Source organism: Streptomyces sp. NPDC017979 (genome assembly GCF_044328175.1).
GTDB lineage: Bacteria > Actinomycetota > Actinomycetes > Streptomycetales > Streptomycetaceae > Streptomyces.
The window spans coordinates 56,602-111,368 of sequence record NZ_JBIRGU010000019.1; the positions used below are offsets into that span (position 1 = coordinate 56,602).

Here is a 54,767-nt window from a genome sequence, read left to right on the forward strand (position 1 = left end):
CCATCCCGCGGGCGGCCTCCCGGGCCTCCGCCGGCACCGCTCGGAGCCCCGCGAGGACGTTCCGCACCAGGATGGTGAGCGAGTAGAGCACCAGGCCGGTGACGACGAGGGCGGAGGAGAGCCCGAAGACCGGCAGCAGCAGCGAGAACATCGCCAGCGACGGGATCGTGTACAGCAGGGTGGTCAGGCCGAGGACGGGGCCGGCGAAGGCCGGCTTCGCCCGGGCGAGCAGGGCCAGCGGCACGGCGACGGCCAGCCCGATCAGCACGGACACCGCGGTGATCCAGACGTGTTCCACCGTCGCGTCCGTCAATTCCTGGCTCCTGCTGCGGAGATATTCCCCACAGATCCAGTCGTTCGCCACCAGACAGTTCTGCGCGGCGGCGCTCACACTCGCACTCATGCTCCCCCACCTCCCCACCAGCACCGAACGTATGACCGCATTCCTGAGGTTCTTCGACCCTAACCCTGCCCACTGACAATCGCCGAGGACCACCACACGGAGGCAACATGGCCTTCACACGACACCCGCCACAATGGGGACCCATGATCCGTTTCGAGCACGTCACCAAGCGCTATCCGGACGGCACGACAGCGGTCGACGACCTGTCGTTCGAGGTCAACGCGGGCGAACTGGTCACGCTCGTCGGCCCGTCCGGTTGCGGCAAGACCACGACCATGAAGATGGTCAACCGGCTGATCGAGCCCAGCAGCGGCCGGATCTTCCTCGACGGGGAGGACATATCCACCGTCGATCCGGTGCAGTTGCGCCGGCGCATCGGCTACGTGATCCAGCAGGTCGGCCTCTTCCCCCACAAGACGGTCCTCGACAACACCGCGACCGTGCCCCACCTCCTCGGCTGGTCCCGCGCCAAGGCCCGCGCCCGCGCCGCCGAACTCCTCGGCCTGGTCGGCCTGGACCCCGCGGTGCACGGCGACCGCTACCCCGAGCAGCTCTCCGGCGGGCAGCGCCAACGCGTGGGCGTGGCCCGGGCGCTCGCCGCCGACCCGCCCGTCCTGCTGATGGACGAACCCTTCGGCGCGGTCGACCCGGTGGTGCGCGAGCACCTCCAGAACGAGTTCCTGCGCCTGCAGTCCCAGGTCCGCAAGACGGTCCTCTTCGTCACCCACGACATCGAGGAGGCCGTGCGCCTCGGCGACCGCATCGCGGTGTACGGGCAGGGCCGCATCGAGCAGTTCGACGCGCCCGCCGCCGTCCTGGGCGCGCCCGCCACCCCGTACGTCGCCGACTTCGTCGGCGCGGACCGCGGCCTGAAGCGGCTCTCCGTCACCCCGATCGAGGAGAGCGACCTGGAGCAGCCGCCGGTGGTCCACCTCGACGACCCGCTGCCGCGGGAGCTGGGCTCGCGCTGGGCCGTCGTCCTGGACGGCGAGGACAACCTGCACGGCTGGATCTCGTCCGAGCGCGCCGGCTCCGGCCCGACCGGGACCGTACGGGACCGGGCCCGCCGGATGGACGCCTGGCTGCCGCTGGGCGCCTCCCTGAAGCAGGCGTTCGCCACCATGCTCCAGCACGACGCCGGTTGGATCGCGGTGATCGACGAGGAGGAGACGGGACGCTTCCTCGGGGTGCTGACCCCGGGCCGGCTGCACGAGGCGCTGCGCCGCTCGATCGACGCGGACGGGCGTGACGTGGCCCGTACGGAAGTGGACCTGGAGTCCATCGAGACCTTGCCGGTGCGGTAGGGCGCGCGCGGCGCGCACGCCTCAGGTCGCGCTGAGTCGGCCGCTGAGCCACTCCAGGGTGGGCGGGATCTCCCGGCGCCAGGTCGTGAAGTTGTGGCCGCCGCTGTCCAGCGTGATCGACGAGACCCGGGCGGGCGCCTTCACCTTCTCGACGAAGCGGTGGGTGGCCTTCAGGTTCGACTCGCCCTGCTTCGACGTGGTGACCAGGAAGGAGGACTTCGCTGGCGGCCGGTTGTCCAGGTTCCACAGCAGGTCCGCCCGGTTGCGCAGGGACTGGTCGCCGTGGAAGAGGTTTCCCGTCGTCGCGTCCTCCGCCGCCTTGTAGTACGCGGACAGTCCGGCGCCGGCCGCGAACCGGTCCGGGTGGAGCATCGCGACCTTCAGCGCGCAGTAGCCGCCGGTGGAGTTGCCGACGAAGCCCCAGTTCTGCGGCTTCGCACCGACCCGGTACGCCTGGGAGACCGCGGTGGGCAGGTCGTCGGCGAAGAAGGTCTCCGTCTGCGGACCGCCCGGGACGTCCACGCACTCGGTGTCCCGCGGCGGCGCCACCGTCGGCCGCAGCATCACCAGCACCATCGGCTGCATCCGGCCCTTCTTGGCCAGTTCGTACGCCGTCCGCGGATACTTCAGGCCCTTGATCAGGTTCTCGGCCGTGCCGGGGTAGCCGGTGAGCACGACCGCCGCGGGGAAGTTCTTCTTCGCGTACGCCGGCTGGAAGTACTCCGGCGGCAGGTAGACGTACGCCGGGCTGTCGATCCGCGACTTGGCGCCGGCGACCACCACCTTCTGGATCTGCCCGGCCCGCTCCGGGCGCTCGCCGCCCGGCACGTCCAACTGCTGGGTGCCGACGACCTTGACCCGCTTGCCGCCCGCCGAGTGGTCCACCACCACGCCGAGGTCCTGCTCCTGGCCGAAAAGGTCCGCCCAGGAGCCGTAGAAGAGGAACGACTTGTTGGCCGCCAGGCCCACCGAGGCGAAGATCGCGAGCTGGGTCGCGAGCAGCAGACCGACCCGCCCCGTGAGCGGTCGCCAGCCGCGGCCGGCGAGCCGGGGCCACAGCCAGATCGTCGCCGCGAACAGCAACACCGCCGCGGCGACGGCGAGAACCAGGACGGAAGTGCTGGTCAGACCCATGGCGTGGGCGCTCCTTGTCTGGGCCCCGCCAAAGCGGCCCCGGAATGCAGGGTTCTTGAGGAACCCGAGGACTTTCTGAGCACGGGAGTGAACCGACGCCCCGGAACTTCCGTCCTAGAGGGCGCATATCGCCCGGAGCCGACCTGACCAACGGCCCACGGACGCACCCGACCTCTCGCGGAAGCACGGAAACTCGACATCGCCATGCCTGCACCTGTAGATGGGGACAATTCAGGAAAGGTTCCGTTTCGGGGCGCCCAGGATCAGCCACCCGGGGATCGGGAGCTCCCCGAGCAGCCGACCCTCCGGCGCGGAACCCGGCTCCGGAGCGTCGCCGACCGCCTGCCCGACCGCGTGCGCCGGCTGCTGCGGGGCCCCCGCCCCGAAGCCGTGCCGTCGGTGGTCGGCACCGCCTGCACCCTCGTCGGCCTGATCGACATCGCCGCCGGGGTCGTCCCCCGCTTCCGGCACAGCCGCGCCCACGCGCTCGTCGAGGTGCTCCCCGGCACCACCGGCCCGCTCGTCGCCGCGCTCTCGCTCAGCGTGGGCGTCCTCCTGCTGCTGCTCGCCCACGGCCTCAAGCGCCGCAAGCGGCGGGCGTGGCGGGCCGCGGTGGTGCTGCTGCCCGTCGGCGCCGCCGTGCAGTTCGCGTACCGCAACTCCGTCGTCGGGGTGCTGGTCTCGCTGCTGGTGCTGGCCCTGCTGCTGCGGCACCGCGCGCAGTTCGCCGCGCTGCCCGACCCGCGCAGCCGCTGGCGGGCCCTCGCCAACTTCGTGGTGCTGGGCGCCGGCTCGATCGGCCTCGGCCTGGTCGTCGTCAGCGCGCACCCGGACAACGAGATCGGGGACCCGGGCCTCGCCGACCGCCTGGAGCACACCCTGTACGGGCTCTTCGGCGTCGAAGGCCCCGTCGACTACGCCGGCAGCGACGCCTGGACCGTCGGCTACTCCCTCGGCGCGCTCGGCCTGCTGACCGCCGTGACCACCATGTACCTCGCGTTCCGTCCCGAGCACCCCACCGCACTGCTCACCGAGGACGACGAGCGACGGCTGCGCGAACTGCTCGCCCGGCACGGCCAGCGCGACTCCCTCGGCCACTTCGCGCTCCGCCGCGACAAGGGCGTGGTCTTCTCGCCCAGCGGCAAGGCGGCGGTCTGCTACCGGGTCGTCTCCGGGGTGATGCTCGCCAGCGGCGACCCGATCGGCGACGTCGAGGCGTGGCCCGGTGCGATCGAACGCTTCATGGACGAGGCCCGGGCGCACTCCTGGACGCCGGCCGTGATGGGCTGCTCGGAGACCGGCGGCCAGGTGTGGACCCGCGAGACCGGCCTCGACGCGCTGGAACTCGGCGACGAGGCCGTGGTGGACGTCGCGGACTTCTCGCTCTCCGGGCGCTCGATGCGCAACGTGCGCCAGATGGTCAAGCGCATCGAACGCAACGGCTACACCACCCGCGTACGGCGCGTCCGCGACCTGTCGGACGAGGAGCTCGCGCAGGTCAGACGGGCCGCGGAGGACTGGCGGGGGACGGAGACCGAGCGCGGCTTCTCCATGGCCCTGGGGCGGATCGGGGATCCGGACGACGGGGACGCGGTGATCGCCACCGCGCACAAGGACGACCGCGCGGACACGGACACGGACGCCGACGGCCCCGGCGCATCCGGCGCGGGTCGTACGACGCCCGCCCGGAAACGCGCCCCGAGCAGCGCCCCGAACAGCGCTCCGTACGGCGACCTGAAGGCGATCATCCACTTCGTCCCGTGGGGCGACGACGGCATGTCCCTGGAGCTGATGCGCCGCGACCGATCGGCCGACCCGGGCATGAACGAGCTGCTGATCGTCGCCGCGCTGCGGGCCGCCCCCGACCTCAAGATCACCCGGGTCTCGCTCAACTTCGCCATGTTCCGCGCCGCCCTGGCCCGCGGCGAGAAGATCGGCGCGGGACCGGTGCTACGGATGTGGCGGGGGTTGCTGGTGTTCTTGTCCCGCTGGTTCCAGATCGAGTCGCTGTACAAGTTCAACGCCAAGTTCCAGCCACGCTGGGAACCGCGGTTCGTGGTCTTCCGCACCACCCGGGACCTCCCCCGCATCGGCTTCGCCGCAATGCAGGCGGAAGGTTTCGTCACCCTCGGCGTCCCCCGCCCCTTCGCCACCCGCCGACCCCCGCGCCCGCCGCGCCCCTGCACCCACGTGATCCCCAGCCCGCCGCGCGCCCCGTCCCGCGTGAGCCGTGCGGCCTGAACCGTACGGCCTGAACCGTGCCGGGTGAGCCGTACGGCGCCGGCCGCACCGCACGAGGCCGGCCATCCCCGGCCCCGGCCCCCGGTCGCCCGCCACGGGCGCGGGCCTACGCTGGGCGTATGAGTACGTTGCATGGGTTGCCGGAGTGGGGCCGCTGCGCGGTCATGGGAGTCGTCAACGTGACGCCGGACTCCTTCTCCGACGGCGGGCGCTGGTTCGACACCGCCGCCGCCGTCAAGCGCGGCATCGACCTCGTCGCCGACGGCGCCGACCTCGTCGACGTCGGCGGGGAGTCCACCCGGCCCGGTGCCAGCCGGGTCGACGAGGACGAGGAGCTGCGGCGGGTCGTCCCGGTCGTCCGGGGGCTCGCGGCCGAAGGGGTCACGGTCTCCGTCGACACCATGCGGGCCAGCGTCGCCGAGCGCGCGCTCGCCGCCGGCGCCGTCCTCGTCAACGACGTCAGCGGCGGGCTCGCGGACCCCGCGATGGTGCCCGCCGTCGCCGCCGCGGACGCCCCCTTCGTCGTCATGCACTGGCGCGGCTTCAGCCACGACATGAACGACCGCGCCGTCTACGCGAACGTGGTCGCCGAGGTCGTCGACGAACTGCGGGCCCGGATGGACGCCGTCGTCGCCGGCGGCGTCGCCCCCGAGCGGATCGTGCTCGACCCCGGCCTCGGCTTCGCCAAGGACGCCGCGCACGACCTCGCGCTCGTCGCCCACCTGAAGGACCTCAACGCGCTGGGCCGCCCGCTGCTCGTCGCCGCCTCCCGCAAGCGCTTCCTCGGCCACGTGCTCGCCCGCGACACCAAGGACGGCCGGCCGCCGCGCGCCCGGGAGCGGGACGCGGCGACCGCCGCGGTCTCCGCGATAGCGGCCCACGAGGGCGCCTGGGCGGTGCGGGTGCACGAGGTACGGGCCACGGCCGACGCCGTACGGGTCGCCCACGCCGTCGAGGCCGCCCGGTGAGCCGTTCCCGCCACGACGGAGACGACGAGCACCCGGGCCACGACGACCTCGACCCGACCGAAGCCGCGGCCCGCGCCGAGGTCGAGGAGGCCAACACGGCGTACTACGAAGCCATGGAGCGCGGCGACACCGCGGCCATGGCCGAGCTGTGGCTGTCCGCCCCCGACGTCTCCTGCGTGCACCCCGGCTGGCCCGTGCTCCAGAGCCGCGGCGAGGTGCTGCGCTCCTACGCCGTGATCATGGAGCACACCGAGTACATCCAGTTCTTCCTGACCGACGTGCGCGCCAGCGTCGCCGCCGACACCGCGGTGGTGACCTGCACGGAGAACATCCTCAGCGGCGGCCCCGCGGAGGCGGCCGGCGAGCTGGGCCCGCTGGTGGGACAGCACGTCGTCGCGACGAACGTGTTCCGCCGCACGCCCGCGGGCTGGCGGCTCTGGTCCCACCACGGCTCCCCCGTGCTCGCCGAGGGGTTCGCCGAGGAGGACGGCGCGGACGGCCTGGAGGGAGGCGGCACCGGCGGCGGTCGGGGACCCGGCGACGGGCCCGCCGACGGCCTCGGGCCGGCGGGGGGCTTCACCCCGTGATCGCCCCGCCCGCCCCCGGAACCACCCGTCCGTGAGGGCTGTCGGTGGCCGCAGGTAGATTCGAAGAGGGCAAGGAAGCCGTCCTTCCACGGCCAGGTGCCCGTTCCGCCCGTCAGACTTACGGACAGCAGGAGTGATTCGCGTGGATCGTGTCGCGCTGCGCGGCCTCAAGGCCCGCGGGCACCATGGCGTCTTCCCCAGGGAACGGGAGGAGGGCCAGACCTTCATCGTGGATCTGGAGCTCGGACTCGACACCCGCCCCGCGGCCGCGGACGACGACCTGGCGAAGACCGTGCACTACGGCGTCGTGGCGGAGGAGGTCGTCGCGATCGTCGAGGGCGAGCCCGTCGACCTGATCGAGACGCTGGCGGAGCGGATCGCCCAGCAGTGCCTGAAGCACGACGGGGTGGAGCAGGTCCAGGTGGTCGTCCACAAGCCGGACGCACCGATCACCGTCCCGTTCGACGATGTGACCATCACGATCACGCGGAGCAGGGTATGAGCGATCCCACAGTGCAGCCGGTGCCCACGTCCGTCGTCGAGCAGGTCGACGCGGCCGACGTCACCCTCTCCAACCCCCGACGCGCCGTCCTCTCCCTCGGCTCCAACCTGGGCAACCGCCTCGACACCCTCCAGGGCGCCGTCGACGCACTGGAGGACACTCCCGGCGTCCGGGTCACCGCCGTATCCCCGGTGTACGAGACCGAGCCGTGGGGCGTCGAACCCGGCTCCCAGCCGACGTACTTCAACGCGGTCATCACGGTGAAGACCACCCTCCCGCCCGGCTCGCTCCTGGAGCGCGGCCAGGCCATCGAGGAGGCGTACGACCGGGTGCGGAACGAGCGGTGGGGCCCGCGCACCATCGACGTCGACATCGTGGCGTACGCGGAAGAGGTCTCGGACGACCCCGCGCTCACGCTGCCGCACCCGCGGGCCCACGAGCGCGCGTTCGTCCTCGCGCCCTGGCACGACATCGACCCGGACGCGCAGCTCCCGGGCCGCGGGGCGGTCGCCGGGCTGCTGGCCGCGATAGGTCGACAGGGCGTGGACCCGCGGCCCGACTTGGAACTGCGCCTGCCGGAGTAGTCGTTAGGCTGCTGACGACGGGTGTCTGCCGGCCCCTTTCCGGGTAACGGCAGTCCACGGCAGGACGACGACGGACGACAGTGGAAGGACGTGTGCTCCCGGTGAAGCAGCTACGCCTCAGGGTGCTGGCCGGTCTCTTCGTCGGGACGGGGGTGCTGGCCTGGGCCGGAGCCCGGCTGTGGGCCTCCTTGGGCGCGCTGCCCGCAGTGCCGATCGCAGCGCCGATCGTGCTCGCCGTCATCGCGGTGATCCTGGTGGCGACGGCGCTCTCGCTGCGCTCCCGGTTCAAGGCCCAGCGCGAGCGGCGCCCCGGTGCGAAGGGCGTGGAGCCGCTGATGGCTGCGCGTGCGCTGGTCTTCGGCCAGGCGAGCGCGCTGGTCGCGGCGCTGGTGAGCGGGGGGTACGGAGGCGTCGGCGTCTTCCTGCTCGGCTCGCTGGACGTCCCGGCGCGCCGGGACCAGGCGATCTACGCGGGCTTCTCGGTGCTGGCGGGTGTGGCGGTGATCGCCGCGGCGCTCTTCTTGGAGCGGGTGTGCCGGCTCCCCGAGGACGGCGACGACGCGGGCGGCGCGACGGGCAATGCGGGCGGCCCGGGCCGCGCCCACGCGTAGCCGCCTGCGGCTGGCCCGACCGAAGCGACCTCCACCCCACGCGGCCTCGCGCACCGACGCGCCCCGCACCCCGCCGAAGCGACCGCCTGAAGCGCCTGCTGACGTACCCGCCGTCGTGCTGCGGATGCATTGGTCTCCCCGGCCCGGTGGTGGGCTGTTCGCGCAGTTCCCCGCGCCCCTAAAAGCCCCTGCCTCAGCCCGCAGACAAGTGACGGGGGCAGCGAAACAGGCGGCGCTGGGGGTCCCCCCGTGCCCGCAGGGCACAGGGGGCGGAACTGCGCTACCAGCCCACCACCGACAGGTAGAGATTCGACCTTCCCGCAGGGCACGGGGGCGGAACTTCGCGAACAAACACGATGCACCGGCAGAGGCCAACGCTCCCGCGGGGCAACGGCAGGCGGGCCCACGAGAAGCCGCAGCAACAGCGTGCCCGCAGGGGCGATCACGAGGGGATCTTGGTCAGGGGCGCGGCCCGGAGGGTCAGCGCGCCATGATGAGGCTCATCGCCTCGTTGCGGGTCGCGGGGTGACGCAGTTGGCCACGGACCGCGGAGGTGATCGTCTTCGCGCCCGGCTTCCGAACGCCCCGCATCGTCATGCACATGTGCTCGCACTCCACCACCACGATCACGCCCCGCGGCTCAAGGATCTCCATCAGCGAGTCCGCGATCTGCGTCGTCAGGCGCTCCTGCACCTGCGGGCGGCGGGCGTAGACGTCGACCAGGCGGGCCAGCTTGGACAGGCCGGTGATCTTCCCGTCCGCGGACGGGATGTAGCCCACGTGCGCGACCCCCACGAACGGCACCAGGTGGTGCTCGCAGGAGCTCATCACCTCGATGTCCTTGACCAGCACCATCTCGTCGTGGCCCAGGTCGAACGTGGTCGTCAGCACGTCCTCCGGACGCTGCCAGAGCCCGGAGAAGATCTCCCGGTACGCACGGGCCACCCGGGCCGGCGTCTCCCGCAGCCCCTCGCGGTCCGGGTCCTCCCCGACCGCGATGAGCAGCTCGCGGATGGCGTCCTCCGCCCGCTTCTCGTCGAACTCGCCGACGGAGCCCTCGCCGTCCAGCGTCACCGGGTCGGTCATCTGTGCCTCGTTCCTCTTGCTCCGCGCGGTCGTCCGCGTGCGGTCATACGAATGCCGCGTCCCCCCAGGCTAAAACCTGGGGGGACGCGGCAGCCATCCCGTTGGGGGTGTGACGCGGGAGACACCGTCAGGTGGTCTCCGGGCGCTCCTCCGGTGCGACCTCGATGCCGGGGACGGGGGTGTCCGTCGGCGTGCCGTTCGCTCCCGCGGCACCGTTCGTCAGGGCCAGCTCCTTGGGGGAGAGGACCGGCGGACGGGTCGAGGGGGTGCGGCGGGCGGAGCCGGTCCACGCGGGGCGGGCCGGGCGCTTGACGATGGGGGCGAAGATCTCGGCGATCTCCTCCTTGCCCAGCGTCTCCCGCTCCAGGAGCTGGAGGACGAGGTTGTCCAGGACGTCGCGGTTCTCGACGAGGATCTCCCACGCTTCGTTGTGCGCGGTCTCGATGAGCTTCTTGACCTCCTCGTCGACGAGCGCGGCGACTTCCTCCGAGTAGTCCCGCTGGTGCGCCATCTCCCGGCCCAGGAAGGGCTCGGTGTTGTCGCCGCCGAACTTGATCGCGCCCAGGCGCTCCGTCATGCCGTACTGCGTGACCATCGCGCGGGCCGTTGCGGTGGCCTTCTCGATGTCGTTCGCAGCGCCGGTGGTCGGGTCGTGGAAGACCAGCTCCTCCGCGGCGCGACCGCCCAGCATGTACGCGAGCTGGTCCAGCATCTCGTTGCGCGTGGTGGAGTACTTGTCCTCGTCGGGCAGGACCATCGTGTAACCGAGGGCCCGACCGCGGGACAGGATCGTGATCTTGTGGACCGGGTCGGCGTTCGGTGAAGCCGCCGCGACCAGGGCGTGACCGCCCTCGTGGTACGCGGTGATCTTCTTCTCCTTGTCCGACATGATCCGGGTCCGCTTCTGCGGGCCCGCGACCACCCGGTCGATCGCCTCGTCCAGTGAGTGGTTGTCGATGAGCTTCTTGTCGCTGCGCGCGGTGAGCAGCGCGGCTTCGTTCAGCACGTTCGACAGGTCGGCGCCGGTGAAGCCGGGCGTGCGCCGGGCGACCGCGCCCAGGTCGACGTCCGGGGCGACCGGCTTGCCCTTCTGGTGGACCTTGAGGATCTCCAGCCGGCCCTGCATGTCGGGGCGGTCGACCGCGATCTGGCGGTCGAAGCGGCCGGGACGCAGCAGCGCGGGGTCGAGGATGTCGGGGCGGTTCGTCGCCGCGATCAGGATGACGCCGCCCTTGACGTCGAAGCCGTCCATCTCCACCAGGAGCTGGTTCAGCGTCTGCTCGCGCTCGTCGTGGCCGCCGCCGAGGCCGGCGCCGCGGTGGCGACCGACCGCGTCGATCTCGTCGACGAAGACGATCGCGGGGGCGTTCGCCTTGGCCTGCTCGAAGAGGTCACGGACCCGGGAGGCGCCGACACCCACGAACATCTCGACGAAGTCGGAGCCGGAGATCGAGTAGAACGGGACGCCCGCCTCGCCCGCGACGGCGCGCGCGAGCAGCGTCTTGCCCGTACCGGGCGGGCCGTACAGCAGCACGCCCTTGGGGATCTTGGCGCCGACGGCCTGGAACTTGGCCGGCTCCTGGAGGAACTCCTTGATCTCGTGGAGTTCCTCGACGGCCTCGTCCGACCCCGCCACGTCGGCGAAGGTGGTCTTCGGGGTGTCCTTGGTGATCAGCTTGGCCTTGGACTTCCCGAAGTTCATCACTCGGGAGCCGCCACCCTGCATCTGGTTCATCAGGAACAGGAAGACCAGCACGATCAGCACGAACGGCAGCAGCGAGAGCAGGATCGACAGGAACGGGCTCTGCTTGGAGGGCGAGACCGTGTAGCCCTTCTCGATGTCGCCGGCCTCGTACTTCTGCTGCAGCTTGTCGGCGAGGTCGGCGCCCTGGCTGCCGATGTAGCTCGCCTGGATCTTGGAGCTGTCCTTGATCTTCTGGCCGTCCTTGAGCTCGACCTTGATGATCTGGTCGTCGCCGGTGGTCAGCTTGACTTGTTCGGCCTGGTTCTTGTCGATCGCCTGAATGACCTGGCCGGTGTCAACCGTCTTGTAGCCGCCCGAGGAGCCGACGACCTGCATCACCACGACCACGGCAAGGACGGCCAGCACGATCCACATGACCGGCCCACGGAAGTATCGCTTCACGTCCATCCATACGGGGCGGATTCGCCCCGTTCCTCCTGCCCGTAGGTAAATGCTGCTGTGAGAAAAGACTGTTCTTCGGACGGTACCTCAGCTTGACAACCGTGACCGAACGGTACGGTCGACAAACCTGTCCTCCCATGCATCAACGGCGGGAGGTGCCGCTTGGTTCCCACCCCGGCTCCGGGTCGCCCCGCACGGGGGCGGCCCCCGGGTCAGCCCCCGTAGACGTGCGGCGCGAGCGTGCCCACGAAGGGGAGGTTGCGGTACTTCTCCGCGTAGTCCAGGCCGTAGCCGACGACGAACTCGTTCGGGATGTCGAAGCCGATCCACTTCACGTCGATCGAGACCTTTGCGGCATCCGGCTTACGCAGCAGGGTGCACACCTCGATGGACGCCGGCTCGCGCGAGCCCAGGTTGGACAGCAGCCAGGACAGGGTCAGCCCGGAGTCGATGATGTCCTCGACGATCAGGACGTGCCGGCCCTTGATGTCGGTGTCCAGGTCCTTGAGGATCCGCACCACGCCGGAGGACTGGGTGCCGGCGCCGTACGACGAGACGGCCATCCAGTCCATCGTGACGGGGCTGGACAGGGTGCGCGCCAGGTCCGCCATCACCATCACGGCGCCCTTGAGGACCCCGACGAGCAGCAGGTCCTTGCCCGCGTACTCCGCGTCGATCTTCGCGGCCAGCTCCGCCAGCTTCGCGTCGATCTCTTCCTTGGTGATGAGCACCGACTGCAGGTCGGTGCCCATGTCCTTCTCGTTCACGCGGTCGCTTTCTCTCGCCGGGGGCCCGGGTCAGGCTTGCCGAATGACAAGTCTGCCACCCTGCCGCCGCGCCTCGACGCGGCCCGGCAGATTGATGGCTCCCTGGCCGCGCCAGCCGGTGATCAGCCGGTCGACCTCCTCGACGTGGCGGGCGAAGAGCGAACCCGCGGGCGAGCCCGCGTCGATCACGGCCCGCCGCAGCACCCGGCGGCGCACCGCGGGCGGCAGCGCGTGGAGCTTGGCGCACTCCAACTCGCCGGCGTCGTCCCGTACGGCCGAGTCCGCGTCGGCCGCCCAGGCGTCGAGGGCGTCGGCGTCGTCGCGGGAGAGCTGTGCGGTGCGCGCCAGCGCCTCGACGACGCCCTTGCCCAGCGCCTTCTCCAGGGCGGGCAGTCCCTCGTGCCGCAGTCGGGAGCGGGTGTACGCGGGGTCGGCGTTGTGCGGGTCGTCCCAGACGGGCAGCGCCTGGACCATGCACGCCTTGCGGGCGGTCTGCCGGTCGATCTCCAGGAAGGGGCGGCGGTAGCGGCGGTGGGCGCCGGAGACGGCGGCCATGCCGGACAGCGAGCGGATGCCGGAGCCGCGGGCGAGGCCCAGCAGGACGGTCTCGGCCTGGTCGTCGCGGGTGTGGCCGAGCAGGACCGCGACGGCACCGTGCCGTTCGGCGGCGGCGTCGAGGGCGGCGTAGCGGGCGTCGCGGGCCGCGGCCTCGGGTCCGCCGTCGCGGCCGACGCTCACGGAGACGGCTTCGACGGGGTCGAGCCCCATCGCGGCGAGGCGCCCGGCGACTTCGGCGGCGCGCAGGTCGGAACCGTCCTGGAGGCCGTGGTCGACGGTGATGCCACCGGCGCGGATGTGGAGTTTGGGGGCCTCGAAGGCGAGGGCGGAGGCGAGGGCCATGGAGTCGGCCCCGCCGGAGCAGGCCACGAGGACGAGGGGGACGCGAGCGGCGTGGTGGCCGCCGGCGTGACGCGCTGCGGAGGGGATGAAGGCGGTGGCGGGGCGGGGCGGGGCGGGGGCGGCGCTGGTGGCGCTCGCGGCGTTCGCATCGCGGTGCCGGGCGGCGGGGGCGGTCCGGCCGGGGCGCGCGGCCCGTTCGGGGAGGCCGGCCTGGGGGCGGCCGGCGGGGACTGCCGGTTGTCCGGTCTGCGCGGCGGTGGCCGCGTGGTCGGCGAGTTCGGCGTACTCGGTCAGGAGGTCGTGGAGGACGCGGCGGACCGCCAGGCGTATCGCCGCAACCGAAGGATGGGGACCCATGTCGGTGCCCTTCGTGGAGAGGTTCTTTTAGTGGCCTCTGCGTGGCTCGGGCGTCGTCACTCAGAGTGCGTCGATGGTGACAGAAGCCGGCCGTTCCCCGAGCATTGCACGCCTATCCCGACGCCTACGGTCCCTCGGACGGGTGATGCTGTGCCCTCCAGGGGGGCGCCTCCCGCCCCCCTGTACGGCGTACGCCCCCCGCGGCGTGCCGTGTGCGCTCACGGTTCCGCCCGGCGGTGCACCCGCGCCACCCAGTCCGCCGGTTTGGCGATCTCCGCCTTGGTGGGGAGGGTGTTCGGGGACGTCCAGACGCGGTTGAAGCCGTCCATGCCGACCTCCTCGACGACGGCGCGCACGAACCGCTCGCCGTCCCGGTACTGCCGCAGCTTGGCGTCGAGGCCCAGCAGCTTGCGCAGCGCCAGGTCCAGTCTGCTCGCGCCGCGGGCCCGGCGCTGCTGGAACTTCTCCCGGATCTCGGCGACCGACGGCACGACGGCGGGGCCGACGCCGTCCATGACGAAGTCCGCGTGGCCCTCCAGGAGGGACATCACCGCGGTGAGCCGGCCCAGGATCTCGCGCTGCGCGGGCGTCTGCACCAGCTCGACGAGGGAGTTTCCGCTCTCGTTCGCCTCGCCCTCGGGGCGGGCCCCGGACAGCGACTGGGCGGCCTCGCGCAGCCGCTCCAGCACGGTCATCGGGTCGACCTCGGTCTGGTCGAGGAACGACTGGATCTCGCCCTCCAGGTGGTCCCGGAGCCAGGGCACGCCGGTGAACTGGGTGCGGTGGGTCTCCTCGTGGAGGCTGACCCAGAGGCGGAAGTCGTGCGGGGCGACGTCCAGCTCCCGCTCGACGTGGACGATGTTGGGCGCGACGAGCAGCAGGCGTCCGCCGCCGTTGCCGGCGGGCAGGTCGCGGGTGGGCGGGGCGAAGGTCTCGTACTGGCCGAGCACGCGCGAGGCGAGGAACGAGAGCAGCATGCCCAGCTCGACGCCGGTCACCTTGCCGCCGACGGCGCCGAGGACGGCGCCGGTGGGGCCGCCGGGGCGGCGGTCCTGCATCTTCTCCAACAGCGGCTTGAGCAGTTGGCGGAAGCCGGCGACGTTCGCCCTGATCCAGCCGGCGCGGTCCACGACGAGGACGGGGGTGTCCTCGGGTTCGTGCCCGTCGGGGATCATCCGGGTGAAGCCCCGGACGTGCTCCTCCGACGCCTTGGCGTGCCGCCGCAGCTCGGCGACGACCGCGCGGGCCTCGTCCTTGCTCACGTCGGGGCCGGGCCGCACGAAGCGGGTCGCGGTCGCGACGGCGAGGTTCCAGTCGACCATCTCGGCTCCACCGATGCTCGTCATGCGTCAACGGTACGTGGTCCCCCGCGGAGGGGGTGCGCGCTGGGGACGCACTCGCCGTGCCGGCGCGGGAGCGTTTGGTCTCCACCGGCCGGTGGGTGGTTGTTCGCGCAGTTCCCCGCGCCCCTGGGTTGCCCGCAGTCGCCGGCTCGCGCAGGGGAAGCAGCGCGGGTGCGGGCCTTTGGGACGCTGGGAGAGGAACTGCACGAACAACCACCCACGGTCCGCAGACGAAGCGGGGGTTCCAGGGGCGCGGGGAACTGCGCGAGCAACCCTCCACCGGCCGGTGGAGACCAAAACGCTCCCGCGGGGGTACGGCGGGTGGTCGCAGCCGCAGCTACGTCGTCAAGGACGTCGCCAGGGCGTCCAGGGCGCGTTGCGCGTCCGCGGGGGACGCGGTGTCCGATGCCAGGAAGGCGAAAGCCAGGACGCGGCCGGTGGGGGTGACCGCCGTGCCCGAGAGGGCGTTCACGCCGGTCAGCGTGCCCGTCTTCGCGCGGACGAGGCCCGTCGCGGGGGACGCCGCCTCCCGGTAGCGGGACTCCAGCGTGCCGGTGAAGCCGGCGACCGGGAGGCCGGTGAGGACCGGGCGCAGGCCGGGGTGGGAGGGCTCCGCGGCGCGCGCGAGGAGGGACGTGAGCAGGCGCGCGGTGACCCGGCCCGCACGGTCCAGCCCGCTGCCGTCCGCGAAGTGCGCCCCGGCCAACGGGACCTTCAGCACGGTGAGTTGCTTCTGCACCGCCCGCCCCGCGCCCGCGAAGCTCGCCTCCTCGCCCAGGGCGACCGCGGTGTGCCGGGCCAGCGACTCCGCGATGTCGTTGTCGCTGTTGGTCAGCATGCGCTCGACGACGGCGGACAGCGGCGCGGACAGCACCGTGGAGAGCGCCTTCGCGCCGGCGGGCGGGCTCCCGTGCGCCGGCGCGCCCTCGACCCGTACGCCCCTGTCCCGCAGCAGCGCGGCGAACGCGCCCGCCGCCTCGCCCGCGGGGTCCGCGACGCGTTCGGCGGACCCGGTGGACGCGGGGTCGACCCGGCCCTGGTCGACCATGAGCGGAGTGACCTTGGCGAGGTTGCCGTTCACACCGATGGGGTGGAGGTCGGGGCCGCGGTAGCGGGAGGTGTCGTAGCCCAGGCGCACCGAGGTGACCTTGCGGGAGCGCAGGTCGGACGCGGTGCGGTCGGCGAGGGTGCCCAGTCGGGCGCGGTCGAGGGTGGCGTCCCCGCCGCCGACGAGGGTGAGGGTGCGGGCGTCCTTCGACGCGACGACGGTGGTGGGGACGCGGTGGTACGGGCCGAGCGCGGAGAGCGCCGCCGCCGCGGTGGCGATCTTGACGGTGGAGGCGGGGGGAACTGCCCGGGTCGCCTCCGCGCCGTACAGCTCCCGCCCGGTGGCGACGTCCACCACGGACGCGGCGCGCACCTTGCCGAGGCCGGGGGCGCGCAGCAGCGGGTCGAGTCCGCGGGCGAGGGTGTCGGTCGCGCCGCCGCCGACCTCGCCACGGCCGGCCGCGTCGTCCGGCGCCGTACCCAGCGCGGAGAGCACTGCGGGGGCGCTCGGCGCCGGTGCGGGCCCCTCGTCGACGCCGCCGCGCCGGGTGCCGTCGGGGCCCCGGGCGGCCTCCGCAGCCCAGGTTCGCTCAGCGGTGCGCTGGCCGGAGTCCCACGGGCCGGCCGCGCTGACGGCGCCGCCCGCGAGGGCCAGACCCAGGACGGCGGCACCCGCCGTGAGCTGCCAGGTTCCGAGTCGTCGCACCCGGCACCAGCCCCTTTCGCGATCACACACGTGCGTGAGGGACACTTAATCACCAGAACTGCGTCTTGCCGCGAGCATGGCACCCCGATCGGTGGCGATTGCCCACCGTCCGGGGTCCGGAGGTATGAGTACCCCCGGATGGGCACAGTTGGGCACAGCATCACCCTGACGTACCTGCCAAATGTGTTGATCTTGGAGGAGCCACCCGTGGAGTTCGACGTCACCATCGAGATCCCGAAGGGTTCGCGGAACAAGTACGAGGTGGACCACGAGACGGGTCGGATCCGTCTGGACCGTCGACTCTTCACCTCGACCAGCTACCCGGCCGACTACGGCTTCGTCGAGAACACCCTGGGCGAGGACGGCGACCCGCTGGACGCCCTGGTCATCCTGGACGAGCCGACCTTCCCCGGCTGCCTGATCAAGTGCCGCGCCATCGGCATGTTCCGGATGACGGACGAGGCGGGCGGCGACGACAAGCTGCTCTGCGTCCCGGCCTCGGACCCGCGCGTCGAGCACCTCCGCGACATCCACCACGTCTCGGAGTTCGACCGCCTGGAGATCCAGCACTTCTTCGAGGTCTACAAGGACCTGGAGCCCGGGAAGTCCGTCGAGGGCGCCGACTGGGTCGGCCGCACCGACGCGGAGGCCGAGATCGAGGCGTCCTACAAGCGCTTCGAGGCGCACGGCGGCCACTGAGCCTTTACGCCGTTCTGCGGGCGGGGCACCCACGGGGTGCCCCGCCCGCAGTGCGTTCCCGGCCGGTTCCTCCTGCCGGAGGTGTTCCGCGGGCGCCGGCGGGGCAGGCGCGAGCACGAACCGGCGGGCAGGCGCGAGCACGAAGTCGTACGGGCGAGCGCGAGCACGAAGTCGTACGGGTGCGCGTCGCCGCACATACTGATCGAGTCACCGATCTGATGGGACACCGACAACAAGACGGCAGGGGAGCGAGCAGGAGATGGTGGCGGAGGAGCCAGGAGCGGACTCCGAGGGGTCCGTACCGCAGCACGAGCCACGGGACGGGTCCCGGGACGAGCCGCGACCGCAGGGCGAACCGCAGGACGCGAAGCCCCGCTCCGACGAGGCGCGCGGCGGGTACCCGACGCGCTCCCCCGCCCCGCGCCCCGACGTCCCCGCGGACGAGCACCCCTCCTCCGAGTTCGCCGTCCCCGACGGCGTCGCACCGCCCGAGGCCGTCGACGAGGACCAGTCGACGTCGGAGTTCGCCGTCCCCGACGGCGTCGCCGAGCCGGCCCAGCCGGAGAGCGAGGGCTCCGCCTTCGCCCGGCCGTCGACGTACCGCTTCCGCGATTCGCCCACCGCCTTCACGCCCGCCGAGGGCCTGCCGCAGATCAAGCTGACCAAGGACGCGCCCTGGCAGGACCGGATGCGCACCATGCTGCGCATGCCGGTCGGCGAGCGGCCCGTGCCGGAGGTGGTGCAGCGGCACGACGACACCGGCCCGGCCGTGCCGCGCGTGCTGGACCTGACCCTCCGGATCGGCGAGCTGCTGCTCGCCGGCGGCGAGGGCGCCGAGGACGTCGAGGCGGCGATGTTCGCGATCTCCCGCTCGTACGGCCTGGACCGCTGCGAGCCGACGGTCACCTTCACGCTGCTGTCCATCACGTACCAGCCGTCCCTGGTGGACGACCCGGTGACGGCGAACCGGACCGTACGCCGCCGGGGCACCGACTACACCCGACTGGCCGCGGTCTTCCGGCTGGTCCACGACATCAGCTCGCCGGAGACCGAGATCACGCTGGAGGAGGCGTACCGCAGGCTCGCGGAGATCCGCCGCAACCGGCACCCCTTCCCCACCTGGGCGCTGACCGTCGCCGGCGGGCTGCTCGCCGGCTCCGCGTCCGTACTGGTCGGCGGCGACTACCTGGTGTTCCTGGCGGCGGCGATCGGGGCGATGGCGGGCGACCGGCTGGCGTGGCTGTGCGCCGGGCGCGGGCTGCCGGAGTTCTACCAGTTCGTGGCGGCGGCGATGCCGCCCGCGGCCATGGGCGTGGCGCTGTCGCTCTCCCCGCTGGACGTCCGCGCCTCCGCGGTCATCACCGGTGGGCTGTTCGCGCTGATCCCCGGGCGGGCGCTGGTCGCCGGCGTGCAGGACGGCCTCACCGGCTTCTACATCACCGCGGCGGCCCGGCTGCTGGAAGTGGGCTATCTGGTCGTCGGGATCGTCACCGGCGTGCTCAGCGTGCTCTACCTGGGGATCGCGCTGGGCGCCGCGCTGACGCCGGAGACCGCGCTGCACACCGTGGAGCGGCCCGAGGTGCAGCTACTGGCGGCGATGGGGCTCTCGCTCTGCTTCGCCGTGCTGCTCCAGCAGGACCGGGAAACGGTGCTGCTGGTCACCTTGAACGGCGGCATCGGCTGGTCGGTGTACGGGGCGCTGGCGCTCACCGCGAACGTCCCGGCGGTCGCGGCGACCGCGGTGGCGGCGGGTCTGGTGGGCCTGTTCGGGCAGATGCTGGCGCGGGCGCAGCACGCGTCGGCGCTGCCGTACATCACGGCCGCGATCGGCCCGCTGCTGCCCGGTAGCGCCACGTACTTCGCGCTGCTGTCGATCTCCCGGGGCGAGCTGAACGCCGGTCTCGCCTCGCTGTCGAAGGCGGCGGCGCTGGCGCTGGCGATCGCGATCGGGGTGAACCTGGGGAGCGAGCTGTCCCGGCTGTTCCTGCGGGTGCCGCCGGTGGTGGGCGGGCTGCCGGGGCCGGCGCTGCGCCGCAAGGCGGCGAAGCGCACCCGCGGCTTCTGACGCACCCGGGCGAACCGGAGAGCGCAGGAGCCGCGCCCCACCCGGGACGCGGCTCCTGGCGCGTACGTCACGCCCGTACGTCACACACGAACGCCACAGACGTACGTCACATCCGCACGGCTCAGCGCTTGGCGTGCCGCCCGCGCGGGTCCTGCCCTTCGGCCGCGGGCCCGGCGTCGAACTGCGCAGGCGCCGCTCCCCCGCCCTGGAGCCCTTCGCCCTGGAGCGCCGCGCCAGGCCCGTCGCCGCCGCCCGGCCGGCCCTGCTGCTTCTTCGCCTGCGAACGGGCCCGCAGCAGCTCGATCACGATCGGCAGCACCGAGATCAGCACGATCAGGATCAGGATCGCCTCGATGTTCTCGTGGACGAACTCCACGTTCCCGAGGGCCGCGCCCAGCAGGGTGACGCCCGCGCCCCACAGCACGCCGCCGACGATGTTGTACGTGATGAACGAGCGGTAGTTCATCCGGCTGACCCCGGCGATGATCGGGGTGAACGTCCGCACGATGGGCACGAAGCGCGCCAGCACCAGCGACTTGGGCCCGTACTTCTCGAAGAAGACGTGCGCCTTCTCCACGTTCTCCTGCTTGAAGAACCGCGAGTCCGGCTTCTTGAACAGCGCGGGACCGACCTTGCGCCCGAAGAGGTAGCCGACCTGGTCGCCCGCGATCGCCGCAACGACGATCAGCGCGCACACCGCCCACAGGGGCAGGGTGTCCAGCTTGCCGCTGGTCACCAGCAGGCCGGTGGTGAAGAGCAGCGAGTCACCCGGCAGGAAGAAGCCGATGAGCAGGCCGGACTCGGCGAAGACGATGACCAGGACGCCGATCAGGCCGAAGGTGCCGATCAGATGGTCCGGGTCGAGCCAGCTCGGTCCGAGCGCAAGGGTAGTCACGAGGTCCGGGCTCCTGTGAGAGGTGGGAACGGACGGAGGCGAACGGCCCGCGGTCGAAGGGGCGGTGCGCTCGACCGGCCGTCTCCCAAAGCTATCAACGCATCGGCGCGGTGCCCGGTTCTTGCGGCCACCGCCGGGCGCGCTGTGACGGCACTGGTACGAAGCCGGCCGCCCCCGTGCGCCGCTCCGCGTGCGCCGCGCTCGCGTTGCGGGGCGCCCCGGCCCGTACGAGCCTGGGCACACGGCGCCAGGCCCGGCCTCCGGCCCCGGCACGGACGCGGAAGGCGGCGACGGCGGATGCCACTCCACAAGGGCGAGGCCCCCGAGGGCCACGACGACCGGCACGCCCGCGAGGTGCGCAGGCTGGCCATGAACCCGTTCTACGGGGAGGCCGACCCGGTCAGCGGAATGCAGGAGGCGCCGCCGACCCACCGGCTGCCGGACGGGCCGCTGCCGCCGATGACCGCGTACCAACTCGTCCACGACGAACTGCTGCTCGACGGCAACTCCCGGCTGAACCTCGCCACCTTCGTCACCACCTGGATGGAGCCCCAGGCGGGCGTCCTGATGGGCGAGTGCCGCGACAAGAACGTGATCGACAAGGACGAGTACCCCCGCACGGCCGAGTTGGAGCGGCGCTGCGTGGCGATGCTCGCGGACCTGTGGCACGCGCCGGACCCGGCCGCCGCGGTGGGCTGTTCGACCACCGGGTCCAGCGAGGCGTGCATGCTGGCCGGCATGGCGCTCAAGCGCCGCTGGGCCAAGCGGAACGCCGACCGCTATCCGTCCACCGCCCGCCCCAACCTCGTCATGGGCATCAACGTGCAGGTCTGCTGGGACAAGTTCTGCAACTTCTGGGAAGTGGAACCGCGGCTGGTGCCCATGGAGGGCGACCGCTTCCACCTCGATCCGCAGGCCGCTGCCGACCTGTGCGACGAGAACACCATCGGGGTCGTCGCCGTGCTCGGCTCCACCTTCGACGGGTCGTACGAGCCGGTCGCCGAGGTGTGCGCGGCGCTGGACGCGCTCCAGGAACGCACCGGGCTGGACGTCCCGGTGCACGTCGACGGCGCGTCGGGCGCGATGGTCGCGCCGTTCCTGGACGAGGACCTGGTGTGGGACTTCCGGCTGCCCCGCGTCGCGTCGATCAACACCTCGGGGCACAAGTACGGGCTGGTGTACCCGGGCGTCGGGTGGGCGCTGTGGCGCACGACCGACGCGCTGCCGGAGGAGCTGGTCTTCCGGGTGAACTACCTGGGCGGCGACATGCCGACGTTCGCGCTGAACTTCTCCCGGCCGGGGGCCCAGGTCGTCGCGCAGTACTACACCTTCCTGCGGCTGGGCCGGGAGGGCTACCGGGCGGTGCAGCAGTCGGCGCGGGACATCGCGAAGGGGCTGGCACGGAGGTTCGGGGAGTACGACGACTTCCGGCTGTTGACGCACGGGAACGAGCTTCCGGTGTTCGCGGTGACGACGGCGCCCGGGGTGCGCGCGTTCGACGTCTTCGACGTGTCGCGGCGGCTGCGGGAGCAGGGCTGGCTGGTGCCCGCGTACACCTTCCCGAAGAACCGCGAGGACCTGGCCGTGCTGCGGCTGGTGTGCCGCAACGGCTTCTCGGCGGACCTGGCGGAGCTGCTGACGGAGGACCTGGACCGGCTGCTGCCGGAGCTACGGCGCCAGTCCGGCCCGCTGACGAGCGACGCGGCGAAGGCGACGGCGTTCCACCACTGAGCGACGGGGTTCTGAGTACGGGGGCGGGTCAGGGGTACGGGTCAGGGCGCCCGGCGCTCGTCCCGGCCGTCCCGGTCGTCCCGGCCGTCCCGGTCGTCCCGGTCGTCCCGGTCGTCCCGGTCGTCCCGGTCGTCCCGGTCGTCGGGGCCGTCGGGGCCGTCGGGGCCGTCGCCGTTGCCCGTGCCGTCGTGTGCCGCCACCAGTTCCTTCAACCACCGCTCGAACCCGACGGGTCCGCCGTCCCGCTCCAGCGGGAGGAGCGCGCCGCCGATCCCCCGGGCGTCGAGCCACATCGTGCCCCGTGCCGCGCCGGTGACCACCAGCAGCGTCGCCAGTCCGTAGCCCTCGTCCCTGAGCACCACGGCGCCGGTGCTCGGACTGCGCTCGGCCGCCCCGGCCCCGGGGTGCGGGAAGTCGACGCCCAGCAGCCCGTACGCGGTCTTGTCGGCGTCGTCCCAGCGCCAGCGGCCGTCGGTGCGCTCCAGCGCGTTGACCGGGCCCGGCGGGAGGGGGTGGAGCAGGTACGCGCGGTATTCGGCGGGGAAGGTGACGCCGTGCTCCTGCTCGGCCGCCCGCACTTCCTCCTCGGTGAGCCGGCGTTGGGGCTTGCGGGCGCGCCGCTTGCGGGGCTCGTCCTTCTCGTCGCCCTCGAACAGGTCCAGCCAATCGATGAGTTCGACCGCCCCGCGCCCGACCCACCCCGCGGCCCGTACGACCGCTCCCACCAGCTCTTCCATCGCCTCGGCTCCCCGTATCCCCCGACCACGCGGATCCCTCGGTCGGGGGATCCGAACGGTTCCAGCGTATCCAGGGGCCGGGCCGTGTCCGCAAAGCCCCGCGCGCTCCCCTGTGCGCGGGGACGGAGCCGCCGTAGCTCTGCGGGCGCATTGGTCGGTGCGGCCCGGGGGTGGGCTGTTCGTGCAGTTCCGCCCCCTGTGCCCAGGGGGCGTGGGGGCACCCCCACCTATGCCCGGAGGGCATGGGGGACTCCAGCGCTCCTCATTGCCTCGCCTTGCGGGCGTAGGCACGGCCCTGAGCCCGCACGCCCGCAGGGCGTGGGGTTTTCAGGGGCGCGGGGATACTGCGCGAACAGCCCACCACCGGGCTGGTGGAGACCGACGCTCCCGCAGAGCTACGGCGCAGATGTCCAGGGGCGCGAGTAACTGCGCGAGAACCGCCCACGGTCCGCAGAGACCAACGCTCTCGCAGGGAAACGGCGCCTCCGTCCACCCGCACAGCGACGCGCGCGGGACCTTCCGGACACGGCCCCGCGCCGGCCGGCTACCGGCTGAGACCGCGGAACCGGCCGACGGCCAGCGGGAAGAAGGCCGCCAGCAGCACCAGCGGCCAGAGGACCGCGAGCAGCACCGCGTGGTCCGCGGGCCAGGAGCCGCCCACGGGCAGCCCGCCCAGGTCCCGTACGGCGTTCGCCGTCGCGGAGAGCGGGTTCCACTCGACGACCGCGCCGAGCCAGCCGGGCATCGAGTCGGGCGAGGCGAACGCGGTGGACAGGAAGCTGACGGGCCAGACGAGGATCTGGACCGCCTGGATCAGCTCCGGGCGCCCGGCCACCATCGCCAGGTGGATGCCGATCCACAGCATCGCGAAGCGCATCAGCAGGAGCAGCCCGAAGCCGGCGACGAACGCGGGCGCGCCGCCGTCCCAACTCCAGCCGAGCGCGAACCCGATGCCGGTCAGGAGCAGCAGTGACACCGTCGACTCCAGCATGTCGGCGAGGCTGCGGCCGACCAGGACCGCGGAGTCCGCCATCGGGAGCGAGCGGAACCGGTCGATGACGCCCTTGTTGAGGTCCTGCGTCACGCTCGTCATCGTCGATTCCAGCCCGAAGGCGACCGTCAGGGCGAGGATCCCGGGCATCAGATACGTCAGGTAGTCCCCCTGGACGCCCCGTCCGCCGCCCATGAGGTAGGCGAAGACGAAGAGCATCATGACCGGGAAGGCGACGGCGATCACGACCTGCCACGGCATCCGGGCCCAGCGGGCGAGTTCGCGCCTGGTCATGGTCCAGGAGTCGGTCAGGAACATCGACGTCATGCGGTGGCCTCCTTGGTGAGGTGCAGGAACACCTCGTCGAGGGTGGGGCGGCGGACGGTGACGTCCTCGGCGTCGAGCGACGCCCCTTGCAGGGCCCGTACGACGTCGGTGAGCGCGGCCATCCGGTCGTGGACGGGCGCGCTCAGCAGCCGGCGGTCCTCGTCGAGGGTCAGGTCGGCGCCGAAGGGCAGCAGGGCCGCGAGGGCGGTCAGGTCGGCGGCGTCGCGCAGGACGACGTCGATGCGGTCGCCGCCGAGCTCGGCCTTGAGTTCGTCGGCGGTGCCCTCGGCGATCACGCGGCCGGCGTCGACGACGCTGATCCGGTCGGCGAGTTGATCGGCCTCCTCCAGGTACTGGGTGGTCAGCAGGACGGTCGTACCGCCGCCGACCAGGGAACGGACCGCTTCCCACACCTCGGCGCGGCCGCGCGGGTCGAGCCCGGTGGTGGGCTCGTCCAGGAACAGCACGTCCGGGTCGGTGATCAGGGACGCGGCCAGGTCGAGCCGGCGGCGCATGCCGCCGCTGTACTTCTTGACCGGTCGGGAGCCGGTGTCGGCGAGGCCGAACCGCGCCAGCAGCTCGTCCGCGCGCGCTCCGGCCCGGCGCGCGCCGAGGTGGTGGAGGCGGCCGAACATCTCCAGGTTCTGCCGGCCGCCCAACTCTTCGTCCAGCGCGGCATATTGGCCGAGCAGGCCGATCTTGCGACGTACGGCGTCGACTTCGCGCCGCACGTCGTGGCCCGCGACGCGCACGATGCCCGCGTCGTGCCGCAACAGGGTGCCCATGATGCGGACGGCGGTGGTCTTGCCGGCGCCGTTGGGGCCGAGGACGGCGTGGACGGTGCCGCGGGCGACCGCGAGGTCCAGGCCGTCGAGCGCCTGCTTGTCCCCGTACCGCTTGCGCACTCCCTCGACGGTGATCACGTCGTCAGTCATTGGTCCGTCCTTCCTTCCGGCAGGCCGCGGGGGCCACACCAGGGCCAGTAGTCAAACTTGACCAGCGGCGCACACCGTAGCCACCCAGAAAGGGTCTAGTCAAACTTGAATAGAAGGCTTCCCGGGGCAGCCGATCGACGCAGGGGCCCCGCTACTCGTCGTCGCCGGCGTGCGGCACGCCCGTCGCGTAGGGGTTCTCGTCGTCGTCACCGAGCACGCCGACGAAGGGCTCGCCCTCACCCTTGAAGCTGTACGCGCCGGCCTCGATGCGCTCGATCAAGCCGAGGGTCCACTCCTTGCCGAAGTCGGCGGAGGCCAGCCAGAAGTTCATGATCTCGCCGATGTGCCCGAACTGGCCTGGCCCCTGGGCGGGGTCGTAGTACTCCACCACCGAGGACCGCCAGCCCTCCATCGCCTCGATGCGCTTGCGCAACAGAGCCACGGCCTCGGCGCGGTCCAGATCGACGATGAAGCCCAGGGCCGCGGTGAGGGACTCCTGCTTCTGGTCCCCCCAGTCGACCAGCGCCTCGCGCAGCAGCCGGAAGAACTCGGCGGCGCCCTCGTCGGTGACCTCGTACTCCGTACGGGGCGGGCCGCCGGCCGTCGACGGCGCGACCTCGTGGGCGATCAGCAGCCCCTGCTTCGCCATCTGCTTGAGCGCGTGATAGATCGACCCGGGCTTGGCGTTGGACCACTCGTGGGCGCCCCAGTACTCCAGGTCGTTGCGGACTTGATAGCCGTGGGCGCGCCCGTGCTGACGCACCGCCCCGAGAACCAGCAAGCGGATCGCTGACATGACCGGACACCTCTCCCCGAGCCCCCTACCTCAAGAGACTCTTCAACTTTGACTAATCTATTCAATTTTGACTAGGGTCAGTCTATGGCCGAGAAGACGATTCCGCTGCTCCCGTGTCAGTCGACGCTCCTCCCCACGGTGGTCGAGTTCTACACCGCCCTCGGATTCACCACGACCTTCCGCCAGGACAAGCCGTACGCGTACGCCGTCGTGGAGCGCGGCGACGTCGAGCTCCAGTTCTACGGACTCAAGGAGTACGATCCGGCGTCCTCGTACTCCGGCTGCTACGTCCTCACGGACGACGTGGACGCGCTGCACACCGCCTTCCGGGCCGGGCTGAAGGCGGCGTACGGCAGGATCCCGAGCCGGGGACTGCCCCGCATCGGGCCGCTGAAGGACATGAGCTACGGCGTGCGCCAGTTCCTGGTCACCGACCCGACCGGGAACTCGCTGCGCATCGGACAGCAGATCAGCGAGGACCAGCACCACTCCCCCACACCCAAGGAGCGGTACGCGCGGGCGCTGCACCAGGCGGAGCTGTACGCGGACTCCAAGGAGGACCTGCCGGGCGCCGCGCGGATCATCGACCGGGCCTTGGAGCGGGCCGACGGCGAAGGGGGCACGGAGGCCGGACCCACCCCGGTGCAGCTGCTGCGGCTGCTGGTGCTGCGGGGCGACGTCGCGCAGCGGCAGGGCGAGGCGGGGCTGGCGGAGGAACTGCTGGCGCGGGCGGCGGGGGTCCCGCTGACCGACGAGGAGCGGGCGGGCGCGCAGGACGTGCTGACGAGGCTCGCCGAGCTGACGGAGTAGCGGCGGACGGGGGCGGACCGGGCGCCTGCGGGTGCGGGCGCCCGTGTGCGCGATGCCTGCGAGTGCCTTCGGGTGCGTACGAACAGTGGGGCGGACGGGTCTCCCCCCGTCCGCCCCACTGTTCGCACGACACGGCCTTACGCCGCCGCGGAACCCTCCGCGCGCCCCGCGCCCTCCTCGTGCTCCAGCGCCACCAGGTCGAAGGCGACCTTCCCGTCCAGCGACTCCCGGATGACGTCGGCGTGGCCGGCGTGCCGCCCCAGCTCCTCGATCAGGTGCAGCAGGAACCACCGCATGGAGACCCTGCCCTCCTTGGGGAACCAGGGCTCGTCGGGCAACGGGAAGGTGTCGTCCAGGCTCGGCACCGACGCGATGAACTCCGCGGTCTCCGCGGCGACCCCGTCCCAGAAGGCGAGCACGCCGGGCACGGTCTCGTCCCCGACCAGCCGGAAGCTGTCGCGCCACGTGTCGTGGGTGGGCCGGTGCTCGTCCCCGCGCTGCTGGGCGAGGCGCAGCCAGCCCACTTCGGCGCCGGCGGCGTGCTTCACCAACCCGGACAGGGACAACTCGCTCGCACTCGGCCGACTCGCGGCCTGCTCCTCGCTCAGCCCGATGACCGAACGCCGCAACGCACCGCGCTGCGCCTCCACAAAGCCGAGGAGCGCACCGCGCTCGTCTCCGTGGGCTTCCGCGGGAACGTGGGTGACCATGGTGTCCGCCTTCCGAACGTGACAGATGAGCAGTCGCGTCAAGGACGAGGCTTTCGCCCCCGCTGCGACTCCGCAAACGCTACGAATCGGTTAGGCCAGTTCCTGACCTAATGGACGCCTGGACACGCTCCAGTGACACGTCCCGCGGTTCACGCGGACCCCTCGGGTCAGAAGGGGAACCGCGACCGGCCGTGCTGCACCGAGATCCACTTCTGCGTGGTGAACGCCTCGATCATCGACTCGCCGTTCAGACGACCGCTGCCGGAGTGCTTCTCCCCTCCGAACGGCACGATCGGCTCGTCGTGCACGGTGGAGTCATTGATGTGGATCATGCCGGTGTTGATCCGCTTCGCCAGGGCGACCCCGCGCTCGATGTCCGCGGTGTGCACCGCACCGCTCAGCCCGTACGGAGTGTCGTTGGCGATCCGCACCGCGTCGTCGTCCCCGTCGAACGGCACGATCAACGCCACCGGCCCGAAGATCTCCTGCCCGAGCACCGGGGAGTCCGTCGCGATGCCCGTGAGCACGGACGGCTCGACGAGGTTGCCCTCCGAGCCGCCGTGCAGCAGCGCCGTCGCGCCGGCCGCGAGCGTCTGGTCCACCAGCGAGGTGACGGCGTCGGCCTGGCGGGAGTTGATCAGGGGGCCGATGTGGGTGGTGGGGTCGGCCGGGTCGCCCACCTTCAGCGTCCGCACCTTGGCCACGAACTTCTCCGTGAACTCCTGCTCGACGCTACGCGAGACCAGCACCCGGTTCGCCGCCATGCACACCTGGCCCTGGTGGACGAAGCGGCTGAAGACGGCTGCGTCGACGGCGTAGTCCACGTCGGCGTCGTCCAGCACGATCAGCGCGCTGTTGCCGCCCAGTTCCAGGATCGCGCGCTTGAAGTTGGCCGCGCAGACGGTCGCGACGTGCTGCCCGACCTTGTCGGAGCCGGTGAAGGAGATCGCCTTCGGCACCGGGTGCTCGATCAGCGCGTCGCCGATCTCCGCGATGTCGGTGATGACCACGTTCAGCAGCCCGGGCGGCAGGCCCGCGTCCTCGAAGACCTTGCCGACCAGCGAGCCGCCGCAGATCGGGGTGTTCTGGTGGGGCTTGAGGACGACCGCGTTGCCGAGCGCCAGCGACGGCGCGACGGACTTGATCGAGAGGAGGAAGGGGAAGTTGAACGGGCTGATGACCCCGACCACGCCCACCGGCAGCCGGTAGACCCGGTTCTCCTTGCCGTCGACCGGCGAGGGGAGGATCCGGCCCTCCGGCCGCAGCGCGAGCTGGATCGCCTCGCGCAGGAACTCCTTCGCCAGGTGCAGCTCGAAGCCGGCCTTGATGTGGGTGCCGCCCAGCTCGGCGATGATCGCCTCGGTGATCTCCGCCTCGCGCTCCTCGATGATGCGCAGCGCGTTCTCGAAGACCGCCCGACGGGCGTACGGATTGCTCTCGCCCCATGCCACCTGCGCACGCTCGGCAGCGCGATACGCCTGGTCCACCTCGGCCGCCGTGGCGACCGGGATCGACGCGAGCTTCTCCCCGTTGAACGGATTGAAGTCGATGATGTCCCAGGAGCCGCTCCCGGGCCTCCACTCGCCGTCGATGTACTGGTGGGCCAGCTCGGTGAACAAGGACATGGTGATCCGATTCCTTATCCCTCAGATACCTCGGAAGCGCATGACTGGTGCGGTGCTGATGTGACGTCACTATACGGGCGGTTTAATCAAGTTGGAGTAGACCACGGCGATAAAAACTGCGGTGGACCAGACCTGTCCGCGATGCGACGGACGGCGTTCCGCCCCCTACGCCCGGAGGGCGCGGGGGGACCCCCAGCGCTCCGGGGCGGAAGGTGCAGCTCAGGACGGAGCGGGGGCGGTGACCCGGCGGAAGGGGGGTGGCGACCCGCGGAGTGACGCGGGGCTCGGTTGCCGGGAGCGCGGCCGACGACGAGGGGCGGCCGATGGGCGGTCAGTGGGTGGTCGGGGGCGAGGGCACCCGCCGACGGTCCGGTGAGCCGTACGACCGGCTCGGTTTGATCGGGCTACGGGATCAGCGGATCACGGAATCAGAGGATCAGTGGATCAGGGGGCAGAGGTTCGGAGTTCGGGTTTCCGGGGTCAGGTGAGCTGGAGCAGCCCGCGCAGCACGTCCCGGCTCTCCGCCGAGTCCGGGCTGTCCTCCTGGAGTCGGTGCAGCGCCCGCTCGTACTGGGCCACCTCTTCGCGCTTGTCCAAGTACAGCGCGCTGGTGAGCTGCTCCAGGTAGACGATGTCGGAGACGTCCGACTCGGGGAACCGCAGCATGGTGAAGGCGCCGCTCTCGCCGGAGTGCCCGCCGAAGCTGAAGGGCATCACCTGGAGCGTGACGTTCGGCATCTCCGAGATCTCGATGAGGTGCTTCAACTGCCCCTGCATCACGGACCGATCGCCGTACGGCCGGCGCAGTGCCGCTTCGTCGAGGACCGCGTGCAGATGCGGTGCGCGCTCGGAGACGAGCACCTTCTGCCGCTCCAGACGCAGGGCGACCCTTCGGTCGACGTCGTCCTTGGGGGCGTCCGGGGTGCCGCGGGTGACGACGGCGTGGGCGTACGACTCGGTCTGGAGCAGGCCGTGGACGAACTGGACCTCGTAGATGCGGATGAGCGAGGCCGCGGCCTCCAGTCCCACATATGTCTGAAACCAGCCGGGCAGCACGTCGCCGTACCGCTGCCACCAGCCCGCCACGTTGGCCTCCTTGACCAGGGCGAGCAGCGCTTCGCGCTCGGTCTCGTCGGCCACCCCGTAGAGCGTCAGCAGGTCCTCGACGTCCCTCGCCTTGAAACTCACACGTCCCAACTCCATGCGGCTGATCTTCGATTCTGATGCGCGGATCGAATAGCCGGCCGCCTCACGGGTGATGCCGCGCGATTCGCGCAGTCTCCGTAGCTGCGAACCCAACAGGATGCGCCGCACCACGGACCCGCCACCCGGGCCCTGCGCCCACGACTCGCCAGCGGTCACGACTCCGCCCCTCCCCTTCCATCGGTCTCTGTCTGTCGCCCAACGTGTCCGTCCGCACGTGTCGGCCCTCCGGTTCTTCAGTACAGCGTGGAGCATGCCCTAACCCCAAGTGCGGGATTCTGCCACCAAAACACTCCACCCTGTACTCGTTCGGTTACGGAAATGGAAAGCACTTGGGAAGCCGATGGACCAGATGAGAGGAAGATATCGGCAGGAAACCTGATGAAAGCTGACACGGCAGGCGCGTGCACGTGCATCTGCCCTTGCATCTGCCGTAAGCATTGGGAACCATGGTCCCGCGTACAGCGTGCCCGTTCGTGTTGAAGCGTCACAGCTGCGATTCCCGGGGGAGTGCCTCGCATGGGGACGAATGGATCGACCATGCTCAAGCCCTTAAGGCAGGGGCTTCCCCCCATTGATTCCGCACGGGCCGTCAGCTCGGCGTCCTGCTCGCTGCCCGGCCGCCACGAAGCGGTGCGCGCGGCACGGCAGTTCGCCAGCGCGACCCTGCGGGACTGGGAGTTGCAGGAGCGCTACGACGACGTGACCCTGGTCGTCTCCGAACTCGTCACCAACGCGCTGCGGCACGCCCTGCCGGACGAGCCCGCACCCGACACGTACGAGACGTACGACTCGCCCGTGCGGCTGCACTTGATGCGCTGGCCGGGCCGGTTGGTGGTCGCGGTGCGCGACCCCGGCCCCGGGATCCCGGGGGCGCGCTTCGACGTCGACTCCGGTGCCCACTCCCGCGCCGAGGCGTTCGACTTCGACGCGGACGGCGTGACGCCGCAGGGCCTCGCGCTGCTACCGGAAGCGTGCGACACGGCCGAGTCCGGCCGGGGACTGTTCCTCGTCGACTCGTTCAGTGACGCCTGGGGATGGCATCCGCTCGCCGGAGCGCTGCACGGCAAGGTCGTGTGGGCGCTTTTCAGGCTGGCTTGAGCGGTTGCGGCCGGCGGCGCGAGCCGACCGACCGAAGCGGGCCCGCCCCCTGGGGAGCGGGCCCGCTTCCATGTTCGGGCCGGCCGTGCGCCGCTTCGTAGCGGTGCCGCTGCAAGCGGCATGACGCCCGCGTCAGTCCGCCATCAGGTGGTCGAACTCCCCGTCCTTCACGCCCAGGATCATCGCTTCGATCTCGGCGGGCGTGTAGATGAGCGCGGGCCCCTCCGGGTGGCGCGAGTTGCGCACCGCCACGCCACCACCGGGCAGCTTGGCGAACTCCACGCAGGAGCCCTGGGAGTTGCTGTGCCTGCTCTTCTGCCAGACGACCCCGGGAAGCTCCGTGGCCGCCATGCCGTTGTACGCGTGGTGCACGTGTAGCTCCCGAGGTACAAGGTGCATGTGTCAACTGTCGGGGATCATAGCTGTGTTTCGCGTGCGGATGCGCGAGCATCCGCACGCGCAGATGCACGTGCACGCGGGGTGTTGCCTCGGTTACGCATTGAACGGTCCCGCTCGACGCCCGAGGCGCCGCCGGGTTGAACCCCCGTGCACTGGATGAGACGCGGAGCGAGCCCCGCAGGCTCCAGTTTCCACGTAATTGCAAGTGATGAGCAGGACGACGCGCGACGAGAGGCGACGGAGTGCGGCCATTCCGCCAACACCCGTCACGACAGCCCATGCCCGTCTCCTCCGTCGCACCCGAAAGCGCTTGTGCATCCACACGGGCCGACCAAGGGGTGTCCCGTGGGTGCCGAACGAACCGATGCGGTTCGATGCGGTCCGGTGCGATCTGAGTACGGCGACGGATGTCGGATCCGACACACGGGCAGCAGACTTCTGAAACCCCATCAGCAACGGTGTCGTTGAGCCGGAAACGCTTTGGGGATCGTCGACGAGGGGGTGGACGCACGCATGGCGCAAGCGGTGTGAGAGCCTGCGCAGCATCATGGAGCGCGTCGGGCGGGACCAACTGGCCACCGACGAAGCCGTCAAAGCGGAGATCGACCGGGTCCGGGGCGCATACGCCGACGTCGACCCCGTCTCCTGCGTCCCCTCGACCCGGTGACGGGCGTGGACTTCGCGACGCTGAAGGCGCTGAAGCCTTCCGACTACGAGAACGCGGCCGACGGATACCGGTCCGTCGCCGACATGGCGCGGGCGGCCGAGGACCAGATCGAGGGCACGGTCGTCGCGGGCATGCGCAAGTCCCTCCAGGGCGAAGCCGCGGAGACCGCCCGCGGGGAGTTGCGGAAACGGGGGAAGAACTTCCTCTACACCCAGACCGAGTGCGGTCTGATCAGCACCGCCCTGAACGGCTTCGCCTTCGACCTGGCCGCCGCCAAACGGAAGTTGGACGACGCGCTTGCCGACGCCGGGACGCAGAAGCTGACGGTGAACGCCGACGGCTCGGTGACGTATCCGCCGGGCCCGGAGAAGGTGGACGGCGCCGTCCCGCCGGCGGGGACGGCCACGGGCCGCAGCACGCCCCTGGCCGGTTCGCTCGGCCGCCAGGCGGCGGCGCAGCAGCCCGATCCGTACGCGATCGCCGCCCAGGACATCGCCGACCGGATCGCCACCGCGCTGGCGTAGGCGACCGCCGCCGACGAGAAGTGGGCGCCGGAGCTACGGACCCTGAAGGCGGACGACGACCTCACCGTCTCGGCCCGCGACCGGACGGACACCACCGCGGACGCCGCCGGCGTGCGGCAGGCGGCCGACCCGTACCTCGACACCATCAAGGGCCCGCCGAAGGACGGCTCCCCCGAGGACAACGCCCAGTGGTGGAAGGGCCTCACGGACGAGCAGCAGGACGCCTACCTCAGCATGAACCCGGCGAGCGTCGGCGCGCTGAACGGCCTGCCCGCGGACGTGCGCGACGAGGCGACCGGATGGTGAGGACGACAGCCGGGCGCGCTCGCCCCAGATCATCGCCGACTCGACGGACGGCAAGGTCTCCACGGACGTCCGGCTGCGGCTCCTTCCCCCGGGGCAGCGATACGAGAGCGCCGTCGAGGTGTCCTTCGCCACCAAGTGCTTCCGGACCGCCGAAGGGGAAGGGGCGGGCTGAGCCCCGTCGGCCGCTCCCCTATCTCTTCGCCTCCGCCGCGAGCGTCGCGGTGAGTTCCTCCAGGGCCCGGCCGATCTGGGCCGTTGCCGTGTCCAGCAGGTCGTAGCCCTGGTCGGGCTGCTGGGACAGGGCCTCTTTCACGCCGTCCCAGCGCGGCACCCGCCGCTCCCGCACCGCGCGGGCCGCGCGTTCGGCGTCGTGGCGCAGGGCCTTCGCCAGGGTCGCGGCGGCGGGGACGGGGGCGTCTTCGTGGGCCGGGAGGTGGGCCTCCAGGAGCATGGCGCCGCGGCCCAGTTGGGAGAGGGCTTCGCCGGCGGCCTCGGCGGCGGCGCGGGAGAGGCCGCGGCTGCGGACGGGTTCGTTGGCGGCGCGTTGCAGGGCGTCCTGCCAGGCCACCCGGGCGTCCCGGGCGGCCAGCAGGGCCTGTCGGATGTCTTGTTTCGCCGCGTCCGTCTCGGCGGGGCGGGCGTAGTGGTCGACGACCGCGGCGGCGTAGCGGCAGTCCGCCTTCAGCCAGTCGGCGAGGCGGTTGCGCAGCCGCGGCGTCTCCCAGGCCGGGTAGACGGCGTACGACAGCATCGCGAGCAGCCCGCCGATGAGGGTGAGGACGATGCGTTCGGGCACCGTCTGGCCGGCCTCCTCGCCGCCCATGTGCAGCAGGAAGACGACGTACGCGGAGATGCCGACGTTGGCCGCCGCGTAGCCGGTGCGCAGCACGAGGTAGGTGGCGAAGCCGCAGGCCACGGCGAGGGCGGCGGACTGGTAGGGGCCCGGGTCCGCCGCCTCGGCGACGGCGGTGGCGAGGCCGACGCCGACGAGCGTGCCGCCGAAGCGGGCGACGGAGCGGGCGTACGTCTGGGAGAAGTCGGGGCGCATCACCATCACCGCGGTCATCGGCGCCCAGTAGCCGTGGCCGAGCGGGAGCGCCGCGCCGGCGAGGTAGCTGGCGACCACGACCGTCGCGGAGCGTTCGGCGTGCCGCAGCACCGGTGAGCCGCGGCGCAGTTCGGCGCGGACGGTGCGCAGGGCGGACGGCAGCAGCCGCAGCAGCGAGGGGCGGGCCCGGTGTCCGTCGGTCGGGCCTTCGCCGCGGGCGGTCTCCGTGACGTCGGCGAGGAGTGCGGAGAGGCGGACCGCGGCGCGGCGCGGCGGGCCGGCGAGCACCGCGCCGGTGTCGGGGGTGCGGAGCGCGGCGAGCGCGGGGGCGGGCAGGCGTACGGGTTCGCCGTGCCGTACGGCGTGGGCTGCGGCGTCCAGGACGACGGCTGCGGCGGCGAGCAGTTCGCGTACCCGGGCGCGTTCGGGACCCTCTTCCGGGACGCCGACGCAGGGGTCGGCGAGCGAGGCGAGCACGGGTCGGATGCGTTCGGCGATGCCGCGCGTGCCGTGCAGTTCGGCCGGGCGGCGGCGGGCCTGGCGCGGGCTGACCGCGGCGGCGCTGCGGGCCAGCATCAGCGGCGCCGGGTCGAAGGGGGCGGTGGGGTCGTGGCGCAGTCGGCGCGCGTAGTCGGCCTCCGCGGCGAGGGCGTCGGCGAGCGCGTCGCGCTGCGCGCCCCAGGGGCGTACGGGGAAGAGCAGGATCAGCGCGGCCTGGACGAGGCCGCCGGCGGCGATCACCGCGGCGTGGCCGGCCGCGGCGGCGACGGAGGTCGGCAGGGTGATCGTCACCAGCATGATCGCGACGTTGGAGGAGGCGATGATGCCGACGGTGGGCCCGAGGGCCCAGCAGAGCCCGGCGCCGAAGGTCCACAGCGCGATCAGTGCGGCGAAGAGCGCGGGGTGGCTGGCGGTGAGGTAGCCGACGAAGGTGGAGACGGCGAGGCTGCCGCCGGACGCGAGCGCGAGCACCGGCCGCGGCCGCCAGGAGCGTTGGAAGGTCGCGATCACGGCCTGGAAGGCGCCGAAGGCGGAGCTGACGGCGGCGAGTGGCCCGAAGAGCGCGAGGGTCCCGATGACGACGATCGCGAGACCGGCCGCGCCTCGCAGTGCGACGAGCGGTTCGAGCCCCTGTCGTTCGACGGTGAGTCCCAAGCGCGCGGTCTCCTTCAGCGCGCGAAGCCAGGTCATGGAGGGAGGCTATATCGGGGCATACGGCACGGGTCGCCCATCACGGCGACGGCGATGGTGTCGCCCCGGGCGCGCGGACGGGTCGGCCGGCGAGCCCGCCAACAGACCCCCACACAGGCCACGGACGGACCCGTGGGCACACCCGTGGGCAGTGGCCGTGACGGTTTGCGACCAACCTCAAAATAAGTCTTTGACAGTGATGGGTTCCGGGCGCAGACTGCCCGGCATGTCAGGTGCCGATCAACATCCGCCCCTCAGCGGACTGCGCGCCCTCGCGCACCCCCTGCGACTGCGGCTGCTCTCCCTGCTCACCGGCGCGCCGATGAGCAGCGCGGAGGCGGCCCGGGAACTCGGGGAGTCCCAGGCGAACGTCAGTTACCACATCCGCCAGTTGCACGCCGTCGGACTGCTGGACCTGGTCGAGGAGACGTCCGTACGGGGCGGCAGGGCCAAACGCTACCGGCATATGCCCGACAGTGGCGAGCGGCTGCCCGTCGGATCCGGCGCGGACCAGCGCGCCGTCGCGTCCGTGCTCGCCGACGAGTTGGTCCGGCGCAGCCGCGAGCGGCTGCCCGGCGCGGCCGGCGACTTCACCGACGCCGAGCTGACGCTGGCGCCCGAGGCGTGGCAACGGGTGAAGGCGCTCGCGGCGGAGTTGGGCCGGGTGATGCACGAGGAGGCGCTCGCACCGGGCACGGCGGGGGCGGTCCGGGTCAGCGCGACGGTGATGCTGTTCCCGATGGTGGGACGGGGCGAGGAGCGCAAGTCGCCCGGGCCCGACCCGGACGGCGCGACGGCGCACCGCGGTGCCGCCCGGTGAACGGCACCCCCGCGCCCGCCCCCACGACGTCGCTGTTCGCACCGCTGCGGCACCGGCCCTTCCGCTGGCTCGCCACCGGCCGCACCCTCACCCAGCTCGCGAACGCCATGGCCCCGATCATCCTGGCCTTCGCCGTGCTCGACCTGACCGGCTCCGCGGTCAGCCTGGGGCTGGTCGTCGGCGCCCGCTCCATCGCCACCGTCGTCCTCGTCCTCTTCGGCGGGCTGCTCGCCGACCGGCTGCCGCGCCCGCTGATCCTCCAGGGCACCAGCGCCGGCGCCGCGCTCTCCCAGGCCGCCGTCGCCGCGGTCCTGCTGCTGGGCTCGCCCTCCGTGCCGCTGCTCGTCGTGCTCAGCGTGGTCAACGGCGCGATGTCCGCGATGTCGATGCCCGCGACGGCGGCGCTCGTGCCGCTCGTCGCGCCGAAGGACATGCTGCGCAGCGCGAACGCGGTGACCCGCATGGGGGTCAACCTCGGCATGATCGTGGGCGCTTCCCTCGGCGGGCTGCTCGCCTCGCTGCTCAGCGCCGGCTGGGGCATGGCGGTGAACGCGGCCGTCTTCGTCTGCGCCGGCCTCGCGTACCACTGCATACGGATCCCCCGCGCCCCGAAGGACGACTCCGCGCCGGCGCCGGCGCGGTCCCGTCCGCTGGCCGAACTGGTCGAAGGATGGCGCGAGTTCACCTCCCGCACCTGGGTGTGGGCGATCGTCGCGCAGTTCTTCGTGGTGAACGCGGTCGCCTCCGGCGGCATCCACGTCCTCGGCCCGACGATCGCCGACGACACCTTCGGCCGCACCGCGTGGGGCCTGGTGCTCGCCGGGCAGATGGTGGGCGCCTTCGTCGGCGGCTTCGTCGTGGCCCGGTCGCGCTCGCGCCACATGCTGCGGATCGGCGTCGCCGTGATCGCCCTCGACGTGCTGCCGCTGATCGCCCTGGCGGAGGCGGCGCCGGTCGCGCTGCTCGTCGTCGCGATGTTCGTGAACGGCATGGCGATCGAGCAGTTCAGCGTCGCCTGGGACCTCTCCCTCCAGGAGAACGTCCCGCCCGACCGGCTGGCCCGCGTCTACTCGTACGACATCCTCGGCTCGCTCCTCGCCCTCCCCCTGGGCGAGATGGCCGCGGGTCCGCTCGCCGAGCGGTACGGGATGCGCGCGACGCTGCTGGGCGGTGCGCTGCTGAGTCTGGCGGCGACGGCGGCGGCGCTGTGCAGCCGCGACGTCCGCACCCTGACGGTCCGCCCACCGCAGGTGGTGGCGCAGGGCACGCCTTCGCCGTCGCCCGCGCCTCCGGCGACGGAGCCGGCTGCGGGGCCGGCGAAGCCGACCGCCGAACCCGAGCGTCCGTGATCACGCGCGGCACGCCGGGGACCACCGGCCCGGTGGCCGCCGCGCAGGTCCGCGCGCCGCTCCCGGCGATTGCGGAGCCGCGCGCGCAGTCGGCGCCGACGGTCGGACGGCCGGTTCAGGAGAGCACACAGGTCGGGTCCGGAAGTCCCGCGCAGGTCCCTGTGCGTCTGGACGCATCCGCCGCTTCCCTGCGGGAGCGTTGGTCTCCACGGCCCGGTGGTGGGGGAAGCGAATCGGGGCGCTGGGGGCTCCCCCACACCTCTGGCCGTAGGTGGGGGTGCCCCCGTGCCCGCAGGGCACAGGGGGAGGAACTGCGCGACAAGCCCACCACCGGGCAGCAGAGACCAACACGCCCGCAGGAATACGGCGGGCACGCCGACCAGGGCCGGTGCCCTTCCCGCTCGTTGCGAAGGCGCCGCGCCCCCGCGCGGGGGCTACTTGTCGCGGGGCTCCTTCAACGCGTACGCGACCAGCGCGTTCGCGTGGCCGTGGCCCAGGTCGTGGTCGGCCTTCAGCCAGGCGACGAGTTCCATGTGCTTCGTCAGGGAGGACGCGCGGATGAGTTCCAGCCACTCCTCGACCGGGCGTCCGTACTTCTTCTCGATCGCCGGGAAGTAGCTCGCGGGGCCCTTGGCCCCCGCCGTGGAACCGCCCGTGGACCCACCCGTGGTGTTCGTGCTCATGAGACTCCCTCTCCGTCATCGCCGCGTGATCAGCGAATATGACACGAGTCACCCTCCGAACTCATCGGTGTCCCGGAATGCCACACTGTGCAACATGTCACATGATCATGACACCGCTGGCCCGGTGCTCAGCGTGGGCGACCAGGACGCCGAGTTGGACCAGTGCCTGTCCGACGGGCTCGACGCGGTGAACTTCCCGGCGACCGGGACGACGGCCGCCGACCAGACGAGCCTGTCGGTGAAGGTGCTGGACGCGGCCGGCGGGGTCGTCGCCGGGCTGACCGGCTGGACGTGGGGCGGGCTGTTCGGCATCGACAAGGTGTGGGTGCGCGAGGACAGCCGCCGCGACGGCTGGGGCGGCAAGCTGCTGCTCGCCGCCGAGGAGGAGGCGCGCCGGCGCGGCTGCGACCGGGCGTGCGTGTCGTCGTTCACCTTCCAGGCGCCCGGGTTCTACCAGCGGCACGGCTACGTCGAGACGGGCCGGACGCTCGGGTTCCCCGGCGGCGCGGAGGACGTCCACATGTACAAGTCGCTCGTCCCGTCCGCGTGATACGAGCATCACCGTGTCACCCCGGGCCGCCCCGGGGATGACCACCTCTCCGACCACTTCCGGGGAGGCCCGTTGCGACGCAGCAGCAGGAGCAGGAGAAGCAGCAGGACGGCCGTGGCGTTAGCCGCGGTGACGGCGACCATGGCTGTGGGGTTCACCGCACCGGTGACCAAGGCCGAAAAGCCCCCAAGCCCGGCCCCGAGCGGCGACGGCCCCCGCATCGTCCTCGTCACCGGGGACACCGTGGTCCTGGACCGCGGCGGCCAGGTCGCGCAGATCGAGCCCGGCCCGGGCCGCGACCGCATCCCGGTGCAGATCAGCCGGCGCGCGGACCGCACCCTCGTCGTACCGATGGACGCCGAGCCCCTGATCCGTACCGGACGGTTGGACGAACGGCTCTTCGACGTCACGGAGTTGAGCCGCCCCGAGTACCGCAAGCGCGGCCCCGGACTGCCGCTCGTCGTGCGCTACCGCGGCACGGCCAAGGCGCCGGAGGCCGAGCTGAGCAAGGTGCTCGGCACCGCCGACCGGCTGGGCCACGAGCTGCCCGCGGTGAACGCCCGGGCGGTACGGGTCGGCGACGCGGCCGGCGCCGCCCGGGTGTGGGCGGCGCTGACGGACACCACCGGCCCCGCGGGCGCCGGCCGGACCACCGCGCAGGGCGAAGAACTCCGGGCCGCGGAAGGTGTGGAGAAGATCTGGCTGGACCGCGTACGGCGAGCAGGGCTGGACCGCAGCACCACGCAGATCGGCGCGCCGGCCGCCTGGCAGTCCGGGTTGGACGGCCAGGGCGTGAAGATCGCCGTCCTGGACACCGGGGTGGACGACACCCACCCCGACCTCGCCGGCCGCCAACTCGCCGAACGGAACTTCACCGGAGCGCCGGACGCCGTGGACCGCCGCGGCCACGGCACGCACGTCGCGTCCATCGCCACCGGTTCGGGCGCGAAGTCCGGCGGAAAGTTCAAGGGCGTGGCTCCTGCCGCGAGTTATCTGGACGGGAAGGTGCTCGACGACAACGGCTACGGCTTGGACTCCGAGATCCTCGCCGGCATGGAGTGGGCGGTCGCGCAGGGCGCGGACGTGGTGAACATGAGCATCACCGGCAATGACTTTCCCGGGCTCGACGTGTTGGAGGAGGGCGTCAATCGGCTCACTGCCACCAGCGGGACCCTCTTCACCACCATTGCCGGCAACAACTACAACGACGGCATCGATTCCCCTGGCAGCGCGGAGGCCGGCCTGACCCTCGGCGGGGTCGACCACTCGGACGTCCTGATGCCCATGTCCGACCGCGGCCCGACCCGCGGCGACGGCGGCTTGAAGCCCGACGCCACCGCGCCCGGCGACAACGTCGTGGCCGCGGCCGTCGGCGCGGGCGACCCCGCGACGCCGGGATACGTCGCCAACACGGGTACGTCGATGGCCGCACCGCACGCGGCCGGCGCCGCCGCGCTGTTGAAGCAGAAGCACCCGACGTGGCAGGCCGGCGCCCTGAAGGGCGCCCTCGCCGGCTCGGCGAAGCCGGGCCCGTACACCGTGTTCGAGCAGGGACACGGCCGGATCGACGTGGCCGCGGCGCTCGCCCGGACCGTGCTCGTGGAGAGCCCGCCGCTCTCCTTCGGCCGGCAGCGGTGGCCCCGGCACGACGACACCGCGACGACGCGGAAGGTGACGTACCGCAACACCGGCACCGCACCGGTGACCTTGGACCTCGCCCTCACCGGCACCGGGCCGGACGGGAAGCCCGCGTCACCGGGCGTCTTCGCGCTCTCCACGGACCGGGTCACCGTGCCGGCCGGCGGCACGGCGAGCGTCGACGTGACCGCGAGCGGGCGGGTGAGCACGGCCGACGGGCTCTTCACCGTCCAGCTCACGGCGACGGGCGGCGGTCAGACGGTCCGCACCCTGGGCTCCCTGGACCTGGAGGTCGAGTCGTACGACGTCACCGTGAAGCACATCGGACGGGACGGTCAACCGAGCCTGCTCCACTCGACCTCGCTGACGGCGCTCACCGGGCCCGCGCAGACCAAGCGGTTCGACGTCGATGCATCCGTCCTCCGGCTGCCCCGCGGGAACTACTTCCTCGACAGCCAGGTGCGCATCGGCAACTGGCGGTGGCCCTTCGACCTGATCAGCCAGCCCCGGTTGGTCGTCGACCGGGACACCACGGTGACCGTGGACGCCCGCACCGCCCGGCCGGTGCGGGTCACCGTGCCGGACGCCGCGGCGACGCCGGTGGACGCGAAACTGGCCCGGTCGGTCGACGTCGACGGGCAACAGCTCAGGGACGAATGGACTTTCACCTCCTTTGACGACGTGCGCACCGCTCACCTGGGACCCGCGCTCCCGACCGGCGACCGTGCGGCGCTCAGCTTCCACGGCACCTGGCGCAAGAGTCCCGCGGAGGCGTACCGACTCGCCTTCACCGCCGGCGGGGCCACCCTCCCGACGGGCGTCACGCGGGACTTCCTACCAGCCGATCTCTCCACCCTGCATGGAGAGTTCGGCGCATCGACGGCCGGGCTGTACGGCATGCTGGACTCGCTCGCAGTCCTCGACGGCAGCAGCGGGGACCGCTTCTCACAGCGCCTCGACGGGTTGGACCTCCCCGGCCCGTACACCCTGCACGTCAACGCCCGCGGCGTCCGCTGGAACCTCTCGCTCCGGCAGTACGACCCGCAGGACCGCGGCGCGGACCTGCACACCGGCCCGCGCCGGTACGCCCCCGGCAAGGCAACCCCGGTCCGGTTGGGCATCGGCGTCTTCGGCCCGGGCGTCGCCGCGGACCCGAACCGGCCGGAGGCACGGAGCGGGCTGACCCGGTCCGGCGACGTGATCAGCGGCTGCCTGCCGATGTTCGCCGACGGGCCGGGCCGTTGGGGTCAGGCGCCGGCAGACGCGTACGCCACCACCCTGCACCGCAACGGCCAACCGGTCTTCGACGGCAAGGGCTCACTCTGCGACACCCCGCTCACCGTGCCGGCGGACCGCGCCGAGTACCGGCTGAGCACGACGGAGACCCGCAGCGGCTTCACCTCCGTGTCGACGAAGGTCGCCGCCGAGTGGACGTTCGCCTCGCAGCGCACCGCGGCCCCCGTCGACCTTCCCGTCTCCACGGTCCGCTTCTCCCCCGAACTCGCCTCGGACTCCACCGCACCGGCGGGCGCGTCGTCCCGCGTCCCCGTCACGGTCGAGGGCGCGGCGGCGGACGGCGGCGTACGGTCCCTGACGGTCCGCGCCAGTTACGACGACGGGCGCACGTGGACGAAGGTGCCGCTCGTCGACGGCGCCGTGACGGTCACCAATCCGGCGGCGGGCCAATCCGTCGCCCTCCGCGCCGAGTTGGTCGACACGGCCGGCAACACGTTGCAGCAGACCATCCACGACGCGTACCGCGGGCGCTGAGCGCGCGGTGAGGATTGGCGTCAGGTGGCCGTCGGGTCGGGGTCGCCGACCGGGTGCGCCGCCAACTGCGCGATGGCGCGCAGCTCGTCGCGCAGCCGCACGGCGTACGCCTGACGCTCCGCCCGCTCCTCGTCCGACCACCCGTCACCGCCGTCCATGAGGTGCACGCCCAGCCAGACCTGACCGGCGATGTGGGCGTGCACCTCCCACAGCTCCTTCTGCGTGAACGTCCGCGCCCACGCCCCGTCCGCGGCGGCCCGCCCCGCCGCGACGACGGACTCCGCGAGCTCCCGATCGCCGGGCGTCGCGGCCCGCGACGTGCTCGTCACCCCGTCCCGGGCGTCGAGCGCCCCGTACGTCTCGCGGTCCAGCCCGTACGGGAAGAACCACACCCCGTCGTCCTGTCCGGGCCTGCTGCTCATGTACGACTCCCCTTCGTGTGACGCGGCTGCCGCGACTGTCTCGACCTGCAACGAGGATGCCCCACCGAGCAGGTGGGCGGGTACGGGCCGCCGGCGTCCCGCTACGGACGGACCGGAAGCATCAGCGCCGGATCCGCGTGGAGCGTGATGCGCACCGGCGTGCCGGCGCACCGGCGGTGGAGCCCATCGGCACCGTGGTGCGCGGGGGCATCGGTACGGCCGCCCGGAGCCCTTCCAACCCGTCGCAGACGTTGACGGAGCGGCCCTGCGCATCCACGTCGCACAGGCGGGCGAAGACGTCGCCGTGGCCGGTGTCCGTGGCGACGCTCAGCCGTGCGGAGACCGGGCCCAGGACGTCCGCGGCGTGAAAGATCTGAATATTTAGGCTGATCGGGGACGGTGGGCCCGGTGCGTCAACGGGGCGGGTGGATGGCGTAGATGATCTCCGCCGAGCGCCTTCGCCCGGGGCGCGTTCCAGAGCCGGGCGGCTGTCACAGACCCTGGAGGATCCATGCCACACCCTGTCTCCCGCCTGCGCACCCGAGCGCTGGCCGTCGGGTTGGTGCTGGCCGCCTCGGCGCTGGTGCCCGCCGGCTCCGCCGGAGCGGCCGATCAGTACGAGTGGGCCGCGCTGGGTGACTCGTACACCGCGGGCATCTTCGTCGGCGAGCCGCAGCCCGCGCTGGGGGACGCGGCACGGGACGGCTGCGACCGCACCAGCGACGCCTACCCCGGCCTGGTCGAGCGGGAGCTCGCGGAGTTCCCGCCGGGCAAGCCCGTGAACTTGACCAACGTGAGCTGCGGCGCCGCCACCATCGCCGACATCGCCCAGGCCAAGCAGGTGCCGATCAGCCCGGTCGAGCCCCCCGAGGGCGGCTGGCCCGCGGTGGACCCGCAGATCCAGCGGGCCGGCCTCGACGACCGGACCGACGTCGTCACGATCGGCATCGGCGGGAACAGCCTGCCCTTCGGCGGCATGCTCCTCAAGTGCCTCGAACAGGGCGTGGCCGGCAAGTCCTGCCGCGAGTACTACACCAACCCGCCCGAGGGCGAGGAGAGCATCCAGGAGAAGCTCGCCCGGGTCCAGGACGAGTACGTCGAGATGCTGGCCCAGGTGCACCAGGCCGCGCCCAACGCCAAGGTGATCACGGTCGGCTACCCCGCCGTCCTGCCGGAGGACGCCAGCAGCTGCAACCGCCTCTCCCTCACCGAGTTGGGCTCCATCACCCACGCCGACGTCGACTGGCTCCGCGACGACGTCCTGGAGCCGCTGAACGGCACCATCAAGCGGGTCTCGCAGTTCTTCGGCGACCGCTACGTCGACGTCTACTCCTCCAGCGTGGGCCACGACGCCTGCCAGCCCGCGGGCACCAAGTGGGTCGAGGGCATCTGCGGTGACGCCGCGGACTACTGGCCCTCCAAGGTCCCCGGCACCCTGCTGAACTGCGCCCTCATCGGCAAGCGCGTCACCCTGGTCCACCCCAACGCCGCGGGCCACGCCAACGCCGCCGCCCACGTCGAACGAGCCGTCCGCATCGCCCTCCTGGAACGCTGACCGCACACCGAGGACGAGGTGCCCCGTCGACGGCTCGGCGGGGCACCCTCGCGTGCTCGACGTCCGCTACGCACGTGGCGGGGCCGCCCTGCACAGGCCCGGGATCAGCACCGCCGCCACCGTCAGGTGAACCAGGATCAGCGCGGCCCGGGTGCCGCCGGCCATGTCGCCGGTGAGCGGGAGGAAGGACAGGACGAGTACGGCGACGGCCGCCCCCGTCCAGACGGCGCGGGCGCGGCGTACCCCGAACCGTTCCAGCGCGGCCAGGAGGCCCCAGCCGGCGAGGGCGACCAGCAGGGCGACTAACGCGACCACCACCGCGCCGATTTCCAGGGTTTCGTCGCCGTTGGCGATCTCCAACTGCCGGCCCAGCATCGGGTCCGCGACCAGCCACACCAGGAGGGGCGCGAGGACGGCGAGGCCCGTGACCGCCCAGCGTCGTTTGCGCACGTTCACTTGGCGCCGCCCGAAGCCGCGCCCGAAGCCGCGCCCGTGACCGCGTTCCCGTCCGTGACCGCGCCGTGCAGGAAGATGTCCACCAGCTCCTGCGTGGTCAGCTCCGGCTCGTCCTCGATGTGCGGCTGGGTGAAGAGCAGCCCGAAGAAGAGGGCCGCGATCTGCTCCGGCGGGCGGCGCAGGGTGGCCTTGTCGGGCTCCAGCAGTTCTGCGATGGCCGTACGGATGCGGATCGTCGACTCCTCACGGCCGGCGCCGCGCACCGTGCCGGCGTGCTTGCCGCCGCGGTGTCCGGAGGCATGCAGGGAGCCGGCGATCGCGCCCATGCGGGCCAGGTGCGCCTGGAGCGCCTGGGCCGCCTCCGCGAGACGGTCGGGCAGGGGCTGGGACACGTCGATCGCGCCGAGTTCGCGGACCGCGTGCTCCGGGGAGAGCGCCTCCGCCAGGCAGGCTTGCAGCAGTTCGTCCTTGTCGGCGAAGACCCGGAAGATCGTGCCCTCGCCGATGCCGGCGGCGCGGGCGACCTTCGCGGTGGTCACCGCTGAGCCGTACTCGGCGATCAACGGAATCGCGGTCTGGATGATCATCGCGCGCCGCTGCTCCGGGGACATGCCGGGGGCGCGACGACGTGCGGACTGGTTCTCCTTGGGTGCTGTCATGACGACAACCCTACGGAGTGAGCCCTCACTCCGTCAATGAGTGAGGACTCACTCCGTAACGCGGAGGCGCCTCCGGCACCGGCCGCCGGAACAACTGCGCGCGGCTCAGCGGGTCCGGTAGTGCGCGTATATCAGCCCGCTGGCGAAGGAACGCTCCTCGACCAGGTCGAGATCGAGGCGCACGCCGTCGGGGAAGAACCGCTTTCCGCCGCCGACCACGCTCGTGGTGATGAACATGTGGTACTCGTCCACCAGGCCGGCCGCGATCGCCTGGGCCGCCAGGTTCGGGCCGTCCACGGTGATGTCGGCGTCGGCGTCGGCCTTGAGCTTGCGCACCGCCTCCGGGTCGAAGCTCCGCTCGATCCTGGTCTTCGCGCTGGACACCGAATCGAGCGTCGTGGAGTACACGACCTTCTCCGCGGCCTGCCAGTCGCTGGCGTACTGCAGGATGTGCGGCGGCTGGTCGGGCTCGGTGTGCGCGGTCTCCCAGTAGAGCATCGTCTCGTACATCCGCCGGCCGTAGAGGTACGTACCGACGGGGCGGAACAGGTCGTTGATGAAGGTGTGCACCTCCTCGTCGTCGGCGCCGGTGCCGAGGCCGCCTTCCGCCGCCTCCGCGTAGCCGTCGAGCGAGGTGATCATCGAGTAGATGAGCTTTGCCATGCGTCTCCTTCAGTACGAGCCCGTCAGCCTATGACCGGACCTGCGGGTTGTGACCTCCACCCGACCCGAAACTCATCGCTCGGCCGACCGCGGGATGCGGACGCACTTCCATCGGGACGACGCACGGGCGCGTTCCGACGTGCGCCAGCGGATTCCTTCGCCCTGGGGCGTCAGCGCTGAAATGGGCTCACCGCCTCGGCGACTCGATCTCTGAACTCCCGTACCACCGATACCGCGCCGTGGTGGTTCATGGCTGCTGCGAGGTCTCGGACGTGGTCGTTGCTGCGGGGGGAGTTGAGGGTGTCGAGGAGGTCGAGGGCCTGCATCCCGGTCTGGCAGGCCCCGTCGAGATCGCCCTGCTGGTAGTGGGCGGTGGCCATCCGGGAGAGGTAGAGCGCGCGGGTGCGGGTGTACCCGTCGCCGTAGGACGCGTGGGCTTCGGTGAACTTGACCTGGGCATCGCGGGGGCGGCCGAGATCGAGGAGGCAGGAGCCGGTGAGCATGTCGATCTCTGGCTGCTCGACCCAGTAGGCCCAGGCGGGGTCGTTGTCCCGGTGGCCGGCGGCGAGGTGATCGACTGCCTGGTTCAGCGCGCGGTAGCAGGCGCGGGCGTCGCCCGCCTTGGCGAGGGCCCGTGCCTGACGGGCGGAGAGCATGGCGTCGACGACGGGGGTGCTCTGGCCGCGGACGGCGACTTGCGCGGTTCGGATCATCGTGTCGGCGTCGTGGGGGTTTCCCACCGAGTAGTGCTGGACGGCGGCGAACGCGAAGACGTTGGCACATAGCAGTACGTCGCCGCTGGTGCGGGCGGCCCGGAGGGCGGCGTTGAAGTAGCGCTGGGCGGTGGCGTGGCGTCCGGCGTCGAAGGCCATCCATCCGCACATGCGTGCCAGATCGGCTGCTTGAGCGTGGAGGCGTGCGCCTTGGGCGCTGGTGTAGGAGCTGTGCGCGAGGAGTTGGTGGACGAGGGAAAGGTGGGCTTCCGCTTCGGTGATCAGGTCCCCGCCGCCGTAGGCGTCGTCATCGCGCTGGAGTTCGGAGATGCGGGCCTCGATCCGGTCGACCATGGACGCGCTGACGCGGCGGCCACCTCGGGCGGTGGCGTGGGCGATGTCGGGGTTCGCGGTGAGCCAGTCGTGGAGAAGCGCGGTCAGGGTGACACCGGAGACGATGATGAACTTCCGACGGTCCATTCGGCCGCTCCTCAGCACGTCGTCGAGTACGGCCACGGTACCGACGGCGGTCCAGGGCCGATACAGCTCGGGAAGGTCGGGGCCGGGCAGCCAGTACGGCCACGGTGTCGCCTGCCTGGCCTCTTCGTCCACGTCGAAGACGACGGCGATCAAGCGTTGCGTCACCCCGTCGGGGGCCCGGCCGTGTTCCCAGCAGGAGACGGTCTTCTTCGTGGTGGCCACGTTGATCCGTGCTCTGTGCCCGGCTTCGCGGATGCGGTCCGCGAGCATCTGCTGCGACAAACCCCCACGCCTGCGGGCGTGGACGAGAGGATGGTCGTTGTCCGGGGTTGGGGACACCGGGACCTCCTGGGCCGGGACGAACGGGAATCGTCGCGGAGTGTAGAAGCCCCGTGACGGACGGAGGAAGGGCGCAGTGCCGGATGCGGGAGCGCAACGGGAGGGGACGGCAGGGGGCTTGACAACGACCTACGACCACGAGGTGGGGGCTTCGCCCGGCCGGGGTTGAGGCGCCATGGTCGAGGAGTCCCGCGGCCCTTCCGCTCGGGTTCCTGCCCGAGTCGGGGCCGCACGCAGAGTTCGAGGAGACGTACATGAACACCCTCGCACCTCCCGTGGTCACCGGGCTGGACGCGTCAGCGTCGGGTCCGCAACCGGACCCGGCAGCGTTGTCGGTCCGGCCGTTCGGGCTGACGCTGACCGTCCCGGTCGCCTTGGCCGAGGAACCCGTCGGCCCTCTGGCCTTCTGCCCCGAGCGTCAGCTCACCGTCACCGGCGACGGAGAGCCCTTCATCCACGCCCCGTCCATGAAGACCGCGTTCAAGACCACGTCCCAGACGCGGGAGGACATGCAGCTCGCCACGGACACGGACAACGACACCGACTGACCCAAGGGGTAGTGGATCATGACGGTCCTGGTACTGACCCGCCGCCACATGGACGCCACTGCGGACATGGTCGTCGCCGAGTTGTCCGCACGCGGTGTACCGGTCGTCCGGCTTGACCCCGGCGACTTTCCCGAGTCCAGCGGGCTCACCGCTCGGATCGATCCCGGACGGACCGGCTGGGCGGGCGTGTGGCGGGGGCAGCACCGGGACCTTCCGTTCGAAGACGTCACGTCCGTCTACTACCGCCGACCCACGGGGAACCGACTGCGTCCCGGCCTCTCCGCCGAGGACGCCCGCTGGGCGCAGGCCGAGGCCCGTGCCGGACTCGGCGGTGTGCTCACCTCGCTGCCTTGCACCTGGGTCAACCATCCTCACCGCAACGCCGTCGCGGACTGCGTACCCGTGGCCCTGGCGGAAGCCGCCCGCAGCGGCCTGACCGTCCCGCCCACCCTGATCACCAACGACCCCGCGGAAGCCCGTGACTTCGTCTCTGCCCTTCCCCGCGGCCGGGCGGCCTACAAGCCGCTGGGGAACAGCGCACCGGGATCACACAAGGGACAGCAACACGCGCTGTGGACCACGCCCGTCACCGCCGATCACATCACCGCGGACGTCGCCGTCACCGCCCACCTGTTCCAGGCATGGATCGACAAGGCGTACGAGGTTCGACTCACCGCAGTGGACGACCGGCTGTTCGCCGGCGAGATCCACGCCGGGTCCGAGGCGTCCCGGACCGACTTCCGCCGGGACTACGACGCACTCACCTACGCACCCTGCGCGCACGTTCCCGAGACCGTGCGCCGGGGTGTGAGCACCCTCATGAACACCTTCGGCCTCCGCTACGCGGCGATGGACTTCCTCGTTGACCACCAAGGGAGTTGGCACGCAGTCGATCTGAACCCCAACGGTCAGTACGGCTTCATCCCCCACCTGCGCGAACCGATCAGCCAAGCCATCGCCGACGTCCTGCAAGGAGTGACTCCCTCATGCCCACCACCACATCGCCCGACCCTGCGAAGGCCCGCCGGCGCCTGGTCGACGCCCTCACCTCCGAAGGCGCGCTGACCGAGGGCTCGCCCTGGCACGAGGCATTCGCTGCGGTGCCGCGGGAAGTCTTCGTGCCCCGGTTCACCCTGAGCGGGCCCGACGGCCGCCGCGCCGTCGAGCCCGGCGAGGCCGGCTACCTCGACGCCGTCTACACCGACACCACCCTGACCATCCGGCACGACGACGCCGGCACACCGACGAGTTCGTCGAGCCAGCCCTCGCTGATGGCCCGGATGTTGGAGGCGTTCACCGTTCCCGACAACGCCCGAATCCTGGAGATCGGCACCGGCACCGGGTACAACACGGCCCTGCTGTGCCACCTGCTCGGCGCCGCCCAGGTCACCACCATCGACGTCGATCCGGAACTGACCGCCACCGCCCGCCTGCGCCTGGCGGACATCGGCCACCACCCCGCCGTGGTGACCGGCGACGGCACCCAGGGACATCCCGCGGGCGCCCCGTATGACGGCATCCTCGCCACCTGTGGCGTCGACCGCCTCCCCGTCGCCTGGCCCCGTCAAGTCCGCCCCGGCGGAATCGTCGTGACGAACATCGGCAACGGCGTCGCCCGCCTCACCGTCGACCGAGACGGCACTGCTGAGGGCCGCTTCCTCCCTGGCGACGCCATGTTCATGCGGGCCCGCCCCGAGCCCGACCACACCGCCCCCGTCGCGGCCCAGTTCACCGGGCTGATCATGAATGAGACCGGCACTCGCCGGGAGATGGACCTCCCGGTTTCCGCCGACGAGATCGTCCACACCCTGGCCCACGAGATCTGGATGCTCCACCACGACGTGCTGTCCATGTCGTTCGGGACGGACCCCACGGACCCCGCCGCAGTGGTGCACGGACTCGTCCACCCGTCGACCGGATCGTGGGCCAGGATCACTCCCCAGGCCGGTGACCGCGTCACCGTGGAGCACGACGGCGCGAGGGACCTGTGGGGCGAACGCCTCGACCTCGCCGTGCAGTGGGCCGCCGCCCGTCGACCCGAGCCCGGCGCGTACACCCTCACCGTCGAACCCTGCGGCACCCACACTCTCCGGCGAACCGGCGCCCACCCCGCGTCCTGGACGCTCTGACGACGCCAGGCGCGTCCCGACGTGCGCCTCGGGCCCGTTGGACCCGGTGGCGCCACTGCGGCTGGAGCCGGTCTGCCCCCTATTGCCGCGGCGTGCTGTCCGAGCGCCACGTGGTGAGGCGGGGGCGGCCCGGCAGTTCGGCGCGGCCGGTGGCCCAGAGCAGGGTGGGCCAGGGGGCGGTGTCGCGCGGAGTTTCGGGGAAGAGGCGGGTGAGGACCCGCGAGCAGAGGTCGGAGGGCGGGGTCCAGGGGAGGCCGAAGCCTTCGGCCACGTCGTGCAGGTGCACCAGCGTTTCCTGGACGCCCAGCGCCGCGAAGCCCTCGGGGTCGGACACCCCGGCGGCGTGGTGGGCGCGGACGTGGGGTGGTGTCGTACGCACCATGGCGACCAGGAGCGCGCCGCACGCCTCCAGCACCTGCAGCAGGCCGGCCGGACCCGCGTCGCGCTCGGCGTGGGCGAAGACCACGGGGGCTTCCGGCCTCTTGCGGGTGAGGGCGAAGGGCACGTGGGTGTCCAACGGCGGGCTCTGCGGGCCGAGTTGTACGGCGTAGTAGAACAGGTCGTTGGCGAGGTGCTCGACGGTCTCCCAGCAGTCCCACTCCAGCGAACCGGCCTTGGCGTCCCATCCCTTGGGGGGTGCGTCCCGCAGGGTGCGCACGGCGAGCCGTACGGCGAGGGCGACGTCGTCCGCGGTGACGGGAGACGGGGTTGGGCCGGTTTCGGCTGGTCGAGACATGACAGCACCGTATCGCGGGCGAAGAGGGCGGTTCCTTGCAGTCGGTGCGCTGTCCGTCCCGCTACGGGCGCGACGGTGCGGGCGCGTTCTTGGCGCTTGGAAGCGACCCGGCGGGCGCGGGGTCGGAGGTCCCCCGCCGACCGGGGGCCTCCGGCCCCGCGCGGTCGTCGTCGGGTGGCTGCGTACGGCAGTCGGCGCATCCACCCGCTCCGTCGGGACGTCGGGACGTCCGAACGTCCGTCAGCCGAGCGGCGGTGGCGCGGTGAGCGCGCCACCACCGCCCGACCCGGCCACGGCGGTGGGAGCGACAAGCGCGGCGACGACCGACGCACCGACGGTGCCGGCGCGCGGCCGTGCCCGTCGGGAGGGGGGAAGGCCGTCGTGGGGGGTTGTGCGCTTGGTCTTCACTGCTCGCCTCCGCGTGGATCCGAGGCCGGCGGGCACCCGCGGCCCGTAGGCCAGGAGGTGCCCCCGGCCCACCTCCGGCCTGTTCCGCACGACAGGCCCTCGGTGGCGCCGACGCGTCCGACCCCGAGTGTGGCGGGTCATGATCCTGTCAACCGGCGTGATCAGGAATCTAGGTCGCCACCCCCGCCACGACAAGAACGGCTTTTGGTCGCGCCTGGTCCCGTCGCCGCTGCTGTGACCTGCGGGGAAGCCGTCTTTGCCGGTCCTGCGAAAGGGCGGCCGCCTCCGCAGTCGGAGGACGGACCGTGCGGCGTACGCCGTGCTGGCTCGGCGGTCAGTACGACTCGGGGCGCCGGCTCGGGACCGTCGCCCCCGCCTGTTCGATTGACGCACCCTCACCGAACTGGTCGCGCGGGCCGGGTGGTTCGAACGGGCCACTCGCCGCCCCGGCCGACAACTGACTGACGCACCCTCACTTTTCCGCAGGACGGTTGCGTAACGGCACCCGTCCTGACGCGGCGGTTCCGGGCCGGCGGGACGGCGGCTGAACTTCGGCCACCTTGCCGAGTGGCGCAAGAGGCCGGTGTTGCGGGCGAGGGAGCTGGGGGCGCAGAACCGGGCACATGGGGGCGTAACCCCGCCGCGGGCACGGCTGAAACGCGACCCCTGCCCCCCAGTGGCCCCGCCCCCGTGCCGTGGGGTCACCGTGCCGTGGGGTCACCGGTCCGACGTCACCGGCACCGACGCCTTGAGGTCCGACCAGAACGCCGGGTGGGGCGTGACGCGGTAGCCGAGGAGGTAGACCGTGGTGCGGGTGGGGCCGTGGACGCGGAGGTGGACCGGGGTGGGGCCAGGGTGGGCGTGCAGGGTTTCCTTCAGGCGGCGGATCGTGTGGGGGGTGACCTGCGGGGCGTCGATGTCGAGGCGGATCGGGGCGTCGCCGGCCGCGGCGGCCAGGTCCAGCGGGGTGAGTTCCATGGCGACCAGGCGGGGGGTGTCCTCGCGCTTGTCGAGCCGGCCCTTGACGAGGACGACGGTGTCCTCGGTGAGGGCGGACGCGATCAGTTGGTACGTGGCGGGGAAGAACAGGCAGTCGACGGAGCCGGCCAGGTCCTCGACGGTGGCGATGGCCCACGCGTTGCCCTGCTTGGTCATCTTCCGCTGGACGGCGGTGACGATGCCGCCGACGGTGAGGACCGCGCCGTCCGGATGGGCGCCCCCGGCGAGTTGGGAGATCGGGGTGTCGGTGCGGGCCGCGAGCAGGTGCTCAGCCCCGAACAGCGGGTGGTCGGAGACGTACAGGCCGAGCATCTCCCGCTCCTGCGCGAGGAGATGGGACTTCTCCCACTCGTCGGCGGAGAACTCGACGTCGAGCCCGAAGCCAGAGCCGGGGCCGGAGCCGGAGTCAGAGGCGGGATCGCCGGCGAAGAGGTCGAATTGGCCCTCCGCCTCCTTCCGCTTCACCGCGAGCACGCTGTCGATCAGCGGTTCGTGGTGGGCGAGCAGCCCCTTGCGGGTGTGGCCCAGCTCGTCGAAGGCGCCCGCCTTGATCAGCGACTCGGTGGCGCGCTTGGTGCAGGCCGCGGCCTCCACCTTGTGGAGGTAGTCGGGGAAGGAGGCGTACCTCCCCCGCGCCCGTCGGCTGCGGATGATCGCGTCCACCACGTTCGTGCCGACGTTGCGGACGGCGGAGAGGCCGAAGAGGATCACGTCGTCGCCCTGCGCGGCGAAGTCGGACCGGGACTCGTTGACGTTCGGCGGCAGCACCTTGATGCCCATGCGGCGGCACTCGTTGAGGTAGACGGCCGACTTGTCCTTGTCGTCCTTGGTCGAGGTCAGCAGGGCGGCCATGTACTCGGCGGGGTGGTTCGCCTTGAGGTACGCGGTCCAGTACGACACCAGCGCGTACGCCGCGGCGTGCGCCTTGTTGAACGCGTAGCCGGCGAAGGGGACGAGCACGTCCCACACCGCCTGGATCGCCCCGTCCGAGTAGCCCCGCTCGCGGCAGCCCGCGCGGAAGGGGACGAACTCCTTGTCGAGGACTTCCTTCTTCTTCTTGCCCATGGCGCGGCGCAGCAGGTCCGCCTGGCCCAGGGAGTAGCCGGCGAGGACCTGGGCGGCCTTCTGCACCTGCTCCTGGTACACGACCAGGCCGTACGTGAGGTCCAGGACCGCTTTCAGCGGCTCGTCGAGCTCCGGGTGGATCGGGGTGATCTCCTGCTGGCCCGTCTTGCGCAGGGCGTAGTTGGTGTGGGAGTTCATGGCCATCGGGCCGGGCCGGTAGAGCGCGGTGACCGCGGTGATGTCCTCGAACTGGTCCGGCTTCATCAGCCGGAACAGGGCCCGCATCGCGCTGGAGTCGAACTGGAAGACGCCCAGCGTCTCGCCGCGGCCGAGGAGTTCGAAGGTGGCTGCGTCGTCGAGGGGGAGCGCGAGGAGTTCCAGGTCGACGCCCTTGTTCGCCTTCACCATCTTGACGGCGTCGTCCATGATGGTGAGGTTGCGCAGGCCCAGGAAGTCCATCTTCAGCAGGCCCAGCGACTCGCACTGGGGGTAGTCCCACTGGGTGATGGTGACGCCGTCGGTGTGCCGGACCCAGATCGGGGCGTGGTCCACGATCGGCTCGCTGGACATGATCACGCCGGCCGCGTGCACGCCCATCTGCCGCACCAGGCCCTCCACACCGCGCGCGGTGTCGATCACCTTGCGCACGTCGGGCTCGTTCTCGTACATCCCCCGCACCTCGCCCGCCTCCCCGTGGCGGGGGTGGGACGGATCGGTGATGCCGGCCAGTTCGATGCCCTTGCCGCCGACGTCCGCGGGCATGGCCTTGGTGATGCGGTCGCCCATCGCGTACGGGTAGCCCAGCACGCGGGCCGAGTCCTTGATGGCGTTCTTCGCCTTGATGGTGCCGTACGTGCCGATCATGGCGACCTTGTCGGCACCGTACTTCTCCGTCACGTACCGGATGACTTCCACGCGCCTGCGCTCGTCGAAGTCGATGTCGACGTCCGGCATCGAGATGCGCTCGGGGTTCAGGAACCGCTCGAAGATCAGTCCGTGTTCCAGGGGGTCGAGGTCGGTGATGCCCATCGCGTACGACACCAGTGAGCCGGCCGCGGAGCCGCGGCCGGGGCCGACCGCGATGCCGTTGCGCTTGGCCCACATGATGAAGTCGGCGACGACGAGGAAGTACCCCGGGAACCCCATCTCGACGATGATGTCGAGTTCGTAGTCGACCTGCTTCTGATACCGCTCGTCCCAGCCCCCGGGATAGCGCCGGCGCATTCCGGCGAGCACTTCCGCGCGGAACCAGGTGGTTTCGGTGTAGCCGTCGGGGATCTCGAACTTCGGCATCAGGTTCCGGGACTCGAACATCCCGGACGTGTCGATCTGCTCCGCG

General features: G+C 71.8%; 48 protein-coding genes and 1 pseudogene (1 of these 49 running past the window's edge). 22 read left to right on the plus strand and 27 right to left on the minus strand.

Annotated elements, in window-relative coordinates; translation table 11 throughout:
- On the minus strand, positions 1-403 hold the 5' portion of the coding sequence (locus tag ACH4E8_RS32950) for an ABC transporter permease (RefSeq protein ID WP_398455210.1). The gene continues 350 nt to the left of window position 1, outside the view; 403 of the gene's 753 nt are visible here — the first part of the coding sequence; the start codon lies at positions 401-403; the stop codon falls past the left edge of the window.
- A gap of 143 nt (positions 404-546) precedes the next feature.
- Here ACH4E8_RS32950 and ACH4E8_RS32955 point away from each other — a divergent pair, with 143 nt between their 5' ends.
- Positions 547-1,707, plus strand: coding sequence for an ABC transporter ATP-binding protein (locus ACH4E8_RS32955; RefSeq protein WP_398455211.1), 1,161 nt, complete (start codon positions 547-549; stop codon positions 1,705-1,707).
- 21 nt (positions 1,708-1,728) lie between these two features.
- On the opposite strand, the gene ACH4E8_RS32960 is transcribed toward ACH4E8_RS32955, so the two are convergent.
- The gene (locus tag ACH4E8_RS32960; protein ID WP_398455212.1) at positions 1,729-2,841 is read right to left on the minus strand and encodes an alpha/beta hydrolase; all 1,113 of its coding nucleotides are present in this window, start codon (positions 2,839-2,841) and stop codon (positions 1,729-1,731) included.
- A 354-nt stretch (positions 2,842-3,195) separates the two neighbouring features.
- Here ACH4E8_RS32960 and ACH4E8_RS32965 point away from each other — a divergent pair, with 354 nt between their 5' ends.
- The 6 genes from ACH4E8_RS32965 (at position 3,196) to ACH4E8_RS32990 (ending at position 8,334) form a co-directional block, all read left to right on the plus strand.
- Complete coding sequence (locus tag ACH4E8_RS32965; RefSeq protein WP_398455213.1) at positions 3,196-5,082, plus strand: phosphatidylglycerol lysyltransferase domain-containing protein; 1,887 nt, start codon at positions 3,196-3,198, stop codon at positions 5,080-5,082.
- 119 nt (positions 5,083-5,201) lie between these two features.
- Complete coding sequence (gene folP, locus ACH4E8_RS32970; protein ID WP_398455214.1) at positions 5,202-6,050, plus strand: dihydropteroate synthase; 849 nt, start codon at positions 5,202-5,204, stop codon at positions 6,048-6,050.
- Complete coding sequence (locus tag ACH4E8_RS32975) at positions 6,047-6,637, plus strand: nuclear transport factor 2 family protein (RefSeq protein ID WP_398455215.1); 591 nt, start codon at positions 6,047-6,049, stop codon at positions 6,635-6,637. The genes folP and ACH4E8_RS32975 overlap by 4 nt, the downstream gene beginning before the upstream one ends.
- Before the next feature lie 142 nt (positions 6,638-6,779).
- Positions 6,780-7,139 carry a dihydroneopterin aldolase gene (gene folB, locus ACH4E8_RS32980; protein ID WP_398455217.1) on the plus strand — a complete coding sequence of 120 codons (360 nt, stop codon included), beginning with the start codon at positions 6,780-6,782 and terminating at the stop codon, positions 7,137-7,139.
- A complete protein-coding gene (gene folK / locus ACH4E8_RS32985; RefSeq protein ID WP_398455218.1) occupies positions 7,136-7,723 on the plus strand; it encodes a 2-amino-4-hydroxy-6-hydroxymethyldihydropteridine diphosphokinase in 588 nt (195 codons plus the stop codon). The genes folB and folK overlap by 4 nt, the downstream gene beginning before the upstream one ends.
- Positions 7,724-7,824: 101 nt before the next feature.
- On the plus strand, positions 7,825-8,334 hold the full coding sequence (locus tag ACH4E8_RS32990) for a DUF3180 domain-containing protein (RefSeq protein WP_398455219.1): 510 nt from the start codon (positions 7,825-7,827) through the stop codon (positions 8,332-8,334).
- Positions 8,335-8,814: 480 nt separating this feature from the next.
- On the opposite strand, the gene folE is transcribed toward ACH4E8_RS32990, so the two are convergent.
- From folE to dacB, 6 genes are all read right to left on the minus strand, one after another.
- Positions 8,815-9,420: a GTP cyclohydrolase I FolE gene (gene folE / locus ACH4E8_RS32995; protein WP_398455220.1), complete on the minus strand. Its 606-nt coding sequence runs from the start codon at positions 9,418-9,420 to the stop codon at positions 8,815-8,817.
- A gap of 127 nt (positions 9,421-9,547) precedes the next feature.
- The gene (gene ftsH, locus ACH4E8_RS33000; protein WP_398455221.1) at positions 9,548-11,572 is read right to left on the minus strand and encodes an ATP-dependent zinc metalloprotease FtsH; all 2,025 of its coding nucleotides are present in this window, start codon (positions 11,570-11,572) and stop codon (positions 9,548-9,550) included.
- 206 nt (positions 11,573-11,778) lie between these two features.
- Positions 11,779-12,318 carry a hypoxanthine phosphoribosyltransferase gene (hpt, locus tag ACH4E8_RS33005; RefSeq protein WP_398455274.1) on the minus strand — a complete coding sequence of 180 codons (540 nt, stop codon included), beginning with the start codon at positions 12,316-12,318 and terminating at the stop codon, positions 11,779-11,781.
- A gap of 45 nt (positions 12,319-12,363) precedes the next feature.
- Complete coding sequence (gene tilS, locus ACH4E8_RS33010; protein ID WP_398455222.1) at positions 12,364-13,590, minus strand: tRNA lysidine(34) synthetase TilS; 1,227 nt, start codon at positions 13,588-13,590, stop codon at positions 12,364-12,366.
- A gap of 218 nt (positions 13,591-13,808) precedes the next feature.
- Positions 13,809-14,936 carry a zinc-dependent metalloprotease gene (locus ACH4E8_RS33015; RefSeq protein ID WP_398455223.1) on the minus strand — a complete coding sequence of 376 codons (1,128 nt, stop codon included), beginning with the start codon at positions 14,934-14,936 and terminating at the stop codon, positions 13,809-13,811.
- A 334-nt stretch (positions 14,937-15,270) separates the two neighbouring features.
- The gene (gene dacB / locus ACH4E8_RS33020; RefSeq protein ID WP_398455224.1) at positions 15,271-16,686 is read right to left on the minus strand and encodes a D-alanyl-D-alanine carboxypeptidase/D-alanyl-D-alanine-endopeptidase; all 1,416 of its coding nucleotides are present in this window, start codon (positions 16,684-16,686) and stop codon (positions 15,271-15,273) included.
- 207 nt (positions 16,687-16,893) lie between these two features.
- On the opposite strand from dacB, the gene ACH4E8_RS33025 reads away from it, so the two are divergent.
- Together ACH4E8_RS33025 and ACH4E8_RS33030 are read left to right on the plus strand one after the other, a co-directional pair.
- Positions 16,894-17,385, plus strand: coding sequence for an inorganic diphosphatase (locus ACH4E8_RS33025; RefSeq protein ID WP_030361059.1), 492 nt, complete (start codon positions 16,894-16,896; stop codon positions 17,383-17,385).
- 259 nt (positions 17,386-17,644) lie between these two features.
- A complete protein-coding gene (locus ACH4E8_RS33030) occupies positions 17,645-19,450 on the plus strand; it encodes a threonine/serine exporter family protein (RefSeq protein WP_398455225.1) in 1,806 nt (601 codons plus the stop codon).
- Positions 19,451-19,571: 121 nt separating this feature from the next.
- Here ACH4E8_RS33030 and ACH4E8_RS33035 read toward each other — a convergent pair whose 3' ends face one another.
- On the minus strand, positions 19,572-20,345 hold the full coding sequence (locus tag ACH4E8_RS33035) for a DedA family protein (protein WP_398455226.1): 774 nt from the start codon (positions 20,343-20,345) through the stop codon (positions 19,572-19,574).
- Positions 20,346-20,642: 297 nt separating this feature from the next.
- Between ACH4E8_RS33035 and ACH4E8_RS33040 the strand changes: the two genes are divergently transcribed.
- Positions 20,643-22,076, plus strand: coding sequence for a glutamate decarboxylase (locus ACH4E8_RS33040; protein ID WP_398455228.1), 1,434 nt, complete (start codon positions 20,643-20,645; stop codon positions 22,074-22,076).
- Between the two features lie 41 nt (positions 22,077-22,117).
- On the opposite strand, the gene ACH4E8_RS33045 is transcribed toward ACH4E8_RS33040, so the two are convergent.
- The 4 genes from ACH4E8_RS33045 to ACH4E8_RS33060 all read right to left on the minus strand — a co-directional run bounded on the left by ACH4E8_RS33045 (position 22,118) and on the right by ACH4E8_RS33060 (position 25,862).
- Entirely contained in the window at positions 22,118-22,813 is a 696-nt protein-coding gene (locus ACH4E8_RS33045; protein WP_398455229.1) for an SMI1/KNR4 family protein, read from the minus strand.
- 544 nt (positions 22,814-23,357) lie between these two features.
- Positions 23,358-24,131: an ABC transporter permease gene (locus ACH4E8_RS33050; RefSeq protein WP_398455230.1), complete on the minus strand. Its 774-nt coding sequence runs from the start codon at positions 24,129-24,131 to the stop codon at positions 23,358-23,360.
- A complete protein-coding gene (locus tag ACH4E8_RS33055) occupies positions 24,128-25,066 on the minus strand; it encodes an ATP-binding cassette domain-containing protein (RefSeq protein WP_398455231.1) in 939 nt (312 codons plus the stop codon). Before ACH4E8_RS33055 ends, ACH4E8_RS33050 begins: the two co-directional genes overlap by 4 nt.
- A gap of 151 nt (positions 25,067-25,217) precedes the next feature.
- Positions 25,218-25,862 (minus strand): PadR family transcriptional regulator, encoded by a 645-nt coding sequence (locus ACH4E8_RS33060; RefSeq protein WP_398455232.1) that lies wholly within the window; start codon positions 25,860-25,862, stop codon positions 25,218-25,220.
- An 84-nt stretch (positions 25,863-25,946) separates the two neighbouring features.
- Between ACH4E8_RS33060 and ACH4E8_RS33065 the strand changes: the two genes are divergently transcribed.
- Positions 25,947-26,672: a bleomycin resistance protein gene (locus ACH4E8_RS33065; protein WP_398455233.1), complete on the plus strand. Its 726-nt coding sequence runs from the start codon at positions 25,947-25,949 to the stop codon at positions 26,670-26,672.
- A gap of 137 nt (positions 26,673-26,809) precedes the next feature.
- On the opposite strand, the gene ACH4E8_RS33070 is transcribed toward ACH4E8_RS33065, so the two are convergent.
- From ACH4E8_RS33070 to ACH4E8_RS33080, 3 genes are all read right to left on the minus strand, one after another.
- Entirely contained in the window at positions 26,810-27,382 is a 573-nt protein-coding gene (locus ACH4E8_RS33070) for a DinB family protein (protein WP_398455235.1), read from the minus strand.
- Between the two features lie 167 nt (positions 27,383-27,549).
- Positions 27,550-29,007 carry an aldehyde dehydrogenase family protein gene (locus ACH4E8_RS33075; protein ID WP_398455236.1) on the minus strand — a complete coding sequence of 486 codons (1,458 nt, stop codon included), beginning with the start codon at positions 29,005-29,007 and terminating at the stop codon, positions 27,550-27,552.
- A gap of 480 nt (positions 29,008-29,487) precedes the next feature.
- Positions 29,488-30,369 carry a helix-turn-helix domain-containing protein gene (locus ACH4E8_RS33080; protein ID WP_398455237.1) on the minus strand — a complete coding sequence of 294 codons (882 nt, stop codon included), beginning with the start codon at positions 30,367-30,369 and terminating at the stop codon, positions 29,488-29,490.
- A gap of 360 nt (positions 30,370-30,729) precedes the next feature.
- On the opposite strand from ACH4E8_RS33080, the gene ACH4E8_RS33085 reads away from it, so the two are divergent.
- Positions 30,730-31,311, plus strand: coding sequence for an ATP-binding protein (locus ACH4E8_RS33085; protein ID WP_398455238.1), 582 nt, complete (start codon positions 30,730-30,732; stop codon positions 31,309-31,311).
- A 132-nt stretch (positions 31,312-31,443) separates the two neighbouring features.
- Here the strand turns inward: ACH4E8_RS33085 and ACH4E8_RS33090 are convergent, their stop codons facing one another.
- Complete coding sequence (locus ACH4E8_RS33090) at positions 31,444-31,683, minus strand: DUF397 domain-containing protein (protein WP_361529945.1); 240 nt, start codon at positions 31,681-31,683, stop codon at positions 31,444-31,446.
- Between the two features lie 690 nt (positions 31,684-32,373).
- Between ACH4E8_RS33090 and ACH4E8_RS33095 the strand changes: the two genes are divergently transcribed.
- The gene (locus ACH4E8_RS33095) at positions 32,374-32,901 is read left to right on the plus strand and encodes a hypothetical protein (RefSeq protein ID WP_398455240.1); all 528 of its coding nucleotides are present in this window, start codon (positions 32,374-32,376) and stop codon (positions 32,899-32,901) included.
- Between the two features lie 111 nt (positions 32,902-33,012).
- Positions 33,013-33,207, plus strand: a complete 195-nt coding sequence (locus ACH4E8_RS33100; protein WP_398455241.1) for a hypothetical protein — start codon at positions 33,013-33,015, stop codon at positions 33,205-33,207.
- A gap of 190 nt (positions 33,208-33,397) precedes the next feature.
- Here ACH4E8_RS33100 and ACH4E8_RS33105 read toward each other — a convergent pair whose 3' ends face one another.
- Positions 33,398-35,446, minus strand: coding sequence for an FUSC family protein (locus tag ACH4E8_RS33105; protein ID WP_398455243.1), 2,049 nt, complete (start codon positions 35,444-35,446; stop codon positions 33,398-33,400).
- A 226-nt stretch (positions 35,447-35,672) separates the two neighbouring features.
- On the opposite strand from ACH4E8_RS33105, the gene ACH4E8_RS33110 reads away from it, so the two are divergent.
- Both ACH4E8_RS33110 and ACH4E8_RS33115 read left to right on the plus strand, forming a co-directional pair.
- A complete protein-coding gene (locus ACH4E8_RS33110; RefSeq protein ID WP_398455244.1) occupies positions 35,673-36,266 on the plus strand; it encodes a helix-turn-helix domain-containing protein in 594 nt (197 codons plus the stop codon).
- Complete coding sequence (locus ACH4E8_RS33115; RefSeq protein ID WP_398455245.1) at positions 36,263-37,615, plus strand: MFS transporter; 1,353 nt, start codon at positions 36,263-36,265, stop codon at positions 37,613-37,615. Before ACH4E8_RS33110 ends, ACH4E8_RS33115 begins: the two co-directional genes overlap by 4 nt.
- A gap of 434 nt (positions 37,616-38,049) precedes the next feature.
- On the opposite strand, the gene ACH4E8_RS33120 is transcribed toward ACH4E8_RS33115, so the two are convergent.
- A complete protein-coding gene (locus tag ACH4E8_RS33120) occupies positions 38,050-38,298 on the minus strand; it encodes a DUF4287 domain-containing protein (protein ID WP_398455246.1) in 249 nt (82 codons plus the stop codon).
- A 94-nt stretch (positions 38,299-38,392) separates the two neighbouring features.
- Here ACH4E8_RS33120 and ACH4E8_RS33125 point away from each other — a divergent pair, with 94 nt between their 5' ends.
- Both ACH4E8_RS33125 and ACH4E8_RS33130 read left to right on the plus strand, forming a co-directional pair.
- On the plus strand, positions 38,393-38,848 hold the full coding sequence (locus ACH4E8_RS33125) for a GNAT family N-acetyltransferase (RefSeq protein WP_398455247.1): 456 nt from the start codon (positions 38,393-38,395) through the stop codon (positions 38,846-38,848).
- Between the two features lie 141 nt (positions 38,849-38,989).
- Complete coding sequence (locus ACH4E8_RS33130) at positions 38,990-42,256, plus strand: S8 family serine peptidase (RefSeq protein ID WP_398455249.1); 3,267 nt, start codon at positions 38,990-38,992, stop codon at positions 42,254-42,256.
- A gap of 20 nt (positions 42,257-42,276) precedes the next feature.
- On the opposite strand, the gene ACH4E8_RS33135 is transcribed toward ACH4E8_RS33130, so the two are convergent.
- Entirely contained in the window at positions 42,277-42,678 is a 402-nt protein-coding gene (locus tag ACH4E8_RS33135) for a hypothetical protein (RefSeq protein ID WP_398455251.1), read from the minus strand.
- A 172-nt stretch (positions 42,679-42,850) separates the two neighbouring features.
- A pseudogene (locus ACH4E8_RS33140) lies at positions 42,851-43,036 on the minus strand (CocE/NonD family hydrolase C-terminal non-catalytic domain-containing protein); the annotation flags it as partial.
- Positions 43,037-43,189: 153 nt separating this feature from the next.
- Here ACH4E8_RS33140 and ACH4E8_RS33145 point away from each other — a divergent pair.
- Positions 43,190-44,233, plus strand: a complete 1,044-nt coding sequence (locus tag ACH4E8_RS33145) for an SGNH/GDSL hydrolase family protein (RefSeq protein WP_398455253.1) — start codon at positions 43,190-43,192, stop codon at positions 44,231-44,233.
- 66 nt (positions 44,234-44,299) lie between these two features.
- Here the strand turns inward: ACH4E8_RS33145 and ACH4E8_RS33150 are convergent, their stop codons facing one another.
- The 4 genes from ACH4E8_RS33150 to ACH4E8_RS33165 form a co-directional block, all read right to left on the minus strand.
- Positions 44,300-44,683, minus strand: coding sequence for a DUF6069 family protein (locus ACH4E8_RS33150; RefSeq protein WP_398455254.1), 384 nt, complete (start codon positions 44,681-44,683; stop codon positions 44,300-44,302).
- A 2-nt stretch (positions 44,684-44,685) separates the two neighbouring features.
- Positions 44,686-45,348 carry a TetR/AcrR family transcriptional regulator gene (locus ACH4E8_RS33155; RefSeq protein WP_398455256.1) on the minus strand — a complete coding sequence of 221 codons (663 nt, stop codon included), beginning with the start codon at positions 45,346-45,348 and terminating at the stop codon, positions 44,686-44,688.
- A gap of 105 nt (positions 45,349-45,453) precedes the next feature.
- Positions 45,454-46,011 (minus strand): dihydrofolate reductase family protein, encoded by a 558-nt coding sequence (locus ACH4E8_RS33160; protein ID WP_398455258.1) that lies wholly within the window; start codon positions 46,009-46,011, stop codon positions 45,454-45,456.
- Between the two features lie 170 nt (positions 46,012-46,181).
- Positions 46,182-47,543, minus strand: a complete 1,362-nt coding sequence (locus ACH4E8_RS33165; RefSeq protein ID WP_398455260.1) for a multiprotein-bridging factor 1 family protein — start codon at positions 47,541-47,543, stop codon at positions 46,182-46,184.
- A 254-nt stretch (positions 47,544-47,797) separates the two neighbouring features.
- Here ACH4E8_RS33165 and tgmA point away from each other — a divergent pair, with 254 nt between their 5' ends.
- From tgmA to ACH4E8_RS33180, 3 genes are read left to right on the plus strand one after another with little or no spacing between them, the layout of a single operon-like run.
- Complete coding sequence (gene tgmA, locus ACH4E8_RS33170; protein WP_398455261.1) at positions 47,798-48,091, plus strand: putative ATP-grasp-modified RiPP; 294 nt, start codon at positions 47,798-47,800, stop codon at positions 48,089-48,091.
- 18 nt (positions 48,092-48,109) lie between these two features.
- Entirely contained in the window at positions 48,110-49,156 is a 1,047-nt protein-coding gene (gene tgmB / locus ACH4E8_RS33175; protein WP_398455263.1) for an ATP-grasp ribosomal peptide maturase, read from the plus strand.
- On the plus strand, positions 49,078-50,220 hold the full coding sequence (locus ACH4E8_RS33180; RefSeq protein WP_398455265.1) for a methyltransferase domain-containing protein: 1,143 nt from the start codon (positions 49,078-49,080) through the stop codon (positions 50,218-50,220). The genes tgmB and ACH4E8_RS33180 overlap by 79 nt, the downstream gene beginning before the upstream one ends.
- 79 nt (positions 50,221-50,299) lie before the next feature.
- On the opposite strand, the gene ACH4E8_RS33185 is transcribed toward ACH4E8_RS33180, so the two are convergent.
- Both ACH4E8_RS33185 and dnaE read right to left on the minus strand, forming a co-directional pair.
- The gene (locus ACH4E8_RS33185) at positions 50,300-50,956 is read right to left on the minus strand and encodes a hypothetical protein (RefSeq protein WP_398455266.1); all 657 of its coding nucleotides are present in this window, start codon (positions 50,954-50,956) and stop codon (positions 50,300-50,302) included.
- Between the two features lie 1,125 nt (positions 50,957-52,081).
- Positions 52,082-54,767, minus strand: a 2,686-nt coding sequence (gene dnaE / locus ACH4E8_RS33190; protein ID WP_398455268.1) for a DNA polymerase III subunit alpha, incomplete at its 5' end; no start/stop codon positions are given.

Coding starts and splice junctions, on each gene's coding strand:
- ACH4E8_RS32955 (WP_398455211.1), top strand. CDS start 547: ATGATCCGTTTCGAGCACGTCACCAAGCGCTATCCGGACGGCACGACA.
- ACH4E8_RS32960 (WP_398455212.1), bottom strand. CDS start 2,841: ATGGGTCTGACCAGCACTTCCGTCCTGGTTCTCGCCGTCGCCGCGGCG.
- folP (WP_398455214.1), top strand. CDS start 5,202: ATGAGTACGTTGCATGGGTTGCCGGAGTGGGGCCGCTGCGCGGTCATG.
- folK (WP_398455218.1), top strand. CDS start 7,136: ATGAGCGATCCCACAGTGCAGCCGGTGCCCACGTCCGTCGTCGAGCAG.
- folE (WP_398455220.1), bottom strand. CDS start 9,420: ATGACCGACCCGGTGACGCTGGACGGCGAGGGCTCCGTCGGCGAGTTC.
- ftsH (WP_398455221.1), bottom strand. CDS start 11,572: ATGGACGTGAAGCGATACTTCCGTGGGCCGGTCATGTGGATCGTGCTG.
- hpt (WP_398455274.1), bottom strand. CDS start 12,318: ATGGGCACCGACCTGCAGTCGGTGCTCATCACCAAGGAAGAGATCGAC.
- tilS (WP_398455222.1), bottom strand. CDS start 13,590: ATGGGTCCCCATCCTTCGGTTGCGGCGATACGCCTGGCGGTCCGCCGC.
- ACH4E8_RS33015 (WP_398455223.1), bottom strand. CDS start 14,936: ATGACGAGCATCGGTGGAGCCGAGATGGTCGACTGGAACCTCGCCGTC.
- ACH4E8_RS33030 (WP_398455225.1), top strand. CDS start 17,645: ATGGTGGCGGAGGAGCCAGGAGCGGACTCCGAGGGGTCCGTACCGCAG.
- ACH4E8_RS33040 (WP_398455228.1), top strand. CDS start 20,643: ATGCCACTCCACAAGGGCGAGGCCCCCGAGGGCCACGACGACCGGCAC.
- ACH4E8_RS33045 (WP_398455229.1), bottom strand. CDS start 22,813: ATGGAAGAGCTGGTGGGAGCGGTCGTACGGGCCGCGGGGTGGGTCGGG.
- ACH4E8_RS33050 (WP_398455230.1), bottom strand. CDS start 24,131: ATGACGTCGATGTTCCTGACCGACTCCTGGACCATGACCAGGCGCGAA.
- ACH4E8_RS33055 (WP_398455231.1), bottom strand. CDS start 25,066: ATGACTGACGACGTGATCACCGTCGAGGGAGTGCGCAAGCGGTACGGG.
- ACH4E8_RS33060 (WP_398455232.1), bottom strand. CDS start 25,862: ATGTCAGCGATCCGCTTGCTGGTTCTCGGGGCGGTGCGTCAGCACGGG.
- ACH4E8_RS33065 (WP_398455233.1), top strand. CDS start 25,947: ATGGCCGAGAAGACGATTCCGCTGCTCCCGTGTCAGTCGACGCTCCTC.
- ACH4E8_RS33070 (WP_398455235.1), bottom strand. CDS start 27,382: ATGGTCACCCACGTTCCCGCGGAAGCCCACGGAGACGAGCGCGGTGCG.
- ACH4E8_RS33075 (WP_398455236.1), bottom strand. CDS start 29,007: ATGTCCTTGTTCACCGAGCTGGCCCACCAGTACATCGACGGCGAGTGG.
- ACH4E8_RS33085 (WP_398455238.1), top strand. CDS start 30,730: ATGGGGACGAATGGATCGACCATGCTCAAGCCCTTAAGGCAGGGGCTT.
- ACH4E8_RS33105 (WP_398455243.1), bottom strand. CDS start 35,446: ATGACCTGGCTTCGCGCGCTGAAGGAGACCGCGCGCTTGGGACTCACC.
- ACH4E8_RS33110 (WP_398455244.1), top strand. CDS start 35,673: ATGTCAGGTGCCGATCAACATCCGCCCCTCAGCGGACTGCGCGCCCTC.
- ACH4E8_RS33120 (WP_398455246.1), bottom strand. CDS start 38,298: ATGAGCACGAACACCACGGGTGGGTCCACGGGCGGTTCCACGGCGGGG.
- ACH4E8_RS33125 (WP_398455247.1), top strand. CDS start 38,393: ATGTCACATGATCATGACACCGCTGGCCCGGTGCTCAGCGTGGGCGAC.
- ACH4E8_RS33130 (WP_398455249.1), top strand. CDS start 38,990: ATGGCTGTGGGGTTCACCGCACCGGTGACCAAGGCCGAAAAGCCCCCA.
- ACH4E8_RS33135 (WP_398455251.1), bottom strand. CDS start 42,678: ATGAGCAGCAGGCCCGGACAGGACGACGGGGTGTGGTTCTTCCCGTAC.
- ACH4E8_RS33145 (WP_398455253.1), top strand. CDS start 43,190: ATGCCACACCCTGTCTCCCGCCTGCGCACCCGAGCGCTGGCCGTCGGG.
- ACH4E8_RS33155 (WP_398455256.1), bottom strand. CDS start 45,348: ATGACAGCACCCAAGGAGAACCAGTCCGCACGTCGTCGCGCCCCCGGC.
- ACH4E8_RS33160 (WP_398455258.1), bottom strand. CDS start 46,011: ATGGCAAAGCTCATCTACTCGATGATCACCTCGCTCGACGGCTACGCG.
- tgmA (WP_398455261.1), top strand. CDS start 47,798: ATGAACACCCTCGCACCTCCCGTGGTCACCGGGCTGGACGCGTCAGCG.
- tgmB (WP_398455263.1), top strand. CDS start 48,110: ATGACGGTCCTGGTACTGACCCGCCGCCACATGGACGCCACTGCGGAC.
- ACH4E8_RS33180 (WP_398455265.1), top strand. CDS start 49,078: ATGCCCACCACCACATCGCCCGACCCTGCGAAGGCCCGCCGGCGCCTG.
- ACH4E8_RS33185 (WP_398455266.1), bottom strand. CDS start 50,956: ATGTCTCGACCAGCCGAAACCGGCCCAACCCCGTCTCCCGTCACCGCG.